The sequence below is a fragment of the Pseudomonas sp. JL3 genome (assembly GCF_031570575.1).
GTDB lineage: Bacteria > Pseudomonadota > Gammaproteobacteria > Pseudomonadales > Pseudomonadaceae > Aquipseudomonas > Aquipseudomonas cucumis.
Genome location: NZ_JAKWJK010000002.1, coordinates 1 through 56,190, shown reverse-complemented (window position 1 = coordinate 56,190; position 56,190 = coordinate 1). Strand labels below are relative to the sequence as shown.

The following is a 56,190-nucleotide window of genomic DNA, read 5'->3' as shown; positions in this document are numbered from 1 at the left end:
ACTGGGCAAGATCGCTCGCCGCTTTCAGCCAGCGCTTCTGATCGACGTTGGCCGGAATCTGGTCCGGCTTCTGGATCAATACAGCCCAGCCGCCGGCATTTTCGAACGCCGATTCAAAGGTGCTGAACCCCATCAGCAACCGACGGTCCATCCCGGCGCGCAGCAACACGGTCTGCTTCTGACGGTTGTAACCGGCGAGAATGGCGTATCGGGGCTCTGCCCAGAACGCTGAGCCTTCGGTGAAGCGCACCATTACCGGATAACCGGCAGCAACCTGGGCCAGCAGCGCCGGCAAATGGCTGTCGAGGGGATAGACCACCATCCCGTACTCGCGCGCGAGGTTCTGCATGTTCTGCTGCAAGCGGTCTTCGGCGCCCGGCAAATGCAGAGGTTTGTCGAGCAACCCCGGGGTTATCACGATGCCCTGCTGGGACAGCAGGCTAGCCAACACCTGAGGCCCGCTTTGATAACTTTGCCCACGGTAGAACGTACCGCTGAGTTCGACCCGCTCTGGCAGACGCTTGATTTCAGGCGCCACGCTCCCCGCACAGCCAGCCAGACCGGCAACGCAGCCGACGATCAGCACCAAAGATCGAATTCGAGAAAATACCCGCATCATCACTCTCTTGTTCAGACGCCAGGTATTCACACCCCCGGCTTGGCCGTCGATCATAGGATGCCGCGCGGCAGCGGTATAGCCTTAACCGGCAGTTGATTGCATTCGATAGAGCGAACTGGTTGGTGGCAGGCGACCTTTGGTCAATAGTCTGAAATACAGCAGCGGCTAAACTGTCACTTACCAAGGAAGAGTGTGTGCCCGATGCAGGGCAAAGAGGAGGCACTGATGAGCCTGACAATGACTATTGTGATGTTGATTTCCGGCTGGCTGGCCGTGGCCGCCGCCATGCTGTGGGGAGTTTTGCGTATTACCCGCCGACACCATCACCACCCGGTTCAATCGGCGCCTGTGGCGAAAACCGATCAGCCGGCTGCCCACCCCGCCACCGCGCACTGACCGCGCTTTTTGGTCGTCCAAACAAAAACGGCCGCCTGGACTCTTTCGAGTTCAGGCGGCCGTTTCGCTTAACGAAGGTTAAGCTTCAGCGGCGATGCGCTTCTGCCTGGCCCGACGCGACAGCATGTTCAAGCCTTCGATCGTGGCCGAGAACGCCATGGCCGCGTAGACGTAGCCTTTCGGTACGTGGGCGCCAAAACCTTCGGCGATCAGCGTCATGCCGATCATGATCAGGAAGCCCAGCGCCAACATCACTACCGTCGGGTTGTCGTTGATGAACTTGGCCAGAGGATCAGCCGCCAGCAACATCACCAGTACCGACACCACCACCGCAATGATCATGATCGGCAAATGCTCGGTCATGCCGACAGCGGTAATGATGCTGTCGATGGAGAACACCATGTCCAGCAGCAGGATCTGACCGATCGCAGCGGCAAAGCCCAGGGTCACGGTCGAGGTAGCCGACATCGGATCATCCGGTGCCGGGTCCATGCTGTGATGGATTTCGGTGGTCGCTTTCCACAACAGGAACAGGCCACCGGCAATCAGGATCATGTCCTTCCAGGAGAACGCGTGGCCGAGAATCTCGATCACAGGCTCCGTCAACTGGACGATGAACGCGATGGTGCTCAACAGTGCCAGACGCAAGATCAACGCCATGCCGATACCGATGCGCCGCGCCTTTTGGCGATGCTGTTCGGGCAGCTTGTTGGTGAGGATCGAGATGAAGATCAGGTTATCGATGCCGAGCACGATTTCCATCACCACCAGCGTGGCCAGGGCGACCCAGGCAGTGGGGCTTGCAGCAAGTTCTAAAAGGTATTCCATGGGTCAGTCCTGACTCGTTGTAGACGGTTTAGATTTCCTGGGACGAAGATTCGGTTTTGTCCGTCTCTTTGGCCGATTGTTCTTTCTTGCTGATCAAACCGCCCGTGGCATCGCTGAGCGCTTGCTCGGCAGCTTTGTGGGTATCGTCAATCGCCTGTTTGGCGGTTTCGGCGGCCTTGCCCATCAATTGCTGAGCGCTTTTCTCGGCCTGGTCGCAACCGGCCAGCACCAGTAAAGACGCAATCAGCAGTGCCGTGGTTTTAAGCTTCATGATGCTTTCCTCGATAAAACAGACAGAACCGAAAAGGCGATCCGTCGATAGCGAGGCATTCTAAGGAAGCAAACACTTCAGGAAAATTCGTATTTTTAGCGGTTATACTTCGGTTACAACGAATCCAGATAGTGTATTGGCGTATGTGAACAAGGGGATTTCACCAACATGCTTAATTATCGACAGCTGCATTACTTCTGGGTGGTGGCCAAGACCGGCAGCATCGTGCGCGCCTGCGAGCAACTGAATCTGACGCCACAGACCATCAGCGGGCAGATTTCCCTGCTCGAGCAAACCTATGGCATCGAGTTGTTTCGTCGGGTCGGCCGGCAGCTGGAACTCACCGAAGCCGGGCGTCAGACCCTGCCCTACGCCGAGCAGATGTTCCAACTCGGTGGCGAGCTGGAATTGATGCTGCGGGCGCAGCCCAATGAGCAACAGATTCTGTTTCGGGTGGGCGTCGCCGACGTGGTGCCTAAATCCATCGTTTATCGACTGATCGCGCCGACCATGGAGTTGAGCGAACCGCTGCGTATCACCTGTCGCGAAGACAAACTGGAACGCTTGCTTGCCGACCTGGCGATTCAGCGCCTTGATCTGGTGATTTCCGACAGCCCGATGCCCTCGCATCTGGACATCAAGGGCTACAGCCAGAAACTCGGCGAATGCGGCATCAGCTTCTTCGCCACTGCCGAACTGGCGGCGCGGTATGGCCAGGACTTCCCCCACAGCCTGCACGGCGCCCCGCTGCTGATTCCCGGGCCGGAAACCGTAGTGCGCAGTCGCTTGCAACGCTGGTTTGCCGAACAGCAGATCCAGCCACAGATCGTCGGCGAGTTCGACGACAGCGCTTTGATGCAGGCTTTCGGCCAATCCGGTAGCGGGATATTCATCGGCCCGAGCGTGATTGCCGACGAATTGAAACGCCAATGCGGTGTGGAGTTGATCGGTCAGACCGACGCCGTGCGCGAGTCGTTCTACGCCATCTCGGTGGAGCGCAAGGTCAAGCACCCCGGCATTGTCGCCATTACCGAAGGTGCTCGCCGCGAGCTGTTCACCGCGATGTGAGATGTCAGGCGCAGATTTCGCGAGGCTTGAAGGTCATCAGCGCCATCGCCAACAGGATCGAGACAAGGATAAAACCGGCTGCCGCGAAACCCAGTCCGCCCAGGCCAACACTGTCGATCACCCGCCCACCGACCATCGCGCCCAGACCGATTCCGAGGTTGGCCCCGGCGATGTTCAGCGATGCAGCAAAGGCCGGAGCCTCAGGCGCAGCCTTCATCAGGCGCACATGGCTGACCAGGAACAGCGCGGCCTGAGTCACGCCCCAAATCCCCATCGCTGCCGCCAGACCGAGGGGTGAATGAATGTTCGGCACCAACGCGACCATGCCGGCGATCATGAAGGCACAGAACGTCACTGAAGCGATCAGCGGATGTCGATCCACCGCGCGACCGCCCAGCGAGTTGCCGATCAAGCCCACCGCACCGAAGCCCATCAGGCACCAGCCGACCACGGTGCCGTTGAAACCGGCCAGCCGCTCAAGAATGTCCGCCAGGTAGGTGTAAGCGGTGAACATGCCGCTGAACACCAGGATCGATAACAGCACATGCCCCAGCATCAATGGGCTGCGCAGGATTCTGAACTGCGAACGGAAACTGACTTGATGTTGGTGCAGGTTGGTTTTCGGCAGGTAGATAAACAGCAGCAGCGCCTTGGCAAACGCGATCACCGCCAGAATGCCAAAGGCACTGCGCCAGCCGAACGCATCGGAAATCAGCGTCCCCACCGGAATGCCGAACACCGTGGCGCAGACAATACCGAAACCGATCTTGGAGATGGCCCGCCCGGCATAGTCCGGCCCGACGATGTCCACTGCGGTCTCACTGGCCAACGCCCAGAACACCGGCAACCCCAGCGCCGGAATCAATCGCGCAATGGCCATCACCCCGATGTTCGGCGCCAGTGCCGCCAGCGTGTTGGCCAGGCCGAACATGATCAGCACGCTGATAAACAGTTTGCGCCGTTCAAACCTTGCAAAGTATGCGGTCAGGAACGGTCCGAAGGCGGCCACGGTAAAGGCGAACAGGGTCACCAGCAAACCCGCTTGAGGGATGCTGACGTCCAGATCACGGGCGATTGCCGGCAACAGGCCGACGATGATGAATTCCGTGGTCAGCACCGTAAAACCGGCAGCGGACAACAGAAGAATGGGCAACAGCATGCAGAACTCCAGGAAAACGACGACACCAGCGACAGCCCGAAGGCTCACTGGCAGAACTTGAAAATGAGGATGGCGAAGCTTAACAGAGTGTTTCCGGACGAGGTTGCACGAACCTGCAAATCGCGTTGATCAATCGGGTGGCAGATCGTCACAGGTCTGAAGGATCACGACTACGCTGTGATAAAGTCCGCGGCCTGCGGTACTTATACTTTGCTCATCGGCCATTCATTGGCATTGATGTAGCGACCCTTCGGTTCCCTCCATGTGGCCTGCCCGGCTTTTTGCTGCATGAGCGGAACCCTGCACCCTAATAAAATCAGAGATGCCGTTATGACCGCTTTATCCCCTTCTCTCATGCAACGCCTGAAACGCAGCAGCCTGGTCACGCAAATCATCATCGGCCTGATCGCCGGGATTGCCTTGGCGTTGCTCGCGCCTGAGCTGGCCAAGTCCACCGCCTTCATTGGCAAAGTGTTCGTGTCGGCGCTCAAGGCTGTCGCGCCGATTCTGGTGTTCGTGCTGGTCATGGCTTCGATTGCCAACCATAAGCACGGCCAGGAAACCCATATCCGGCCGATCCTGTTTCTGTACCTGCTGGGCACCTTCGCGGCAGCCGTGGTGGCGGTGGTCGCCAGTACGCTGTTTCCGTCGAGTCTGGTGTTGGCCACCCAGGATGTTGGGGTGACCGCACCAGGCGGTATCAGTGAAGTGCTGCAAAGCCTGGCACTGAGCGTGGTCGATAACCCGGTCAGTGCGCTGATGAACGCCAACTTCATCGGCATTCTCGCTTGGGCCATCGGCATGGGTATCGCGATCCGCCATGCCGGCGCAACCACCCGTGAGGTGCTGGGCGATTTGTCCAATGGCGTGACGGTTATCGTACGGGTGGTGATTCGCTTTGCACCGCTGGGGATCTTCGGCCTGGTGGCCTCGACCCTCGCCACCTCTGGATTCGGCGCCTTGATCGGTTACATGCATCTGCTGGCCGTGTTGCTGGGCTGCATGCTGTTCGTGGCACTGGTGATGAACCCGGCCATTGTGTTCTGGAAGTTGCGTCGCAACCCGTATCCGCTGGTATTCACTTGCCTGCGTGAGAGCGGCATCACTGCCTTCTTCACTCGCAGTTCGGCGGCGAACATTCCAGTCAACCTGGAATTGAGCAAGCGCCTGGGCCTGCACGAAGATACCTATTCGGTGTCGATCCCGCTCGGCGCCACCATCAACATGGCCGGTGCCGCGATCACCATCACCGTGCTGACCCTGGCCGCCGTGCATACCCTGGGCATCGCCGTGGATATTCCGACGGCCATCCTGCTCAGCATCGTCGCAGCGATCTGTGCCTGTGGCGCCTCGGGCGTGGCTGGCGGTTCGCTGTTGCTGATTCCACTGGCGTGCAGCCTGTTCGGCATCCCGAGCGAAATCGCCATGCAGGTGGTGGCGGTCGGCTTCATCATCGGTGTATTGCAGGACTCGGCGGAAACCGCGCTGAACTCCTCCACCGACGTGCTGTTCACCGCGGCGGCGTGCCAGGGTGAGGAACAGAAGACCCGGGAAGCCCGGGAAGCCCAGCGTTTGGCGTAACAACGCACCTACAGAAGGCGTGACAAAAAAAGCCCGCCAAGGCTTACACCTTGGCGGGCTTTTTTGTACCTGGCGGTTTAGAACGCGCCCATGTAATCGCGCTTGCCCACTTCCACACCGTTGTGACGCAGCAGTGCGTAAGCAGTGGTCACGTGGAAGAAGAACTGTGGCAGACCGTAGCTCAGCAGGTAAGCCTGGCCAGTGAAGCGCTTCTCTTTAGGCGTGCCTGGACGGGTAACGATCTCGATGCCTTCCTTGCCGTCGATCTGCTCTGGCTTGATCTCACCGATGAAGGCCAGAACCTTGGCGATCAATGCTTGCAGTTCGGCGAAGGTGGTTTCGGTGTCATCGTATTTCGGCAGTTCGACTTCAGCCAGACGCGCCGAAACGCCTTTGGCGAAATCAACGGCGATCTGCACCTGGCGTACCAGCGGGAACATGTCCGGGTACAGACGGGCTTGCAGGAATGCGTTCGGATCGATGTTTTTCGCGGTAGCGTGGGCTTCGGCCTTGCTCAGGTTGTTGCTCAGGGCATTGAGCATTTGCTGGAAAACCGGAACGGATGCGGCGTACAGGGAAATAGTCATGATGGTCTCGTGTGGTGACAGGAGTAAAAACGTGGAGCGATTATAGCCATGCCCGACCGCCCTGCGGCTTGTCTTTTATCCTGCAAGGATTAGGCTAGGCGGCTTCGACTGCATGCTTCGACTGCATAGGGAAAAGCGCGATGAGCACTGAGCAAGAAACGACCTCCGACGAACCGCGGCTCAACAGCACGGAAATCCGCATTCTGGGCTCGTTGATCGAGAAACAGGCCACCAGCCCGGAAACCTATCCGCTGACGCTCAATGCGCTGGTGCTTGCCTGTAACCAGAAAACCAGCCGCGAACCGGTGATGAACCTCAGCCAGGGCCAGGTCGGCCAGAGCCTGCGCGTGCTGGAAGGTCGCGGTTTTACCAGACTGGTAATGGGCAGCCGTGCCGACCGCTGGGAGCATCGGGTCGACAAGGCGCTGGAACTGGTGCCGGCGCAGGTGATTCTGACCGGGCTGTTGTTCCTGCGCGGCCCGCAGACGGTCAACGAACTGCTGACCCGTAGCGGCCGCATGCATGATTTTGAAGATGCCGAGCAAGTGATGCATCAGCTGGAGCGCTTGATCGCCAGAGGCCTGGCGCTGTTGATTCCGCGTCAGGCCGGCCAGCGCGAAGACCGTTATATGCATGCACTGGGCGATCCGGCGGATATCGAAACGATCCTGGCTGCCCGACAGAATCCGGCGGAACGTGGCACCAGTGGCGGTGTGTCGGTTGAGCGGATCGAAGAGCTTGAAGCGCGGATTGCGGCGCTGGAAGAGCGCTTGGCACGCCTCGAATAATCCGCACCGTACTTGTAGCAGCTGCTACAAGATACGTTGTGCCTGAATGGCTACTCGCCGTCCCAATAATCCACACCATCGGCCTGCCTGGCGACGGCAACGAAGCCCGAAGCATTGCCTTGGGCATCGACCTTGTAGTCGTCCATCACCACGTATTTGCCGGAATCCGGGTATTCGCAAATGTCAGGTGATTGCTGGCTGCTGACTGCCAGATAGCGCAATTCGCCGTTGCTGGTGTTGATGATCTGGTGTGCAGCTTCAGGTCCGCCCGCGGGGCAGGCGATTACGTCACCGGCGCGGATCGGAAAGCGTTCGGCGCCAAGGCGAACTTCCCCTTCCCCGGCCACGATGTAGAACATCTCCTCGTTGACCCGATGGTTATGAAAAGGACTGCCACGCATGCCTGGCTCCAGGGCGTACAACCGATAACCCAGCTTTTGCGCACCCAATTGCTGGCCGATGCGGGCAAAGCGTTGTTGATAGCGGCCGGCAGCGTCTCCGGTGGGAGCAAATTCTTCGGGCAGCGGTAAAAGTTCGGCCTGATCCAGGTTGAGAATGGCGGGATGCATGAAAACCTCGGTCACGGTGGCTGGAAAGCAAGTCTGCGCTTGCTGGTGGCCAGTATAGGTGGGAGATGTTCGCGGGCAAGTGAGTGGGGATTGGCAGGAGACCGAGTCGCAACAATCGCGAGCAGGCTCGCTCCCACAAGATCAGCGCTGAACCTGTGGGAGCGAGCCTGCCCGCGAAGGGGCCGGTACATTCAATAAAAAATCGGGATGATCAGCCCCGAGCAAACGCCACGGCTTTCTGGAATTGCTCATCGGTCGGCCGCACGCCGGTGTACAGCACGAACTGTTCCAGCGCCTGGATTGCAATCACTTCCAGCCCGGTGATGACTCGTTTGCCTTCAGCACGACCGCGCACGATCAATGGTGTTTCCGAGGGGATCGCCACCACATCGAACACAGTCTCGGCAGCAGCGATGGCTTCAGGCTCAAACGCCAATTGGTCCGCTTCCGGCCCGCCATTCATGCCGATGGGCGTCACGTTGATCAGCATCTGCGGGCGCTGGCCCCCCAGTTCCGCCTGCCATGAGTAACCCAACGATTCAGCCAAAGCACGCCCGGCGCGCTCGTTACGGGCCACGATCAGGCCGTTTTTGTAGCCGCCATCGCGCAAGGCACTGGCCACAGCCTTGGCCATGCCGCCGCTGCCGCGCAGGGCAAAGGTCGATTCCTTGGGAACCTGATGGGTGTCGAGCAATTGCGCAATCGCAATGTAATCGGTGTTGTAGGCCTTGAGGTGACCGTTGGTATTCACAATAGTGTTGATCGATTGAATAGCCTCAGCCGATGCATCCAGCTCATCGACCAACGCAATACAGGCTTCTTTGAATGGCATCGACACGCCGCAACCCCGAATGCCCAAGGCGCGGATGCCGCCAACGGCGCCCGGCAAGTCCTGGCTGCTGAAGGCTTTGTAGTAGAAATTCAGGCCCAGTTGTTCGTACAGATGGTTATGAAACCGCAGGCCGAAATTGCCGGGGCGCCCCGAGAGTGACATGCACAGCTGAGTGTCTCTGTTGGGGTTCATCTGCATTGGAATCTCCTTCAATAGCACTTTCAGATGGACGGGATTAGCCACTCCACCGGTTCTGATTGATCATAAAAGCCAGTCTGCACCTGGCACACAGTCGTAAAGAAGCCGGTACAGACCTTACACAAAATTTACCCAACGGCTGTGCTGATTTTCAAAAAAATGCTGTCTTAGAAGTATCCCCGCGACAACTTGTGTCTATTGCAGACGCGAGCGCCGGGTCGAAGAACCGAGGACTTATCATGATCCGTAAAATCCCCACAGTAGCCTTGCTGATCGGTGCTCTCGCTATCGCGGGGCAGGCAGAAGCAGGTGGTCGTGGTCATGGCGGCTGGGAAGGTCCGGCTGTGTTTGGTGCGATCGTCGGCTCGGCAATCATTGGCTCGGCAATCATCGGCCGCGACCGTCCAGTGTATGTGGAGCAACCGGTCTACGTTCAGCCACAACCGGTGTACGTGCAACCACCACCTGTTTATTACCAACCGGCGCCGGTCTACGTTCAACAACCGATCTACTACCGCCCGGCACCGATCCATTACGGTCCGCCACGCGGCTATGGTCCACCGCGCGGCTATTACGGCCCTCCCCATGGTTATTATCGTGGCGACCGCTGGTAATCCACTCCTCAGGCCCCGCTTTAACTGCGGGGCCTTTTTTGTGGCCGCAAGGTATGGCGAGGTCTGAATAAATCTCGCCAAGGTCGCTGTCGGGATAGTCCCGGCAGGTAAAGTTGGTCATATTTATGTCATGTCCGATCCGCAAGCTTGGATCTGTCCGTAAACAACAGGTTGATAAAAACAAGGACGACCTCATGCCCACACAAAATCCGCACCGCATTGTCGGCCTGTGCACTTCCGGCAAGGTGTACAACGCACTGACCGAACTCAAGCATCTGGAGGGTCATCGCAGCGCAAAATTTCTCTCGCTGCTGGCCGAAAACCTGGTGCGCAAAGGCCTGCTCAATGAGCAGGAAGTGGTGCATATGCTCGATCAAGTGGTGGACTGAGCGCAGGACTCATTGGCGTCAATGACGACTATCGAAAGCGTTGATTGTCCGTTCAAGCGTCCGATCCGTAAGGTAGCTCCATAGATTAATGGAGGTACTTATGGCTCAGGTTCAAATCATGTCCGTTATCGGCAGCGCGGTTCCCGCAACGCTCAGGGCCCAAGGATTACTCGCCTGCTGGTATCTGGTGCAGGACGGTGAACCTGTCAGCGGCCCGCTCACCTCGCTTCCCGCCGCCCAAGCCTTGTCGCAACGTATCGGCTCGGGCCAGTTCAGTGCTTAAGGCAGCTGAACCCGTGGATTGGAATCGATGTAAATGGCCCAGCTCGACACGAACAATGCGGCGATCAACGGCCCGATGACAAAACCGTTAATACCGAAAAGCGCCAGGCCGCCCAGGGTCGAGATAAGGATCAAGTAGTCGGGCATTTTGGTGTCCTTGCCCACCAGTATCGGTCGCAGGACGTTGTCCACCAGGCCGATCACGAACACCCCGAACAAAATGAGCACCGTGGCCTGCCAGATCGCGCCGCTGAACAGGAAATACACCGCCACCGGCATCCAGACAATCCCCGCCCCCACCAACGGCAACAGCGACAGAAACGCCATCAACACCGCCCAGAGCAGCACGCTCGGGATGTCCAGAATCCAGAAAATAAAACCACCCAATGCCCCTTGCGTGATCGCCACCACCAGGTTGCCCTTCACCGTGGCCCGCACCACGCGATTGAACTTGAGTTGCAAACGGCGCTTCTGGTTATCTTCCAGCGGTATGGCCACACGTACTTTGCGCGCCAGTTCGGAGCCGTCCCGCAGGAAGAAAAACAGCAGATACAGCATGACGAAAAAGCCCACCACGAATTCGAACGTGCCCAGGCCAAAACTGAACGCCTTGGTCGCGACAAACTGGCTGCCTTGCATCGTGCTCTTGATGATTTTTTCACGCAGCCCGGCCAGCTCGCCCATGCCGAAACGATCGAGCAAGTTCTGAACGTACGGCGGCAGACTTTGCTTGAACTGCGACACATACCCGGCAATGTCCAGTTCGCCGCTTTCGATTCTGTTGTAGAGCGCCGCGCCTTCTTGAACCAGCAACGTACTGATCGTGATCACCGGCAAGATCGCGATCAGTACACAGAGAAACAAGGTGCACAGGGCCGTGAGGTTGTGAGGCCAACCGAACCTCCGTTGCAGCTGATGCTGCAAGGGCGCAAACAGAATACCGAGGATGACCGCCCAGAACACCGCGCCATAAAACGGCAGCAGAATCCAGATGAAGGCAATGCTTACAAGCGTCAGCAATACCATCAGCGATCTGTTTTGCAGCTTCGTTTCGTTCATGTCCGATCCATGTCAGTGCGCAGGAGCGCCGTTGCGCGTCTTGATGCTTAGTCCGCCACGATTCGCGCGAGTGCCATTTGTTTGTTCATCAAGCATAGATCCAGATCAATAAACCCCGCGGACAAGCCGCTTACCCTTGCCGGCTTTTGCGATCGACACTGCCATGACCTGCGCCATGACGCTTACGCCCCCCGAACTGCTCGCCCCTGCCGGCACCCTGAAAAACATGCGTTATGCATTCGCCTATGGCGCCGACGCGGTATACGCCGGCCAGCCGCGCTACAGCCTGCGTGTGCGCAACAATGAATTCGATCACGCCAACCTCGCGCTCGGCATCGCCGAGGCCCAGGCTCAGGGCAAGCGCTTCTATGTGGTGGTGAACATCGCCCCGCACAACGCCAAGCTCAAAACGTTCTTGAAGGATCTGGAACCGGTGATCGCCATGGCGCCGGACGCGCTGATCATGTCCGACCCGGGCCTGATCATGCTGGTACGCCGGCACTTCCCGCAGATGCCGATCCACCTCTCAGTGCAGGCCAACACGGTGAACTGGGCCAGCGTCGAGTTCTGGCAGCAACAGGGCCTGAGCCGGATCATCCTGTCCCGCGAACTGTCGCTGGACGAGATCGCTGAAATCCGTCAGCACGTCCCGGCGATGGAGCTGGAAGTGTTTGTCCACGGCGCGTTGTGCATGGCCTATTCCGGGCGCTGCTTGTTGTCGGGTTACATGAACAAGCGCGACGCCAATCAGGGCAGCTGCACCAACGCCTGTCGCTGGAAATACTCGGCGACGCCGGCCAGCGAAAATCAGCTCGGTGAAATCGTCCAGCAGTTCCGGCCCGAACCGACCCTGGGCATCGGCGCGCCGACCGATCAAGTATTCCTGCTGCAAGAGGCCAATCGCCCTGACGAACTGATGCCGGCATTCGAGGATGAACACGGCACGTACATCATGAACGCCAAGGACCTGCGCGCCGTCCAGCACGTCGAGCGCCTGACGCAAATGGGCGTGCATTCATTGAAGATCGAAGGCCGGACCAAATCGCACTTCTATTGCGCGCGCACCACCCAGGTTTACCGTCGCGCGATCGATGATGCGATGGCGGGCCGGGCGTTCGATCGCAGCCTTATGACCGATCTCGAATCCCTGGCCCAGCGTGGCTACACCGAAGGTTTTCTGCGTCGGCATGTGCATGACGAATACCAGAATTACCAGAACGGCAGCTCGGTGTCAGAGCGCCAACAGTTCGTGGGCGAGTTGACCGGCGAACGCCGGGATCGTCTGGCCGAAGTGCGGGTGAAAAATCGCTTTGGTCTGGGCGACCACCTGGAACTGATGACACCCCAGGGCAACTTCCACTTTGATTTGCATCAGTTGCAGAACGTCAAAGGTGAGGCGGTTGAAGTGGCGCCGGGGGATGGGCATACAGTGTATTTGCCGATACCGGATGCGGTGGAATTGCGTTTTGGGTTGTTGATGCGGGATGTGGACGTGAGTTAAAAGTCGTCAAAGGCAAGATCAAACACTGTCACGACACTGTCGCACAGGTGCGCGATAAACAAGTGAGGTAATAGCATGTATGGATTTGCCAGAGACCGAAGTAAATCATGGTTTGTACACATTACCCAGACCAAACCATAGATGGAGCCCGGCACACGTTGAAATCGAATGCAATTGGGTGATGTACCGTGTTGCCCCTCGAATACGCCTTGCTGTGCAGCAAAATAAATACAGCCTTCAGCGATCCAATAAGCATTTCAAACGGTTCTCTAAAACGGCGGCCGAATAATTCGCCACGTCCATCGCCAGTTCGGCCTCCGCCAGCGCCTCCAGCAAGGCCGCTTGCGCCTCGAAGCGCAGCCCGCGTTTAAGCTTTCGCGCTGCGTGCATTTGATCCAGTAACACATGAGTCACTTGATAAGGCGTGCTGTTTTTCAGGCGCTGTAGCCAGACGGGAAGTTTCTTTTCGATTTTACGTTGCCTGACTTCCGCGACACCCGGCGCCTTATCCGAAAAAGTATTTTTCGAAACCGCCACTATCTCTTCAAATACATCAGTCAACTTATTTAATATATAACCCAGCATCAAATCATCAAAAGCGATCAACACTCACACTCCATCGCGCCGGAAATTATCTCTCCCGAAAAACACACCCACTGCTGGCCATCACATTACACCTTATTGGACAATCATTGCTGGACGTATTCTAACACTCACACTTTCCACGAATAACATAACATCTTAATAACACTCAAATTAAAGCCAACAAGATTTACTGACTTTTTATAACAATCATTGACACCCAAACGCAGACACCCTAGATTAATGGCACTCTGCCAACACCCAGACAACACATCAACTTTGTCAAGTTATCGAATGCTTAGTTTCTGAGTTATTTCATTCCTGGTGCAACGCATGAAATATGTAGACGATATTACGAAACTCTTTACACGTTTTGGCGCCAATACAGAGAACTACCAGGAAATACAACCGAACTACAAAGATTTCAAAGACGACCCGGTTATACCTGCTGTGGCGGAGCCGTCGGTGGCATTGTCTCCCCCAACACCCGCGCTACCGGTGTTTCTACTGGATGAGCCACAACCTTCTTTATTGGTTGGCGCGGCGCCCAAATCCCCTCCCCTGACCGAGCCACCTGAGAGTTCTGCTACAGGTGACCATCAGCGATTGAGCGACCTGTTGCGTGAACTCAATCAGGTTCGTCGAGACGGTCTGCCAGAAACGACTCGCAAGCGGACCAAGGCGAAGGTCATTGCTATCGTTTCGGCGAATGGCGGGGTGGGTAAAAGCACCGTCGCCGCTGGCCTGGCAAAAACACTTCGGCGCCCCGGTGGGCGAACCATCGCGATTGATCTGGACCCTCAGAACGCGCTGTCCAGCCACTTGGGTATCACCAGGCAGGTTCCCGGGCTGATCCAGCTCAAAGACCAGGACGCAGACTGGGGCGCTCATCGCCTGCCGGGCTTTAGCGACAGTGAGTGCCTGCCCTTCGGCACTGGCGAAATGAACGATCGCCGCTTGCTCAGGCAGTTGATGCTTGAAGATTCTGACTGGTTGAATCAGCACCTTGCATCAATGAACCTCAGCGAAAACGATACCGTGATCCTGGACACTCCTTCGGGTGCGACCGTCTATTCGCAACAGGCGCTCGACGCCGCCGATCTGGTGCTGGTGATGACGGTGGCCGACGCGGCTTCCTACCTGGCACTGGACACCATGACCCCGTGGCTGGAAACCACCCGACGATGCGCACAGCGGCACCGGTATGTGCTCAACCAACGGGATGACTCGCGTTCGTTCAGCAGGGACATGGGCGTGCTGTTTCTGCGGCGGCTCGGCGCTAACCTGATCGGGACGATTCGCCTCGACCACCAGTTCAACGAGTCGCTGGCCTATGGTCGGGACCTGTTGCAATACGCACCTGAGAGCATTGGCTGTCAGGACATTCTTTCGCTGTCAGGCGCGGTCCATGCCCTGCTTTTCGCGGACGCTAACAGCCAGCAGGGCACGCCATGACCGCCCAGCTGAATCAACTACCCGCAAAGACATGGTGGTTGCAGGAGCTACTGGATACTTGCCAGGCTAGCGTCAGTCGATGGCCCCTGCGTTGGCGCCAAGGCCTGAAGATCTCGGTCGGGCTGATCGCGGCATTGTTGGTGCTGGGTATCCTCACTGCGCCGCTGAATCTGTATTCCCAGGCCGCATTTGCCGCCGTCTGTTTTGCAGCCAGCCTGATCATCCGCAAGCAAGCCGGACGTCTGGCGATCCTGACCCTGATCACCCTCTCGCTGATCGCTTCGTTGCGTTACATGTACTGGCGCCTGTCCGACACCCTGAACTTCGACAGCTGGCAGGATGCCGTATTTGGCTACGGGCTGGTGCTGGCCGAACTGTATGCCTTGCTCGTGCTGGTTTTCGGTTATGTACAGACCGCCTGGCCGCTGCAGCGCAAACCGCAGCTTCTGCAACAGCCGCCCGCTGAATGGCCAACGGTAGACGTCTTCATTCCCACCTATAACGAAGCATTGGGTATCGTCAAACTGGTGGTGCTCGCTGCTCAGGCCATTGACTGGCCCGAGGGAAAACTGCGGGTACACATGCTCGATGACGGACGCCGGGAGGAATTCAAGGTTTTCTGTCAGCAGATTGGTGTCAACTACATCACCCGCGACAACAATCAATATGCCAAGGCCGGCAACCTCAACGAGGCACTCAAAGTCACCGATGGCGAGTTCATTGCCATATTCGACGCCGACCACGTGCCCACCCGCTCCTTCCTGCAGATCACCATGGGCTGGTTTTTAAAGGACCCGAACCTGGCGTTGCTGCAAACGCCGCACTTTTTCTATTCACCCGATCCGTTCGAAAAAAACCTCGATACCTTTCGTTCGGTACCCAATGAAGGTGAGCTGTTCTACGGCTTGGTGCAGGACGGCAACGACCAGTGGAATGCGGCCTTCTTCTGTGGCTCCTGCGCGGTCATCCGGCGGACTCATTTGCTGGAAGTCGGCGGAATCGCCACCGAAACCGTGACGGAGGATGCGCACACGGCACTCAAGCTCAATCGCCGTGGTTTCAATACCGCTTACCTCGCCATTCCACAAGCGGCGGGACTGGCCACCGAAAGCCTCTCCCGACACATCAGTCAACGCATACGCTGGGCGCGGGGCATGGCGCAGATTTTTCGGACCGACAATCCGTTGTTTGGCAAAGGACTGAACCTGGGGCAGCGTATCTGCTACCTCAACGCCATGATGCACTTTTTCTACAGCTTGCCCCGTCTGGTGTTCTTGACCGCACCCTTGGCCTACCTGTTCTTCGACGCGCAGATTTTCCATGCCTCGGCGTTGATGGTCACGGTCTATGTACTGCCACATATTTTCCATTCCAGCCTGACCACCTCCAGCATCCAGGGGCGCTTCCGCCATTCCTTCTGGAACGAAGTGTATGAGTCGGTATTGGCCTGGTACATCATGCGACCGGTGCTGCTGGCCCTGATCAGCCCTTCGCTGGGCAAATTCAACGTGACCGACAAGGGCGGCACCATTGAAAAGGACTATTTCAACTGGAAGCTCGCGCGGCCTTACATCGTCCTGCTGACCTTGAACATGATCGGCCTGGCGATCGGCGTGGTGAAACTGATCGGGAGTGATTCGGCCGAGGCCACTACCCTGCTGATCAATCTGGCCTGGACCGTGTACAACATCGTCATCGTCAGCACCGCCGTGGCGGTGGCCACTGAATCCTCTCAGGTGCGCAACGAACCCAGGGTGCCCGCGGACCTGCCCGTGCGCGTCTATCGCGAAGACGGCACCTGGTTCGATTGCATAACCCGGGACTTCTCACAAAACGGCGTGGGTCTGGCACTGCCACCGCAGGTTCAGCTCAGCGTCAATGAGAAGCTGCGGCTGTGCATTCTGCGCACACCTCCCTCAAGCCTCTTCCCCGCAAAAACGGTCTTCAGCAACGACAACGTGGCGGGCGTGCAATTCGAGGGTTTGACCCTGCGCCAGCAAAGTGAGCTGGTGCGATTGACCTTTTCACGGGCCGACACCTGGGCCAACACGTGGGGTAACGGCCGCCTCGACGCACCCATGTCGGCGTTGCGCGAGGTCAGCCGCATTGGCTTGCGCGCCATCCTGCGCTTGTTCGTTGCAACCCTAAAGGACAGCCAGGCGCTGCTGCGCAAACGCCCGGACACTCCATCACCTATCGACTCCACCGCGGACACGCAACGATCTTGAAGCCTTCCATTCGCCGGACCTTTCTTCCTCGTCGCTCACTCATGCTGATCACCTGCTCGCTAATGGGCTGGAGCGGCTGGGCATTGAGTGCTACCGCCCAAATCAGCGCCACAGAACCGACAGTGATGCCGGTCGCAGCGTTACCCGGGACCGATGCCCCGGGTAACAGCTATACCCGCACCCTCAAGGAGCTGGGCAAAAGCTATTCGATGACCCTTAAAGGCGTGGAGGCTACCGACAGTGTGAACTTCAATGTGCGCGCCGATGAAGTCGTCACGGCTGCGCAGGTCACGCTGCAGTACAGCTACTCACCGGCGCTGCTGGCCGACCTTTCGCAGATCAATGTGCTGGTCAACGATCAGGTGGCCGCCAGCCTGCCCCTGCCGAAGGAAGAGGCCGGTAAATTGCAGACCCGGACCGTACAGATTCCGCCGCAGACCATCACCGAATTCAACCGGCTCAGCCTGCAATTCATCGGTCACTACACGATGCAATGTGAAGACCCTTTGCACTCCAGCCTGTGGGCCAGGATCGGCAACGAGAGCCAGCTGAGCCTCCAAGTGTCTTCGATTAAACAGCCCAACGACCTGTCCGCTCTACCGCTGCCCTTGTTCGATCGTCGAGACGCCTCGCCCCTGAAGCTACCCTTCGTGTTCGCCGGACGCCCGGGCGGTCCTGAGCTTGAAGCCGCCGGTATCCTGTCGTCCTGGTTTGGCGCCCTGGCCAGCTACCGCGGCGCAACCTTCCCCGCCAGCTTCACCAGCCTGCCGGCCAAAGGCAACGCCGTGGTGTTTGTCAGCGGCAGCGAATCAACGACCTTGAGTGGCTTACCGATCAAAGAGGCCACGGGGCCGACATTGACACTCGTGAGCAACCCGAATGATGCCCAGGGCAAACTGTTGATCGTCTCCGGGCGCGATGGCGCCGATCTCAAGGTCGCCGCGACAGCGCTGGCCCTCGGCGGCTCGGCCTTTTCCGGGCAAAGCGTGGTGATCGAGCGGATCGACTCGCTCAAGCCACGCCGACCGTACGACGCGCCTAACTGGCTGCCTTCCGATCGCCCGGTTCGCCTGGGTGAACTGGCGAAGCCCGCAGAACTCAATGTGTCGGGTTATAACCCGGGACAAATGACGGTTGCGCTGCGCTTGCCACCCGACCTGTTCAACTGGCGCGAGCCCGGTGCGCAACTTGACCTGAAATACCGCTATACGCCGCAACCGGTCTCCACCAATTCCTCGTTGCTGGTCAACTTCAACGACACCTTCATCAAGTCGATCGATCTGCCTTCGATCGAGAAACTCGGCAACAGCGACAGCCTGCTGGCGATGCTCAAAACCGACGACAGCCTGGCCCGCACGTCGCGCATGCTGTTGCCGCTCAATTCCGTAGCGCTGCAATCGCGCCTGCAATTTCGCTTCATGTATGACTACATCAAACAGGGCGAATGCCGCGACATCATCATCGACAACATGCGCGGTGTGATCGACCCGGACTCGACCCTGGACCTCAGCCAATACGAACATTTCATGGCCATGCCCAACCTCGGGGTGTTCAAGGACAGTGGCTTCCCGTTCACCCGCATGGCTGACCTTTCTGAAACATCGGTGATCCTGCCCAACGAGCCAGGCCCGGCCGAACTGAGCGCCTACCTGACCCTGCTGGGCCGCTTCGGCGACTCCACCGGTTATCCGGCTACCGGCGTGAAGGTGGTCCACGCCGACCAGCTGGCCGAGCAACGCGACCGGGATTTGCTGGTGCTCGCCTCGGGCAACAATCAGCCGCTGCTAAAGCAATGGCAAAGCCTTTTGCCAGCCAAGGACGAAGACGCTGCGCAGTACTTTGAACTGTCTGACCTGCCCTTGCGTCTGCGCAACTGGATCAGCCCGGATACGAAAACCAATCTGCGTGAAGCACGCAGCAGCTTCAGGTTTACCGCTGAGGACGGCAGTGCGTATCTGACTGGATTCGAATCGCCGCTCAAGAGTGGGCGCAGCGTGGTATTTATCGCCAGCGCAAGGCCCAACGGCTTGGCCGACGTGACCAACGCCCTGCTCAGCGGCGAAGAAAACGCCCACGAGTTGCAAGGCAGTCTGGTGGTGGTCAGGGGCAAGCATGTCCAATCGCTGGTTGCCCAGCAGGATTACTACGTCGGGAGCCTGGGCCCATTGCGCTATCTGCAGTGGTACCTCTCGCAAAACGTAATAGCGCTCATGCTATTCACGCTTCTCGGGGTCTTGCTGCTTGCTTCGATGGCCTACCTGGCTCTGCGTTTACGGGCCAAACGTCGTCTTGGTCAATGAGCCGCGCATGCCTGTGTCGTCCATGAGCAGCCGGGATGTTTCACTTCGCCAGAGCCTGCGCGGTAACGCGCGCAGGTTGAGCGCTGTGCTTGCGCTTGCCCTGCTGGCGCCCGCGATAGCGGCCGCAACCCCCTGTGAGCTGCCGGCCTGGCCACTGTGGAAAACCTATGCAACGCGCTTCGTCCAGGCCGACGGCCGGGTTCTGGAGTCGAGCCTGGAGAACAATCACAGCACCTCTGAAGGGCAGTCGTACGGCATGCTCTTCGCACTGATCGGCAACGATCAGCCACGCTTTGACAAACTCTGGCGCTGGACCTCAGCCAACCTCGCAGGCTCCGCCACCGCCACACGCCTGCCGGGCTGGTTATGGGGGCAAGGCACGGACGGTCAGTGGCGCCTGCAAGACGCCAATTCGGCCGCCGACGCGGACCTGTGGATCGCCTACGCCCTGCTCGAAGCCGCACGCCTGTGGCATCGGCCGGACTATCACCGGGACGCCCTGCACCTGATGGCGACGATTGAAGCGCAATTGGTCGTCAAGCTGCCTGGGCTGGGCCCAATGGTATTGCCTGGACCACAGGGCTTCGTCCTGCCGGACGCTCTCTGGCGTCTGAACCCCAGCTACCTGCCACTGCCACTATTACGACGGCTGGCCAAGGAAGCACCCTCCGGGCCCTGGCAAGCAATTGCCAACAACACCGCGACGATGATTGCCCAATCGAGCCATCACGGTTTCGTCGCGGACTGGGTCGGTTATCAAGGCACTTCAGCGCAATCGGGTGTCTTCGTCAGCGACCCGATCAACGGCGACACGGGCAGCTACGATGCCATTCGTGTGTACCTCTGGCTGGGCATGAGTGATACCTCCGACCCGCTGGCAGCGCTCCTGCTCAAACGGCTGGACGGCATGGCCCGCAGCACTGTCGCGACGGGTTCCCCCCCGGAAACAGTCCAGGTTCTCCACGGCAATGTTCAGGGTCAGAGCCCATTCGGATTCTGGGCTGCACTGATTCCCTACCTTGAGGCCAAGGGCCAACCCGGGTTGGCCGATCAGCAACGACGCCGCGTGGAGCTCGCCTTGCAAGAGGCACTGGCCAGGCCTGATACCGACGCCGGTGCGCCGCGTTACTACAACTTCATGCTCAGCCTGTTCGCCCTCGGATGGGCAGATAAACATTACCGATTCCGGGAAGACGGAACGCTGAAACTCTCCTGGGAGACCGCATGCACGCGCACCACCGCACGCTAGCCATCGCCGTCATGAGCGCATGGACGACCGCTGCTGCCCACGCTCAAAGTCCGACACCACAGACATTACTCGTCGAGCAAGGACAGTACTGGCAGTTGCACAACAACCCTCAACGCGCTGCGGAAGTCTGGCTGAAAGTCCTGCTGCTGGACCCGGTCCAGGTTGACGCACTGTATGGCCTGGGCTTGATCGGCGTGCAACAGGGCAAGCCACAACAGGCGCAGCAATACCTCGCCCGCTTGCAGGCCATCCAGCCACCGCCTCGGCAGGAACTGCAATTGGCGCAGGACATCGGCGTGGCCCAACCGCAGAACAAGCAACGTCTGGAAGAGGCTCGGCGCCTCGTCGATGCCGGTGAGCGTGACAAGGCGACCGCCGTGTTTCGCTCGCTGTTCGGTGGCCGCCCACCTCAAGGTACGATCGGCCGCGAGTATTACAACAACCTTGCCTTCAATCAGGCTGACTGGGCTGAAGCACGCAGCGGATTCCAGCGCCTGCAACGTGAGATGCCCAACGACTCGATCGTCGCGCTGTTCTATGCCAAGCATCTGGTCCGCCGTGAAGACAGCCGTGCCGAAGGCATCCGCGCCCTGGCCGCCCTGACCCAGCGTAGCGACATTGCCGGTGATGCCGACGAAAGCTGGCGCCTGGCGCTGACCTGGATCGGTCCGCCCAATCCGGCACAAGTACCGTTGTTCGAGGCGTACCTCAAGACGCATCCGGATGACGTGGAAATCCGGGCGCAGATGAACAAGGGCAAGCAACAAGTGGCAACGACGGCCAGCAAGGAATGGCAACCGCCCGCCGAAGTCGCGCGCGGCCTGAAGGCGCTCAAAGAAGGCGATCAGGCCACCGCCGAACAGGCTTTTCAAGCACGCTTGAAAACCCGGCCCGATGATGCTGATGCGCTGGGCGGCCTTGGGGTTATTCGCCAGCAGCAACACCGACTGGTCGAAGCGGAAAAGCTCCTGGGTCAGGCCACCCGACAACACGGCGGCAGCCACTGGCAAGTTGCACTGAACGAAGTGCGCTACTGGTCGGCGTTGCAGCAGGCCCGCGACGCCCAGGCCAAAGGCCAGACAGCCCAGGCGCAGGTCCTGGTCAACCAGGCGCTGCGGCTGAATCCAAACGGGGTCGACGCTCGCCTCGCCCTGGCGAATATTCAGGCCAGCGCGGGCCAGTTCGATGACGCTCAGCGCAACTATCGGCAGATTTTGAACCTGCGCCGCGACGACCCTCAAGCACTGGAAGGGCTAGTCAACGTGCTGCTCAAGAGCGGCAAGAACGATGAAGCCCTGCAACTGATCAACAGCCTGCCCGCCACCGGACAGGCAAAGATCGGCCAGTCCGCACGCTTGCAAGCCTTTCGCGCGACGCAACTGGCCGCCCTCGCCGAACAACGCAACGACCTGCCCGCTGCGCGCAACGCCTTGCAAGACGCGCTGCGCTACGAACCGGACAACGTCTGGACGCGTTTCGCCCTGGCCCGCCTGAACCTGGCGATGGGCGAACCGCAAAAGGCTCGGGACCTGATCAACGCCATGCTCCAGGCCCACCCCGACAATGCCGATGCGCTTTACGTCAGCGCCTTGCTGTCGGTCCAGATGGGTGAGTGGAAAGCCGCCCAGACAACGTTGGGACGCTTGCGCCCCGACCAGCGCACCCCGGACATGGACGCGCTGGCCGCTGATGTCAGCCTCAACCTGCAACTCAGCCAGGCGATCGAGTTGGGCAAGCGCGGACAGCGCCAGGAAGCCCTGACCTTGCTCGATCGTATTCAGCCGACGGCCAACAACAGTCCAGATCGCACGGCGAGCCTGGCCTCGGCCTATGTCGACATCGGCGAGCCAACCCGTGCGCTGGCCCTCATGCGCGGCCAGTTGCAAAACACCACGGTGCCCTCGGCGGACTTCATCCTGCAATACGCCGCTGTCCTGCTTAAATCCGGAGAAGACGCGCAGGTCAACGAGATTCTGCGCGACCTTCAGAACAGGCCCTTGAACGCACCGACTCGCAAGCGTTTCGACGACCTGCTCCATCTCTATCGCATCCGCCAGGCTGACCAGCTGCGTGAACGAGGCAATCTGGCCAGCGCTTATGACACGCTAGCGCCCGCCCTGGCGCAACGTCCCGGTGACAGCGCTGCCGTCGCGGCGCTGGCGCGGATGTACTCGGCCAATGGCGACACGGCAAAAGCCCTCGAACTCTACAAACCGCTGTTACAACGTCAGCCAAACGACCCGCAACTGCTGTTGGGTGCCGCTGACGCGGCGGTGTTGGCACATGACACTGCCTTTGCCGAACAGGCACTGCAACAGCTGCTCAAGACTGAATCCGGCAACCCTCAAACGCTGACAGAGGCCGCCCGCCTCTACCAGAACATGGGCAAGACCGGCACGGCGACCGATCTGCTGCGCAAAGCGGTGGCCATTGAACAGAGCGAGAAACGCAGAAGCCAGAGCGGCCAACTGGCCGGTTCGACGGTGGCGCCCAACCCTTTTGCGGGGGTGTCGGGGCCACGTAGCGAGGTCAGTCGTGACACCTTGCTGGCAGCGATCCCGCCACCGGTTCAAGAGCTGCCAAGCCGCTTGACGTCTCCCCCTCCTTTTGGCATCGACGCCCCGCCACGGCCGCAGCAGGCGAGCAATCGATTCGAGTCGCAGCTGCCGCGCGCAGCACTGGTGAGCGAGGACATCAGTCCCGCGCAACTGGCGCTGAATAAAATCCTTCAGGAGCGTAGTGCCTACGTCACCCAGGGCGTGAGCATTCGCAGCAACAACAGTGAGTCGGGGCTGAGCAAACTGACTGATATTGAAACACCGCTGGAAATCAATATCCCGCTGGATGAAAGCCGTGTCGCCCTGCGCGTGACGCCGGTATCGCTGAACGCCGGCAGTGCCAGCGACGAGGCGCTGTCGCGCTTCGGTAATGGCGCCCAGAGTGGCAGCGTCGGTTCGCAAAAAGCCGAGGGTGTCGGCCTTTCCGTCGCCATTCAACGGCCCGCGGAAGGGCTCAAAGCTGATCTCGGCACCACCCCGCTCGGCTTCAAATACACCACCGCCACCGGCGGCATCAGCATTGATCGCCCGGTGAGCGACACCTCTAATGTCCGTTACGGCGTGAGCGTTTCCCGGCGTCCGGTGACTGACAGCGTCACCTCGTTTGCCGGCACCACGGACAAACGCAGCGGGCAGTCCTGGGGCGGCGTGACCGCCAACGGCGGGCGTGGCCAGTTGAGCTTTGACGATAACGAAGTCGGTGCCTATGGCTACGCCTCCTGGCACCAGCTATTGGGCAACCATGTCGAGTCCAATAGCCGAGGTGAGCTGGGCAGCGGTGTCTACTGGTACCTGCAAAATGCAACGGACAGCAAGCTGACCGTCGGCCTGAGCATGACCGGCATCAGCTACGCCAACAACCAGGACTATTTCACTTATGGCCACGGCGGCTATTTCAGCCCACAGACGTTCTTCGCCCTGGGCGTGCCAGTGACCTGGGCACAACGATCCGGACGCTTGACGTATCAAGTCAAGGGTTCGGTCGGCGTGCAGCATTTCGAGCAGGACAGCGCCGACTATTTCCCCAACGACAAAGCCATGCAAGCGGCCTCGGGCCTGCGCTACGAAGGGCAAAACAAAACCGGGATCGGCTACAGCGTCGCCGCGGCGGCTGAATACAAGGTCGCTTCGAACTTCCTGCTGGGCGCCAATCTGGGCCTGGACAACGCCCACGACTACCAACAATTCAGTGGTGCCCTGTCCTTGCGCTACCAGTTCGAGGACATCAGCGGCCCTATGAGCCTGCCAGTCAGCCCGTACACCTCGCCTTATTCCAACTGATCATTCTGGAGCTTTCGATGCCCACTTCTGCCCTCGCCGGTCTGACTCTCCTTGTTCTTGGGGAGAGCCATATGAGTCTCGCGGACCATTTGCTGGAGCCGCTGCACGACAACCTGACTCGCCAAGGCGCCCAGGTTCATTCCATCGGTGCCTGCGGTGCCAGCGCCGGCGATTGGCTGATCAGCAAAAAGGTCGACTGCGGCGCCGAGCGCAAAGGCAACGACAAGATCGTGATCAAAGGGCGCGAGGCAACCACCACACCGATCCAGGACCTGATCGCCGCCGACAAGCCGGACCTGGTGGTATTGGTCATCGGCGACACCATGGCGTCCTATGACAAGCCGGTGTTTCCAAAGGCCTGGGCATGGCAAAGCGTCACCGGCCTGGCCAAGGCCATCGCGGCCACCGGGACCCGTTGCGCCTGGGTGGGCCCGGCCTGGGGCAAAGCCGGTGGCATGTACCAGAAGAATGATGCCCGTACCCAATTGATGTCGCAGTTTCTGGCCGCGAACGTAGCGCCTTGCACCTACATCGATTCGTTGACGTTCTCCAAACCCGGGCAGTGGATCACCACCGATGGGCAGCACTTCACCGTCGCCGGTTATCAAGCATGGGGCAATGCGATTGGCGGTGCGTTGGCCAAACTGCCCGACGACCGCGTCAGCAGCACAGGAGCCGGCAAATGAGCCGATCCGCATGTGGCTGGGCACTGTTCGCGCCCTTGATGCTGAGCCTGCACGCCCAGGCCGCCGATATTGCCCTGTACCCGACGGGGCCGGATCAGGACTCGGCCTTCCTGCGCTTTATCAACGCCGCTGACCAACCGTTACAGCTGCTGGCCGAAGGCTCGCGGGCAAGCCTCAGACTCGAAGGCACCCATACCGTGTCCGACTACCTGCCCGTGCCCGCCAACCAGCCGATCAAGGGCACCCTGGAACGCAACGGCAAAAGCCAGCCACTGGACATCCAGGTGGCGGCAGGCGAATTCGCCAGCGTGGTCGCTTTGCCAGACAGCGCTCAAGGTATCCGCCAGGTCGTCATCCGTGAGCAACCCGACGACTTCAATAGCCTGAGGGCTTCGCTGGCGTTTATCAGCGCCGATCCAGCGTGCCCCCAGGCCGGTTTGCGCGCAGCGGGGAAGAATGCCGACCTGTTCAAGGAAGTGGCCGACGGCAGCGTGCAACGTCGAGCGATCAACCCGGTCAGCCTGTCGGTTCAATTGGTCTGCGCCCAAACCAACGTCGGAGCTGCGCTTGACCTGGGCCAGCTCAAGGCCGGCGAGCGCTACAGCGTTGTGCTGCTACCTGGCGCAAATGGCCCGTACCTGTTGCTCGCGACTGACGTCCTGGCCCACTGATCGGATCGCGCCACCACCATGGTTTTTGCCTCTCTCGAGTTTCTGACGCTGTTCCTGCCGCTGTTCTTGTGCGGCTATACAGTGTGCCTAGCCGCCTGGCGCAACGTCACGTTACTGATCGGCAGCTGGCTGTTTTATGGCTGGTTGAGCCCTCGGTTCCTCGCTGTGCATGTGATGTTGACGATCACGGCGTGGGTCGGCGGCTTGCTGATTGAAGCCTTGCGGGAAAAGGGCAAGGGCCGTGTGCGGCTACTCGCGCTGCTGATCGTGCTCAACACGGCGGTGCTGTGCTGGTACAAGTACGCCAACATCGTCGCCGGCACGTTGATGGATGCCGTCACCTGGTATGGCGCCATGCCGCTGGACTGGCAGCGGGTCATCATGCCGGCCGGGCTATCGTTTATCGTATTGCAGGCGATTTCCTATCTGGTGGATGTGCATCGCCGTACCGTGCCGGTCGAACGCAGCTTCATTAATTACGCCACCTATATTTCGATGTTCGGCCATTCGGTCGCCGGCCCCATCATTCGCTACGACTGGGTTCGGCGTGAGCTGAATCAACGTGACTTCAACCTGCAGAATTTCTCGCTGGGCGCACGCCGGTTCATGGTCGGGATGTGCATGAAGGTGTTGGTGGCCGACACCCTGTCGCCCGTGGTCGATGTGGCGTTCAGTTTGCCGAATCCCAGCTTCTCCGACGCGTGGGTTGGCTGCCTTGCCTACTCCCTGCAACTGTTTTTCGACTTCGCCGGCTACAGCGCCATGGCCATTGGGCTGGGACTGATGCTGGGTTTTCACTTTCCCGAGAACTTCGACCGTCCGTATCTGGCCAACAGCATTCAGGATTTCTGGCGTCGCTGGCACCTGTCGCTGTCCAGCTGGCTACGTGACTATCTTTATATTTCGCTGGGTGGCAATCGCAACGGCACCTGGAAAACGTATCGTAACCTGTTCCTGATCATGGCCATCGCCGGCCTCTGGCACGGTGGCGACAGCTGGAACTACCTGCTGTGGGGCAGCGCCCATGGCATTGCGTTGTGTGTGAATCGCGCCTGGAACAGCTCTACCCTGCCCCCGGTACCGCCGGTGCTTTCCCATGGGCTGACACTGCTATTCGTCTGCCTGGCCTGGACACTGTTCCGCGCCCCCGACTTTCATAGCGCACTGAACCTGTATGCCGGACAGCTCGGCCTGCAGGGCATCGCCCTCGGTGATGAACTGTCCGCGACCCTGCGCCCGGTACACGGTCTTGCGGGCTTGCTGGGCGTGTTCGGTGTCATCGCACCGCTGCTGCGCCCTTACTGTGAGAAACAACTGAGCGGCCTTGTGTTCAACGCCGCCGCCCTTTGGCCCATCGCCGGTTTCATGCTGTCGTTCGCATTGATCGCCAGTCGCGAAACCGTACCCTTCCTGTACTTCCAATTCTGATGACGACCCCAAAGCACACCCCGCCCTCCACTCAGCCAGATGATCAGGCGACACCCGGCAGTCGGTTGGCAGGTGTGGCGCTGCTGATATTCCTGTTCGTCGGGCTGCTGTCCTCTGGCCGTCTGATCGTTTCAGGGCAGATCTCGCTGTTACCCGATCAAGGGCTGACCACGCAGATTTTTGACGGCGATATCACTCATCGGATCGCCAGGGAACTGTCGAACGCTGACCTCCCCACCACTTTCGCCAAGCTGGAGCGCGGTGTCAGTTGGCTGCTGCTCAGGGACACCGGGCCGCGGGTTCGCTCGGGTTGTCCCGAATGGTTGTTTTTGGCCGATGAGCTCAAGGTCAATCATCAAGCGCAGCGCAATGCCGATGCCAAAGTCCAGGCAGTGATTGATCTGAAGCAGCAGCTCTCCCAACGTGACATCAACCTCCTGGTGGTCATCGTTCCAGACAAGAGCCGCATCGCTTCCGAGCAGCGTTGCGCACTGCACCGTCCAGCCGCTTTCGAAGGGCGCATCCAGGCCTGGACCTCGAAGCTGGATGTGGCTGGCGTGCCGAATCTGGACCTCACCGGTGCGCTGACGCCACTGGGGGCCAGTGCCTGGTTGCGCACCGATACGCACTGGAGCGAATCCGGCGCGAAGACGGCGGCCGATGCCATCACACAGCACCTGAAGACCTTGGGTATCAGCGCAACGCCACACAGGTCGTTCAACGAAAGTCATGTCCCGCTCGCGGTGCGACCTGGCGATCTGGTCCATCTGGCAGGCATCGACTGGCTGCCACTCAAATGGCAACCCGCCCCGGAAATGGTGGCCCAGACCAGCACCCACGAACTTCCCGTTGCGTCAGCCGACAGCCCTGATACCGAGGCAGACCTCTTTGGCGATGCCGACCTCCCCAACACCGCGCTCATTGGCACTTCATTCTCGCGCAACTCCAACTTCGCAGGGTTTCTGCAGCAGGCACTGAGCGCCCCCGTGGGTAACTTCGCCAAAGACGGCGGAGCGTTCTCTGGCGCGGCAAACAGCTACCTCAACAACCCGGCCTACAAAGAAACGCCACCAAAGCAAATCATCTGGGAAATCCCGGAGCGGGATCTCCAGTCGGCTTACATTGACCCCATTGCCTATCGCTCGTTGCGGTAAGCCAATCGCATCCGGCGGCGATGCTTTTGTAGGAGCGAGGCCTGCCCGCGAAGAACGATGACGCGGTAAACCTGCATCCACAAAAAACCCGGCGCATCGGCCGGGTTTCGTTTATCGCCTGTCGTCGGACAATGGCGTTTCCTCATCCGGCGCCGGAATGTCTTCATCCAGATCGGGGTCCAGAGCCGGGTCCCTCCAGTCTTCAGGACGCTCAACTTCCGAATCGGCCGGGTCTCGCGAAGGGTCCATGCCGGGTGGTACGTCGTGATCCATCGACGGATCGTCCATATCGGGATGGGGTCTGACAGCGTTCTCGTTAGCCATGACGCACCTCACTGATGAGGTCCAGCGAATCTGGGCCGTACAGGTTGGAAACGAGCCTGCAAACGGGGTGCTATCGAGGAGACCAACGGCGACTACCGATCAGCCGAAAAGCGGTCGCGGCTGTTGGTCAGGTGCAACCACATTGCCGCCCGCGCCGCATCCGGATCCTGGCGTCTGATGGCATTGAGAATCGCCTCGTGTTCGAGGTTGGCGAGCTGACCGAGCTTGCTCAAATCCGCCGACCCGCGCTCGGCGGCATTGACGCGGGTTCGGGGGATCATGGCGCTGCCCAGGTGCTGCATGATCTCGGTGAAGCACACATTGCCGGTGGCTTCGGCGATCAGCAGATGGAAGCGTTTGTCCGCCTCGACGCAACTGTCGTTGTTGGCCAACAGGCTTTGATAGTCATCCAGCGCTTCACGCATCTGCGCCAACTGCTGGTCTGTGCGACGAACCGATGCCAGCGCCGCCGCCTGGGTTTCCAGGCCCATGCGCAACTCCAGAATACTGCGCACGCCCAGCGCGGTATCGACATTCAGCCGCAGCCCCTGATCCGGTGCTCGCTCGAGGACAAAAGTACCGATGCCGTGACGGGTTTCCACCAGCCCCGAAGCCTGCAACTTCGAGATTGCCTCGCGCACCACCGTGCGACTGACGCCATGCTCCTGAACAATCGAGTTCTCCGACGGCAGCTTGTCCCCCGGCACCATCTGGCCGAGCAGGATGCTCTGGGTCAGTTTGCTCACCAGATCATGGGCCAGGTTGTGGGCACGCTTGCGGGTGGGTGCGTCGATGTCTTCTTGCATGGTGATTTATCCGTAAAGCGGGTATCCGGATCGTAGCACTGCGTTCGCTTCTCGGTGACGGGAATATCAACAAAATGCCGCCAAACTTGTATGACAACACTCAATCATCATGCTGAAACAGACGATTTAAACTTATCAAATCCAGGTTCATCATCGCGATAAAGAAAAAATCACCGACTGAACAAACCCTGACACAACCCAGTAAATACGTCACACAAAACCACAAAACGAATAAAAATCCTCCCACCTAGCGCCATTTTGTTGAGAGACAGTACTTGTAGGACAAAAAAACCTAGTTGTATGATGTCTATCAACAACGCAGCACCCAGTCACACCCCGCATAAAAATAACGAGTGGGAGAAAAAGCAGTGAATACATCCATATCCGGGATGAACGATGGCGCCGATTCGGTCCTGAAGTCCGCCATCTCAAAAGTGAAACGCCACGTTCTGCCGCTGTTCGTGATCATGTTCATCGTCAACTACATCGACCGTGTGAACATCGGCTTCGTCCGCGCCCACATGGAACATGACTTAGGCATTGGCGCTGCCGCCTACGGCCTCGGTGCCGGTCTGTTCTTCATCGGTTACGCGCTGTTCGAAGTCCCCTCCAACATCCTCCTGCAAAAAGTCGGCGCGCGAATCTGGCTGACCCGCATCATGCTGACCTGGGGTCTGGTGGCCGCCTGCATGGCGTTCATCCAGAACGAAACCCACTTCTACATCCTGCGGTTTTTACTGGGCGTGGCCGAAGCCGGCTTCTTCCCCGGGGTGATTTATTACTTCACCCGCTGGTTGCCCGGCGTCGAACGCGGCAAGGCGATTGCGATCTTCCTCAGCGGTTCGGCCATTGCGTCGCTGATTTCCGGTCCGCTGTCCGGGTTGCTGCTGCAAATCAGTGGTTTGGGCATGCACGGCTGGCAATGGATGTACTTCATCGAGGGGATGTTCTCGGTCGGACTGTGCGTGTTCGTCTGGTTCTGGCTGGATTCCAAACCCCACGACGCCAAATGGCTGACCCGTCCCGAGCAGGACGCGCTGGTCAAAGCCATCGATGACGAACAACTGGCCCGCGAAGCCGCGACGCCGATCAAACCGTCGCTGGGCACGCTGCTCAAGGATCGTCAGATCATCCTGTTCTGCCTGATCTACTTCTTCATCCAGCTGACCATCTATGCCGCGACCTTCTGGCTGCCGAGCATCATCAAGAAGATGGGCGACCTGAGCGACATTCAGGTCGGGTTGTTCAACTCGATTCCGTGGTTGCTGTCGATCGTCGGCATGTATGCCTTCGCCACGCTGTCGGCCAAATGGAAACACCAGCAAGCCTGGGTCGCCGCTGCGCTGTTGATCGCTGCCGCCGGGATGTTCATGTCCACCACGGGCGGGCCAATCTTCGCCTTCGTCGCCATCTGCTTCGCCGCGCTGGGTTTCAAATCGGCATCGTCGCTGTTCTGGCCGATTCCCCAGGCGTACCTGGATGCACGGATTGCTGCCGGCGTGATCGCACTGATCAACTCGGTGGGCAACCTCGGTGGCTTCGTTGCGCCGACCACCTTCGGTCTGCTGGAAGAACACACCGGGTCGATTCAGGGCGGGCTGTACGGCCTGGCCGCCACCTCGATCATCGCCGCGATCATTGTCTTCGCCGCGCGCAATAAACCGAAACCCGCACCTGTGGTTGCCCTGGGCAAACCAGCACCTAATCACGCCTGAACACTCATGTAAGAGCACGGTTTTAAGGACAAGAAAATGAACCCACAAGAAGCCGCAAAAGCCCCGATCATCACCAGCATGCAGGTTGTTCCCGTGGCCGGCCACGATGGCATGCTGCTTAACTTGAGTGGCGCCCACGGCCCGTTTTTCACCCGCAACATCGTGATCCTCAAGGACAACGCCGGCCACACTGGCGTCGGCGAAGTGCCGGGTGGCGAGCGTATTCGCCAGACGCTGGAAGACGCGCGCGCATGGGTGGTCGGCAGCCCGATCGGCACTTACCAGAAGATCCTCAATCAAGTGCGCCAGACCTTTGCCGATCGCGATGCCGGCGGTCGCGGCCTGCAGACCTTCGACCTGCGCATCACCATTCACGCGGTCACCGGCCTGGAAGCCGCCCTGCTCGACTTGCTCGGCCAGCATCTGGATGTGCCGGTCGCGGCCCTGCTCGGTGAAGGCCAGCAGCGCGACGAAGTGAAGATGCTCGGTTACCTGTTTTATGTCGGTGACCGCAACGAAACCGATCTGGCCTACCGCTGCGAGCCGGACGCCGACAACGACTGGTTCCGTGTACGTCACGAAAAAGCCATGAGCGCCGACGCCGTGGTGCGCCTGGCCGAAGCCGCCCATGCCCGTTATGGCTTCAAGGACTTCAAACTCAAGGGCGGCGTGTTGAGCGGCGACGAGGAAATCGAAGCGGTCACCGCCCTCGCCGAACGTTTTCCCGATGCGCGCATCACCCTTGATCCGAATGGCGCCTGGTCGCTGAAAGAAGCGATCCGCCTGTGCCGGGATCAGCATCATGTTCTCGCCTACGCCGAAGACCCGTGCGGTGCGGAAAACGGTTACTCAGGCCGGGAAGTCATGGCTGAATTCCGCCGTGCAACGGGTCTGAAAACCGCGACCAACATGATCGCCACCGACTGGCGGGAAATGGGCCATGCGATCCAGCTGCAGTCAGTGGATATTCCTTTGGCAGACCCACACTTCTGGACCCTGCAGGGCTCGGTGCGGGTGGCGCAGATGTGCCACGAATGGGGCCTGACCTGGGGCTCGCATTCCAACAACCACTTCGATATTTCCCTGGCGATGTTCACCCACGTCGCGGCCGCCGCGCCGGGTGAGATCACCGCCATCGACACCCACTGGATCTGGCAGGATGGTCAGCGCCTGACCAAAGCACCGCTGCAAATCGTCGACGGCTGCGTGCAGGTACCGAAAAAACCTGGCCTGGGGGTTGAGCTGGACATGGATCAACTGGCCAAGGCTCATGAGTTGTACAAAGGCATGGGACTGGGTGCGCGGGACGACAGCGTGGCGATGCAGTTTCTGATTCCGGGGTGGAAATTCGATAACAAGCGGCCGTGCCTGGTGCGGTAGGCTTCTGAAAGCACCTCAAGCCCGCTCCCACAGGGTGTTGTATTAAAGCGAAGCTTGCAGCAACCAGCCCTTGAACGCCGCCATCGCCGAGGTTTCAGGTCGCGACTGCAAGCGGGTCAGCCAGTAGCTGCCCGTGGTGATCCCGATGGCAAACGGTTGCTCGATTGCGCCCGCCGCCAGTTGCCGAGAGAACATCAAGGGCGGTGCCAATGCCACTCCCGCCCCTTGCAGCGCCGCTTCCATCATCGCCAGCGACGAGTCGAAGACGATGCTCCGGGGCGTTGCGGCATGGGCCGAAAGACCGGTCGCCTGGAACCACTCCGGCCACTCATCCGTGCGGTAGGAGCGCAATAGCGTTTGCCGCAACAGGTCAGCCGGTGTGTGCAATTGTCGCGCAACCTCGGGAACGCAGAGCACCGACAGCGGCGCCTCGATCAACCGCAACGCTTCAATCCCATGCCACGCCCCCGCGCCAAAACGAATGGCGTAATCCAGACCTTCGGCGGCCACATCCACCCGGTTGTTGTTGGTCGACAGGCGCAAATCTATGAACGGATGTTTCGACTGAAAATCCGCCAGCCGTGGCAACAGCCAGCCGACCGCGAAAGTCCCTACGGCCCCCACCGTCAACACCTCGCGAAAATGCCCGCCCTCGAACCGCTCCAGGGTCTCGGCGATCCGGTCGAAGGACTCGCGCAATACTGGCAGCAGGGTTTCCCCTTCGCTGGTCAGCATCAGGCCGCGGGGCAGGCGTTTGAACAAGGTCACGTTAAGCTGGGCTTCAAGGCTTTTGACCTGATGGCTCACCGCCGCCTGCGTGACGCACAACTCCACCGCCGCCCGCGTGAAACTCAAATGGCGCGCCGAAGCCTCGAAAGCGCGCAGCGCATTCAGCGGCAAATGAGGTCGAATCATGCCAACTCCCAAAATTTTCTAATGGCTCATCCGAAATATCGTCGTTTGTCGGTCTTCGCCAAACTGCATAGATTTGGCTCGCCCAGCAGCGGACCGGCTTAAAAACCGCTTGGAGTGTAGCGGTTAACACAACAGAAACTCATGGAAAGTGACTCAATCATGCCTAAAAAGAATCAGAGAAAACTCGCGCCCTACAGCGCTTTCGCACTTCTACTCGGCGTCAGTCACAGCTTTGCTGGCGACCGCCTCGAAGCCGTCGTCAAGGCTGCCATTGAGCCGGTGATGCAGCAACAGCAGATCCCCGGCGTGGCGGTCGCGATTACCGTCAATGGCAAACCCCATTATTTTAACTACGGCGTGGCCTCGAAAGAAAACGGCAAAGCTGTTACCGAAGACACCCTGTTCGAGATCGGCTCGGTGAGCAAAACCTTCACCGCGACCCTCGCCGCTTATGCCCAGGCCACAGGCAAACTGGCCCTGTCGGACAACGCCAGTCAGGTCCTGCCCACATTGCGTGGCAGCACGTTTGACAACATCAGCGTGCTGCAACTCGGCACCTACACCGCCGGCGGCCTGCCGCTGCAGTTCCCCAGCGATGCAGACCATCAGGACAAAATGCTCGGCTATTTCAAGCAGTGGAAACCGACCTACGCCGCCGGCACTCATCGCCAGTATTCAAACCCCAGCCTTGGATTGTTCGGCTATCTGGCGGCGCAAAGCATGGGTGCGCCATTCGATAAGCTGATGGAAAAAACCTTGCTGCCGAAACTCGGCCTCAAGCACAGCTACCTCAAGGTGCCGCAGGATCAGATGGGGCTTTATGCTCAGGGTTACAGCAAAGACCACAAACCTGTGCGAATCGAACCGGGCGCACTGGATTCTGAAGCGTATGGCGTGAAAACCAGCGCCTCGGACCTGCTTCGCTATGTTGAAGCGAACATGAATCCCGCTTCGCTGGAAAAGCCCTTGCAGCAAGCCATCGCCATCACTCACACAGGCTATTATCAGGTTGGCGACATGATTCAAGGGTTGGGATGGGAGTTCTACAACTATCCGGTAACGCTCGATACATTGCTGGCGGGCAACTCGTCGCAAATGGCGTTTGAGGCTCATGAAGTCCGGTGGCTGAATCCGCCACAACCGCAACGCGACACTGTGCTGATCAACAAAACCGGCTCAACCGGCGGCTTTGGCGCCTATGTCGCCTTTATCCCGGCGAAAGACATTGGCATCGTGATCCTGGCCAACAAAAACTATCCCAACGCCGAGCGAATCAAAATCGCCCACAACATATTGGCTGCGCTGAGCGACTGACGGATCAAAAGTCAAAATCAAAAGATCGCAGCCGGCGCAGAACCTGTGGGAGCGTGGCTTGCCCGCGAAGAACGATGACGCGTAGTAGCTGACAAACCGCAGTGCATTCTTCGCGGGCAAGCCACGCTCCCACGGATTTTCGTCGCTCAAATTTCTTAATTTACCGGCATTGGTTCAAGCAGCAGAACTCAATCATCCGGCTGCTCAGGCGGCTTGGCAGGCTTCGCCGGTTTGCCTTTTGCGCCTTTGGCCGGTGCAACGTCAGCCACCGGCGCTGGCACCGGTACCGTGGCTTCCTTTTCGGCGGCTGGCAGCTCGTCGATGGTGCTGAAAATCTCTTTCAGCTCGACCACATCCTTTTCAAGCTTCTTTTCCCCGTCCTTGCCGACCAGAATTATTTTGCTCTTCGCCCCGGCGCCCAGCTTGAGCGAGCGGATCAACGCCATTGTCGTTTGCGGGTCGAGGTCTTTGCCGTCGCGCTGACCCATCGTATTGATCACGGTATACAGCACCATGTTTCGCTCGGTGAAGCCCTTGCGACTGGCGGGTTCATCCAGCGATTTTTTCAGGTTGACCCAAGTGGGGTCGACCGAACTGGGCGCGATGACAATCAGGGGACGGGCCCTGCCCACGTCTTTAACCAGAGGGGAATCGTCATCGGCGGCGAACAGGGGGCCGACGAAAGCCAGCAGAGTAGCCAGGGTCAAAGACCTGATGAGCATGCGCATCTCCTTTTGATATCCACGCTCTAATGATTGCGCATCGCGGCGAACGTTCCGGGTGACGCACCATATTTGTATTTCGCCTTGCCCCAAGCTTAGGTCAGGGCGGTCATTGCGCAACAGCCTGAGCTAATCTCATGGCACGACTTGCACCACCTGATTCGCCGTGAGGATTTTTCCATGAGCGCTCAGCTGAACCACACCATCGTCTGGTGCCGTGACAAACAGGTCTCGGCACGCTACCTGACCGACCTCCTCGGCCTGCCCGATGCAGAGCCGTTCGGGCCGATGCTGGTGGTCAAGTTCGATAACGGGGTGTCACTGGACTTCTACAACAACGACCCGCCCATCGCGTCCCAGCACTATGCGTTCTTGATCGGCGACGAAGACTTCGATGCGGCCTTCGCTCGCCTGCAAGCGCTCAAGCAGCCCTGGTGGGCCGATCCGGGCAAGCAACGGCCGAACGAGATTAACGATTACGGCGGTGGCCGGCGGGTGTATTTCGATGACCCCGACGGGCATCTGCTGGAGATCTTCACCCGAGAATAGAGCCCCGTCAGATGCCGAACGGAAAGGTATCTTCCTCATGCTCCATGAACTCAGGCTCCGGCAATGGCGAGACCGCTTGGGTTTTTTCGATCCAGACAAAAGCGTCGAACTGCTCCGCCAGCACGGCCTGAAAGTAATGGCTCTGGCGCTCGGTCCTGGGTCGATAGATGACGCCGATGGCGCGCTCAAGTAGCGGCTCGGCCAGTACGCCCAGCAATTCCTCGCTGGGTGATGTCCGCCAGTCGAGCAGCGCTGCGGGAATGCCGGCCTTGAGAAACAGTTGTTCCCAGCTGTCGGCCAATGACGGGGTCACCTGTTTGACCTGCATCGGCTCATCCCAGTCATCGGCGGCGGCGACGGTGCCGTGGTCGGTGCCCATGCCGATCAGTACCGCTTGTGAGCCGTAGGCCGTGCGGCACAACTGGCCGATGTTGAATTGCCCTTCCCAACCCATTTGCGTGGCGGCGGCGTTACCGATGTGTGAGTTATGCGCCCACACCACCGCTTTGGCGCCTGCCCCGCGATGCGCCATCAGGGTTTGCAAGGTGTCGAACATGTGCCGGTCACGCAGGTTCCACGAGGCGGTCGAGCCGCGGTACATGGCGCGGTAATACTGCTCGGCGGCCCGCACCACGCGGGCGTTCTGGGTGGCGCTGAAAAACGCCTCGTCGTCGGCCACCATCGGGTCGAGCCGTTCGCCCAGCAGCACATTCAATTGCTCGACCACTGCATCCTCGCACGTGGCCAGGTTGCCCCGCTCGGCGAAATGACCGTACAGCGCCGGGTCGTCATGCCACGGCGTCAGGCAGCTGTAGCGATGTCGAGCTTCTTTTGCCAGCTGCGGGTCGGTCTTATCGAGATAGCTCAGTACTTCGTCGATGGAGTGACGCATGCTGTAAACATCCAGCCCCCGAAACTCCACACGCTGCTCGGGCGTCAGCCCGCGGTTATGGTGGTGCAGCCAGCGGGTAAAGGTCTGCACGGCCGTGTTGCGCCACATCCAGGTGGGGAATCGGGCGAAGGCCTGTTTTTTCCAGGCGGAGCGGCCCAGGTCACGGACGCATCGGTCAATCTGGCCGGCATCGGGCCAGTCGGCCTCGACCGCGACGATGCCGAAGCCGTGCTGCTCGATCAGGCGGCGGGTGATCGCCGCTCGGGTCTGGTAGAAGTCCTGGGTGCCGTGGCTGGCTTCGCCGATCAGCACCACGCTGGCATCGCCAAAGCGGTCGAACATTTCGCCGAACTCAGGTGAGTCGAGTGCAGGCAACGGTTCGGCATGGCGGCGCAACACTTCGGCCGCGTTGCCGGGTGGCTCGCCACGGGGGCGGCGGAACCGGCGCAGAAGATCGTTTACGGGGCTGTTCATGGACGTCATGACCTCATCTGAACGTGGTCATAGTTTTGACTACGTCAGCGAGAGCATGATTCCGCTAAATTCAGTGATGTATACCGTGCCAGATCAGAACGCCAGCTTGTAGCCGATCAGCACCAGCATCGTGGCCAGGCACGGACGCAGCAGTTCGTCGGAGATACGCCCGGTCAAGTGGCTGCCCAGGTAAATCCCCGGCAGCGAACCGACCAGCAAGTAGCCCAAAACGTGCCAATCCATGTTGCCCATGCTCGCGTGGCCCAGGCCGGCGACCAAGGTCAGGGGCACCGCGTGAGCGATTTCGGTGCCGACCAGGCGGCGGGTCGGCAGCATCGGGTACAGGATGAACAGCGCTACGGTGCCCAGAGCACCAGCGCCGATGGAGGTCAGGGCCACCATGGTGCCCAGGACCAGACCGGTGATGACGGTCAGTGCATTCAACCGCGAGCCGCTGGGGTTGTAGTGGCCACCCGCTCGTTTATGGGCGAAGTCGAGCAAGCGTTTTTTGAAGAAAATCGCCAGAGCCGTGGCGAACAGCACGAAGCCCAGCGCTTGTTTGATGACGGCATTCATCGCGTCGGGTGAGGTCTGCAAACTGCTCAGGAACCACAGCGTCAGCGCCACCGCCGGCACACTGCCGAGGGTCAGCCATCCGGTGATCGCCCAGTCGATGTTCTTGTTCTTGCGATGAACCAGCACACCACTGGATTTGGTAATGGCCGCGTACAGCAAGTCCGTACCCACCGCCGTGGCCGGGTTGACGCCGAACCACAACAGAATTGGGGTCATCAACGAACCGCCCCCGACGCCGGTCATGCCGACAATAAAGCCGACCACCAGACCTGCAACGACCAACCCGAAATTACCGAATTCCATTAATACGCCCAGAAAATCGCAGGGAAATAACCGGCTCGCAGCATAGCGATTTTTCTTATAACCAGTTATATCGATGCGGTCTATCGTTATGCCAACTCATTGAGCCGGAACACGATCTTCTTTCTTTCAAATCCCTATGGGGGTTGGGTTCAGCTCGTTTTATTGCACTGGCAAGAAGTTCAGGAACAGCAAACTCTGGGCGTAGTTGAGGCCGATCCGTCGATAGCGTTCGTCGAGCATCTGGGTCAACAGGTCCAGCCGCGCGACGATTTTGCCGAACTCCACGGCGAAGCTCAGGTTGCTGCCCTCCTCCGAGATTTCGTTGGAAAACAGCAACGGCTCGCCTTGTTTGTTTTGCCGCTGACTCAAGATCCAGGTGGCTTTCTCGATGTTGCGCGCGGCATTACTGACGAAGGTCGGGTTGATCGCATCCGTCATGTAGAACTCCAGCCGATTGCCGTGGGCGGTGACCAGCATGCTGCCGATGGCATAGATGAAGGCACCGACCCGATCACCGAGAAATTCCGGACTCATGGCATAGCTAAGCGCGGCGAGGTCTTTTTTGCCGCCGAGGGTGGGCAGTGGCTGTTGCTGTTCGATGGCCATGCGCACTTGTTTTTCCGCGGTGCCGACATCGAGGAAACCGGATTTTTTCAGCTCGTCCGGGTTGCGCAGGTAGAGCTTGTTCATCAGCAGGTAAAGGCTTTCGAGGTTGTCGCGCATCGTCAGAGTCGCCATGCGGTCGACGCTGGTCTGGAGGAATTCCTGGGGTTTGCCGTTGCGAAACTGGCTGACGATATCGTTACCCGGTTGATGGCTGCAGCCACTGGCGAAGAGCAGCGACAAGCTAATCAACAGCAAGCAATAACGACGAATGCGCAGGGTAAAGCGGGGTAAATCTCGAGCCATGGGTTCTTGAACTTGGGCATGGGCCGGCAGTGGGGATCGCCGCGGGCTGGCCAAGGATAGAACCGCGAAAGCCGAAAAAGTGCAGTGCCGGTGGTCCGTAAGCGCTGACCATCGTGAAAGCAATTTTTATTAGTCATACTTTATAATTGCAACACGGCATTAATAAGCTATAAATCCTTCCTTGATCGCGTTAAAGCTCGATTATTAGTATGACTACTTATCACAAAACAACAAAAAGGAAGGTCAACCATGTTTCAATCTCGATACCTGCTCTCCGGCCTCGGACTGTCCCTGATGATCGCCACCCTCCCCGCTCAAGCCACCGGTTTGTCCAGCGAACAAAAAGCCTTCGGCAAAACCAATGACGGCACGCCCGTTGAGCAATACATCTTGCGCAACAGCCATGGCCTGCAAGCCACGGTCATTACCTACGGCGGGATTCTGCAGTCGCTGAAAGTGCCGGACAAAAACGGCAAGCTCGACGATGTGGTGCTGGGTTTCGATGATGTGCAGGGTTACCAAAGCGGCACCGCGTACTTCGGCGCGACCATTGGCCGCTTCGGCAATCGCCTGGCCAACGGCGCCTTCGAGCTGGATGGCAAGCGCTATCAGGTGCCACTCAACGACGGCAGCAATTCACTGCACGGCGGGGCCCAGGGTTTCGACAAACGGGTGTGGAAAGCCGAACCGAACAAAGGCAAGGATTCGGTGGGCGTGACCCTGACGTATCTGTCGGCGAGTGGTGAAATGGGCTTTCCGGGTAACCTGAAAACCGAGGTCACCTACAGCCTCACCGAGAACAATGAGCTGCGCATCGAGTACAAGGCCAGCACCGACAAACCCACAGTGCTGAACCTGACCAACCACAGTTATTTCAATTTGGCCGGCGCGGGCAATGGCGACGTGTTGAAGCAGCTTGCGACCTTGCATGCCGCCCGTTACACGCCGGTCACCGGCAAACTGATCCCTACCGGTGAACTGGCCCCGGTCGCCGGCACGCCCATGGACTTCACTCAGCCGACCGCCATCGGTCAACACATCAAGGCTGATCACCCGCAACTGAAATTCGCCGAACCGAAACAAGGTGGTTTTGATTTCAACTGGGTGCTGGACGCCAAGGGTGACCTGGGCAAACTCGCCGCCGATGTCAGCGATCCGCAATCCGGGCGCCGCTTGCAGCTCTACACTACTGAACCGGGTGTGCAGTTCTATACCAGCAACTTCCTCGATGGCACGGTCAAGGGCAAGGCTGGCAAGATTTATCCGCATTGGGGGGCGTTTACCCTGGAGACTCAGCATTATCCGGATTCACCGAACCATCCGAGCTTCCCGTCCACACGGCTGGATCCGGGCAAGCGCTATAGCCAGACTACGGTGTACAAGTTTTCCACCCTGTAGATCAAAAGATCACAGCCTTCGGCAGCTCCTGCCGCAGGCTGCGATCTTTCGAGATCGCCATGGAACCACCGCGCGGTTTTGCTGCCAACTGATGTGTCGATCGAACTTCAGGAAGGAGGATTCATGCGTACTCTTGAGCTGGCCGGCAGCCATGTGCCGGTCATTGGCCAAGGAACCTGGCGCATGGGAGAGGAACGCTCCCGACACACAAAGGAAGTTGCAGCGCTGCGTTTGGGCATCGAGTTGGGCATGACCCTGATCGACACCGCTGAAATGTACGCCGAAGGAGGCGCTGAAGAGGTGGTGGGTGAAGCCATCGCCGGGCTTCGCGACCAGGTTTTTCTGGTCAGCAAGGTCTACCCCTACAACGCCAGCCGCAAAGGCATCCCCCAGGCCTGCGAGCGCAGCCTGCGGCGGTTGAATACCGATTACATCGATCTCTACCTGTTGCACTGGCGCGGCGAGTATCCCCTTGCGGAAACCGTCGAAGCCTTCGAACGCCTGCGCGAAGACGGCAAGATCGCCCGTTGGGGCGTATCCAATTTCGACCTGGACGACCTGGAAGAATTGGCCTCGCCAGCCTGCGCCACCAATCAGGTGCTGTATAACCTGGAAGAGCGCGGCATCGAATTCGATTTGCTCCCCTGGAGCCAACATCAAAGGATGCCGGTGATGGCCTATTGTCCGATCGGCCAGGGCGGGCACATGCTGGCCAATTCGACGCTCAAGCAAGTTGCCGCCCGTCACGAGGCGACACCTGCGCAGGTCGCGCTGGCATGGATTCTGCGTCAGAATGGCGTGATCGCCATCCCCAAGGCGGTCCGTCCCGAGCATGTGCAGCTCAATGCGCAAGCGGCGCAATTGCGGCTTGAAGTCGGGGATCTGGAGGCGCTGGACCAAGCTTTTCGCGCGCCACAACGCAAGCAGCGGTTGGCCATGGTCTGAGCCATCGCGGTTCTGTCAGAGGGCATCGGCATGAGAAGTACCGATCAGCTCGACGCTTTCAATTTGCCACGCTTCGTCCAGGCGCAGGACCCTGTGTTCAAGTGGGTGCAGGAGGAGCTGCGCGCCGGTCAGAAGCGCCGACACTGGATGTGGTTTATCTTTCCGCAGTTTTCCGGGTTGGGTGACAGCGAAATGTCCCGCTACTTTGCCATTCGCTCCAGTGAGGAAGCCACCGCGTATCTGGAGCATCCATTGCTGGGTCCACGCTTGCGTGCCTGCACGCAACTGGTTCTGGACGCTCCTCATCAGTCGATCACCAAGATTTTCGGTCACCCCGACAACCTCAAGTTTCACTCATCGATGACGCTGTTCGCCCAGGTTTCGCCAAAAGGCAGTCTGTTCCATCAGGCGCTGGATCAGTATTTTCATGGCATACCGGATGGCTGGACGTTGTCGCTGCTGGACTCAAAACAGGCCCAGTTGCCCCCCAATCAGCGTTGAGAAATCGTCATCCACGAACGGCAGGATCGCATCCGCCACCGGTTGCAGTTGCCGGGTGATGTAATGGTCGTAGTCGATGGACGCGCTGCGGATTTCCAGCGGCTCGGGGCCAGCGACAGTGATGACATAACTGATCCAGCCGCCGTTCTGGTATTGCCGCGGGCGTCCCTGCTGATCGTTGTAGTCGTCGGCGATTCGCGCGGCCCGCACATGGGGCGGCACGTTGCGTTGATAATCGTCGAGGGTACGGCGCAGGCGCTTGCGATAGATCAGGCGCTCGTCGAATTCACCGGCCAACGTCTTGCGCACATAGTCACGTACGTAATCCTGATAGGGCTTGCGATTGAAGATGCGCAGGTACAACTCCTGCTGGAATTGCCGGGCCAACGGCGACCAGTCGGTGCGCACGGTTTCCAGGCCCTTGTAGACCATTTCATCGGTGCCATCGGCACGGGTGACCAATCCGGCATAGCGCTTCTTGCTGCCCTCCTCGGCGCCGCGAATGGTCGGCATCAAAAAGCGCTTGTAGTGGGTTTCGAACTGCAACTCCAGGGCACTTTCCAGCCCGTATTCCTGTTTCACATGCTCGCGCCACCACTGGTTTACGTGATCCACCAGCGCATGACCGATCTGCGCGGCTTCTGCCTGACCGTGGGGGCGGCGCAGCCAGACGAAGGTGGAGTCGGTGTCGCCGTAGATCACCGCATGGCCTTGGGCTTCGATCAACTGGCGAGTGCGCAGCATGATCTCGTGTCCGCGTAAGGTGATGGACGAGGCTAGCCGTGTATCGAAGAAGCGGCAACCGCTGGAACCGAGGACGCCGTAGAAGGCATTCATGATGATCTTCAGGGCTTGGGACAACGGCGCATTGTGTTCGCGCTTGGCGGTTTCACGACCTTCGGCGACCCGGGCAACAATGGCCGGCAGGCAATGCCGGGTTCTTGAGAAACGCGCACCGCGAAAGCCCGGTACCGACTCGCTGTCGTCGGGATGCTTGAGCCCTTCGATCAAGCCCACCGGGTCGATCAGGAAGGTGCGGATGATCGACGGATAGAGGCTTTTGTAGTCGAGCACCAGCACTGATTCGTACAGCCCGGGCTGCGAGTCCATGACAAAACCGCCGGGGCTGGCCTCCGGCGGTTTGCCCCCGAGGTTCGGCGCGACGAAGCCCTGCCGGTGCATCAACGGCATATACAGGTGCGTGAACGCCGCCACCGAACCACCGCTGCGGTCCGCCGGCAAACCGGTGACGCTGGCCCGCTCGAGCAGGAAGGTCAGCAATTCGGTCTTGGCGAAGATCCGCGTCACCAGTTCGCAGTCCTTGAGGTTGTACTTCGCCAGGGCCGGTTTGTCCTCGGCGAACATGCGATTGATTTCGTCCATGCGCTGGTACGGGTTGTCGATCGACTTGCCCTCGCCCAACAGGGTTTGCGCGACGTTTTCCAGGCTGAACGACGGGAAGCTCCAGGTCGCCGAGCGCAGCGACTCGATGCCATCGATGATCAACCGGCCGGCGGCCGAGGCGAAGTAATGATTGCGGCTGCCGTGCTCGCGCCATTGCATTTCTTCGCCGCCACGCCCCAGCTTCAGCGGCACCGCCAAGCGCCGAGCATGTTCGTGCAGTACGCGCAGATCGAACTGCACGACGTTCCAGCCGATGATGGCGTCGGGGTCGTGCCGGGCGAACCATTCGTTGAGTTTTTTCAGCAGCAGGGTTCGTGAATCGCAGTATTCGAGCTGGAAATCCACCCCGCTGTCATCGCCATTGGGCGGCCCGAGCATATACACCTGCCGCTCGCCGCAGCCTTCCAAGGCGATGGAATACAGTTCGCCCTGAGCGGTGGTTTCAATGTCCAGCGAGACCAGCCGCAGGTTCGGCCGATAGCCGGGGTCGGGTTTCATTTGCGCGTCGAGCAGCAGGCCTTCGGCGCTGGGCGTGCCACCGAACAAAACGGGCGCGGTGATGAAACGCTCCATCATGTAGCGTTCCGGCGGGCGGATGTCGGCTTCGAATACATCGACGCCTGATCTGCGCAGTGCGGTTTCGAGGCGCATCAACTGGCCGTGCTGCCGGCAATACAGGCCGAGCACCGGGCGGTGTTCGAAGTCCAGCAGTGCCAAGGGCTTCAGCTCGACGTTTTTCTCGTCGCGCAGCAGCGCTTCGGCTTGCTCACGATGGGCTGCCGGAATGAACGCTACTGACTGTTGATGCGGCAGGCGGATGCGTCGGGGACCGACATCGGTCGCCAGCCAGAACTCGACTTCCGTGCCGGCCGGGGTATCGCGCCAATGCCGGGTCAGGACGAAGCCCTGCTGTAAATCCACCACTGCAACCTCAACGATCTGATTCAAGGGGTAATTCTACGCGTGATCGGCGGTGGGGTGAGGGGGCTTGCCCTGATGCCAGTAAGTTAAGACGTTCCCACAGGATTTTCGTCGCTCACATTTCTTAACTTACCGGCATTAGAGTCGGACTTTTACAAAGAAAAATCGCTGAATGACGCTTTTTGCGCGGTATGTGCCGCTTTCTGCCTTGCTCTGCGAGCGCGTCTCTACGATTCTTCAAGAACAACGACAACACCCGAGAATCCGCCATGAAAACCGTCGCCCAACTGCTCAAGTTAAAGGCCCAACAGAATCAGGCAGTCCACACCATTGCGCCTCATCAAATGGTGCTGGAAGCGCTGATGGTGATGGCCGCGAAAAACGTCGGCGCGTTACCGGTGCTGAAAGAGGGAAAGGTCGTCGGCATCATCAGCGAGCGTGACTATGCGCGCAAACTGGTGCTCAAGGGGCGCTCCTCTGTCGGCACACCGGTCAGCGATATCATGGTGGCGCCAGTCATCACCGTGGACACCCATCAAACCGTCGAAACCTGCATGGGCATCATGTCCGAAAAACGCCTGCGGCATTTGCCGGTGGTGGAAAACGGCGAGTTGATAGGCTTGCTGTCCATCGGCGACCTGGTCAAGGAAGCCATCGCCGAACAGGCTGAACTGATTCGGCAGTTGGAACAGTACATCCGCGGCGAGTGATTGGCGGTGTTTTTAAAACGGCCAATGCCGCGCGAAAACCGGTGCCAATGCAGGGTGCCGGTCGAAGCGTTCGAGCCAGGCGGAGAACCCCGGCCGCGCAGCGCGCAAGTGCTCTCGGGTACCTGCCCAGCGTGTCACCACCGCCGCCAGAATATCCAGCGCGCTCGGTGTTCCGTCGCCCAGGTACAACTTGCCGGCGAACTGATCGGCAAACACCTCCCAACTCCAGTGCAGGCGCTGGCGGGCACCGGCCATAAGATTTTCCCTCGATGATTCATCCGCCTCGGCCAGCCAGCGCTCGGGATAATCAATAATGCCGATGGCGACATAGCAATTGCTGACGATGTACACCAGGCCCCGAATAACCTGATCACGCTTGAGCGGGTTTTCCGGCAGCAGGTTCGACTCCGGGAACGTCATGCCCAGATGAATCAGGATGGCCGCACTCTCGGTCAGAACACCGCCATCGGGCAATTGCAGGGTGGGAATCTGCTTGAGAGGGTTGAGCTTCTCCAATGCCTGAACCGCCTCCGGGGACGATGAAACATCGATGAAGCGATAAGGAACCTCGCACAGTTCCAGCGCGGCTTCGATGGCCGCCGCACCTGAGTTTTGATGTCCGTAGAGCTGGTACATGACTAAATCTCCTCTGCGACTCTCTCTTTGTAGCAGATGCCCAAGACTGCGCCCGAGTGCCTCATCAACAAATATCAATCAGTCAGGTTCCGCACACTGACTGGCATTAGTCTAATGTTTACCTCCCCGCCCGCTTCATACAGCGCTGATAACGCTCATCGACCCGCTTGGCGAACCACGCCGTGGTGAGTTTGCGGGTGATTTTCGGGCTTTGCAGCAGGATCCCCGGCAACACCGCCCGAGGTAATGGTCGACCTTCAGCCTGTTCGGCCAAGGCAAACACGCGCCGATACAGCTTGGTGTCTTCGAATTCGAGGCTGTTACCCTCCTCCAATTGATCCCGAATGGTCAGGTTGCGCATGTCCAATTGCTTGCCGAGAGTGCGCACCGCCAATTCCGTGGAGCCCGGCATGATCGAACCGTAGCGCACCAGATCGCCGTCCAGCGCCAGCGGAATGCCGGTCGCACGGCTTACCGCGTTCTGAAACGCCGCATTACGGCTGGCGTACCAACCGGCATTGAAATCGGCGAAGCGATACAGCGGCTGCTTGTAGCTCACTGGATAACCGAGCAAATGGGCAATACCGAAATACATACCGCCGCGACGCGTGAACACTTCGCGGCGAATCGAGCCGTCCACCGGATAGGGATAATCCCGCGCCTGCTGCTCGGCAAAATCGATGCTGACCTGCATCGGCCCGCCGGTGTGCACTGGGTTGAAACCATCGAACAGCGTCCGCCCCATGGGCACCATGCCGATGAAATCATCGAAAATCGCGCTGAGTTCTTTTTCGCTGCGCGCGGCATTCAGCCGGTCGCTGTAGCTTTTGCCATTGGGTGAGCTTACCTGCAAGGCACCGCTCACCAGCAGGCCGGGAATGTGGGCCTTGGCGGCGCGGCGATCGATCTCGTCCCGGGCGATCTTGCCCAGGCCCGGCACCCGCGGATCAGCCTGAAACGTCGACTCCTGCTCAGTGACCGCGAGTACCGAACACAGGTTTTGCGTGGTCGGTGAAATCTTTTGCGCGGCAAATGCCGCGTAGATGTCCGTGGCCCAGCCTTGGCGGTCGGGTGTCTTGGCCGGTAGCAGACGCATGATCTCGGCCTTGACCTCGGCAGGCTTGCGGGCCGGCGGTTCCTGCGTGCGTTGAGTACCGCAACCGGCCAGAACCAACAGTGCCGCGGCGCTCATGATCAATCGATTGGCTTGCATGGTGCTCCATCAAAATCCGTTGAGCCGGGTTAACCATACGATCAATGGCATGGCGCAGGCTATGACTGTGACAGTCGCGGACTGTTCCCTGATCCGCAGGGCTACAGCAGCGGTGGTTTTCCGTTGGGCAGCCGGGAGGCCGGTGCATCCGGGCTGAACCATACTTGATCCACATACCGAGGAGGACAGGCTCATGAACCGTAGCGACGTGCTGATCATCGGCGCCGGCCCGACCGGGCTGGTACTGGCGCTGTGGCTGAGCAAACTGGGAATTCGGGTGCGCATTATCGACAAGACGTCGGAACCCGGCACCACTTCACGTGCGCTGGCAGTACAGGCACGAACCCTTGAACTGTATAGCCAGCTCGACCTCAGCGACGCTGTTGTGCAAAACGGCCATAAAGTGGCCGCGGCGAATTTCTGGGTCAAGGGCGAACCCGTTGCGCGCCTGCCTCTGAGCACCATCGGCGAGGGTCTGACGCCCTACGCGTTTCTGGAAATGTATCCGCAAGACGAGCACGAACGCCTGCTGATCGAACGCCTGGAGGCCTTCGGTATTACGGTGGAGCGCAACACCGAACTGCAAAGCTTCGAGGAAACCGGCGACGGCATCACCGCCCGGGTGCGCTTGCCCGATGGCCAGCAGGAAACCTGCCAGGCCTGTTATCTCGCCGGCTGCGACGGCGCCCGGTCGATTGTGCGCAAAACGCTGGATACCGGTTTTCCGGGCGGCACTTACCAGCAGATTTTCTACGTGGCAGATGTGCAGGCTCGCGGCCCCACGTTCAACGGTGAACTGCATGTGGACCTTGATGAAGCCGACTTTCTCGCCGTATTCCCCTTGGCCGGTGAAGGGCGCGCCCGCCTGATCGGTACGGTTCGCGACGAACGCGCCGATCGTGCCGAAACCCTCCAGTTCGAAGACGTCAGCAGCCGTGCCATCGAGCATTTAAAGGTACAGATCGATCAGGTGAACTGGTTCTCGACTTACCGCGTGCATCACCGGGTTGCGGATCACTTTCGCACCGGGCGCGCGTTTCTGTTGGGTGACGCCGCCCATGTCCATAGCCCCGCGGGTGGCCAAGGTATGAACACCGGAATTGGCGACGCGATCAATCTGGCCTGGAAACTCGCCGCGGTGTTGAGCGGTGGCGCCTCGGCCAAACTACTCGACAGTTATGAAACCGAACGCATCGCGTTTGCCCGGCGACTGGTGGCAACTACTGACCGGGTCTTCAGTTTCGTCACCGCCGAAGGACGAATTGCCGACTTGCTGCGCACCCGCGTGGCGCCCTTTTTGATCCCGAAAATGACCTCGCTGGAAGCCGCGCGGGAATTTCTGTTTCGCACAGTGTCGCAGACCACCCTCAACTATCGCGGCATGCCGTTGAGCGAAGGCGTTGCTGGCCATGTTCACGGTGGTGATCGCCTGCCCTGGGCTCACGACGGTGAAGGGGACAATTTCGAATCGCTGAAGGACCCGAGCTGGCAAGTGCATGTGTATGGCGACACCAGCGACGAGATGATTGCCTGGTGCATCGAGCATCACTTGCCGTTGCAGGTGTTCGACTGGCAGCCGGCGTTTGAAACGGCGGGGCTGGCGCGCAACGGGTTTTACCTGCTGCGGCCGGATACGTATGTGGCGATTGCCGACTACAGCGCCGATCCGAAGGTGATCGAGCGGTATTTCCGGGACCGTGAGATTCGGCTTTTCTTCGGCTGAACCCGAGATTAGCGAGGCTGATCATTCCCACGCTCTACGTGGGAATGATCTTTCAAAACAGTTAGATCCCGGCCAGGGCCAGGTCCATTGCAAAGTAGGTGAAGATCAAATCCGCCCCGGCCCGTTTGATCGCCCCCAGGCTCTCACGCACCACTCGGTCCTCATCGATTGCCCCGGCCTGGGCGGCGAATTTGATCATCGCGTACTCGCCACTCACCTGATACGCCGACAGCGGCAAACGCGAGGCTTCGCGGATGTCGCGGATGATGTCCAGGTACGCACCGGCCGGTTTGACCATCAGCGCGTCGGCGCCTTCCTGCTCGTCCATCAGCGATTCACGCACGGCTTCGCGGCGGTTCATCGGGTTCATCTGATAGCTTTTGCGGTCGCCCTTCAGCGCACTGCCGCCAGCCTCGCGGAACGGGCCATAAAGCGCCGAAGCGAATTTGGTCGAATAGGCCATGATTGCGGTCTGGCTGAAACCCGCTTCATCGAGTGCCCGGCGAATGGCCTGGACCTGCCCGTCCATGGCCGCCGACGGTGCGATCACATCGGCGCCGGCCCGAGCAGCCGCCACGGCTTGTTTGCCGAGGTTGATCAGGGTCTGGTCGTTGTCGACTTCGTGGTGATGCAGCACGCCGCAGTGGCCGTGATCGGTGTACTCGCAGAAACAGGTGTCGGACATCACGATCATTTCCGGCACGGCGTCCTTGGCGATGCGCGACATGCGCGACACTAGACCATTGTCGCTCCAGGTGTCGCTGCCGCTGCTGTCCAGATGATGGGACACGCCAAACGTCATCACCGACTTGATCCCGGCGCGGGCGTAACGCTCGATCTCACCGGCCAGCTTCGACTCGGGAATGCGCATCACGCCAGGCATGCTCTTGATCGGCACGAAATCGTCGATCTCTTCCTCGACGAAAATCGGCAACACCAGATCATTCAAGCTGAACTCGGTTTCCTGGAACAGGCTGCGCAGGCTCGCATTGCGGCGCAGACGGCGTGGACGTGCTTCGGGGAACTGACTGGGCATGGGCCTTCCTGAAAAACGGCGGATGAGACGAAGTTGTGGGAGCGAAGCTTATGCCCTGCAAGGCACGGGGCACAAACCTTGATCGCTCAAGACTGCGTTACCGCGGCGGCAACAATTGGCCGCATCCAGCTCAAAGGGGTTGCCTGGGGATTTCCAGCCCGCGAATCACCGCCGGCCTTGCCAGAAAACGTTCCAGCACGCGGGTGACGTTAGGGAAATTCTGGATGCCTACCAGATCACCGGCCTCATAGAAACCGATCAGGTTGCGCACCCAGGGAAAGGTCGCGATGTCGGCGATGGTGTAGCGCTCGCCCATGATCCAGTCGCGCCCTTGCAGACGGCCATCAAGGACTTGGAGCAAGCGCTTGCTTTCGTCGACGTAACGATCACGGGGACGCTTGTCTTCGTAGTCCTTGCCGGCGAATTTGTTGAAAAAACCGAGTTGGCCAAACATCGGTCCGATACCGCCCATCTGAAACATCAGCCACTGAAGGGTCTCGTAACGCGCCGCCGATTCCTGGGCCAGCAGTTGCCCGCTCTTGTCGGCAAGGTAAATCAGAATCGCCCCGGATTCGAACAACGCCAGCGGTTTATCTCCCGGACCGTGGGGGTCGAGGATCGCCGGGATCTTGTTGTTGGGGTTCAGCGACAGAAATTCGGGGGACAACTGATCGTTGGTATCGAAGCCCACACGATGCGGCTCGTAGGGCAGCCCGATCTCTTCGAGCATGATCGAAACCTTGACGCCATTGGGCGTTGGCAAGGAATAGAGCTGGATCCACTCCGGGTACTGGGCCGGCCATTTTCGGGTGATGGGGAATGCAGACAAATCGGTCATAAAGGGCATCCACGAGAAAATCGGACTGAAGATCATAATCTACAGAGGGATCAGGTGTGTCCCGTGTCCATAAATCCGCAACATCCAGTCGATAACCTATTCCCAATCCGTTCAAGGTTGCCGCTAAAGTGCCAGGCACCTCGCTCGGATCGAACCAAAGGGCTTCAGAGGACTCTGAGCATTGCCCTGTAGAAAACGGACCGGGCCAACGACATGGAATACACCCGATGCTGGGAGCTCGCGGTGTCAAGGTTTGTCAGCCTTAACCGAATGCGCTGAAGATGACCTATTCGATGATGAATCCATTGAAATTCGCCCAACGCTTCAAGCATCGCGCCTATATCTTCCTGCCCTCCCTGCTGGCGGTCAGCGCGTTGTTCTTGTCGCTTGAGTCCAGTGAAAGCCGCGCCCAACCGGCGGACGGCACTCAGACGCTGGTATTCCTGCGCCACGCGGAAAAACCCGCCGGCGGACTGGGTCAGCTCAATTGTCAGGGACTGAATCGCGCCATTGACCTGGCCACCTTGTTGCCGGAAAAATTCGGCAAGGCCAACTACGTGTTTGCCGCCAACCCGACACGCAATGTCGAGGAAGGCGAACTGGATAATTCCTACAGTTACATCCGCCCCCTGATGACCATCAGCCCCAGCGCGATCAAGCTCGGCTTGCCGGTGAACATCAACTTCTCGGCCAACGACACCAGCGACCTGGCGGATGAACTGCTGCACGACAAGTATCACAACTCGGTCATTTATACGGCCTGGTCCCACGGCTACCTGCCCGAGTTGATCAACAAGGTCGCCGGGGAAGCCGTCGGCAAGAAACAGAACATCACCGATGACTGGGAGTCGAGCGATTACGACTCGCTGTATGTGCTCACGCTGACTTGGCACAACGGTAAGGCCAGCCTGCAGAGCCACAGCTACAAGCAAGGGCTGGATAATGGTCAGGAGACCTGTCCGACGTAAGCTGTGATCGTGGTGGCGCTTCGAGTTTTACAGTGCCTGTCACGGCCCCATCGCGGGCAAGCCCGCTCCCACAAGGGACAGTGTCGATCACAAATCTGTATTCCACCACAGACCACGGTGGGAGCGGGCTTGCCCGCGATGGGGCCGGCAAAACAGCATCACCCTCGCTGATTACCTCGCTCTCTCAAATACTCGAGCACCGCCCCCCGCTCCCCGACAAACTCAATCCGCGAACCCTTCTTCTCCCGCTGAAACGCATACATCGGGTCGTAATACTCGCGCAGCAACCCTTCGATCCAGCCCCGGTGCAAATCCACCGCGCCGCTGTTTGCCTGTTCTGCCAACGCGTCTTCCATCAAGGTCAGCATCCGCTGATGACGTTCGCCGCCCAACCGTCTCTGGACATTGTTCAGGCTCGCCAGCAAACGCTCGGAAAACAGCGCGAAACCTTCATCGCCATGCACTTCGATGAATTCGGCGCACAAGTCCACCACGTAATCACGCAGGATCCGCTCGACACGCCCTTCCAGGCTGTCTTCCAGCCAGACCATCGGAAACTGCTGCATGCCCTGATACAGCGGCAACGGCAAGGCGCAACTGCCGACCATGCGGCTCTCGTCTTCCAGCACGAACTGTTCGATACCACGGGCGCGCTTCTTCAGCACGTCCACGGCCAGGCGGTTTTCAAAGTCGATGTTGGAGGGTTGGCCGGTGGCGCGTTTGCCGAAGCTGGAGCCGCGATGATGGGCGTGGCCTTCAAGGTCCAACCCGTTGCTCAATTGCGTGAGCACCTCGGTCTTGCCGGTGCCGGTCATGCCACCCAGCAAAACGAAATCGCACTGGGCAATGGCCTGCTCGAGCGTATCGAGCAAGAAGGTGCGCATGGCCTTGTAGCCACCGCCGACTCGCGGGTAATCGATACCCGCTTCGTCCTTGAGCCATTGCTGAACGATCTGCGAACGCAGCCCGCCGCGAAAACAATACAAATAACCATCCGGATGCGCCCGGGCGAAATCGGCCCAGGCCTGGATGCGCTCGGCCTTGATCTCGCCGGCCACCAATTGATGCCCCAGCGTGATGGCCGCTTGCTGACCTTGCTGTTTGTAGCAGGTGCCGACCCGTTGCCGCTCAAGGTCATTCATCAGCGGCAGATTGACCACGCCGGGAAATGAGCCCTTGAGGAATTCGACCGGCGCGCGGGTATCCATCATCGGCCGGTCGTTGAGAAAGATGTCGCGGTAATCGGTGAAGTCGATGGACATCAAAACACCTCTACCGCGTGAGTCTGTCGCTCAACCAGTTCGCCGATTGACTCGAGGGTCAGGCCGAGTTCAGCCGCCACCGCCAGAAACTGTTCGTTGCCCTCGGGCGTGACCGCAATCAACAGGCCGCCGCTGGTCTGCGGGTCGCAGAGCACGCGTTTGTGTAACTCCTGGAGTCGGCCGACCTTGCTGGCGTAGCTGTCGAAATTGCGCAGCGTGCCACCCGGCACGCAGCCCTGATCGAGGTAATACTCGACACCCGGCAGGCGCGGTACCCGGTCATATTCGATGCGGGCGGTCACGTTGCTGCCGTCGGCCATTTCCACCAGATGCCCGATCAGGCCAAACCCGGTGACGTCAGTCATCGCGGTCACGCCGTCGAGTTTGCCGAAACGGCTGCCGGGTTTGTTCAAGGTGCACATCCAGTCGCGGGCCAGGCCGATGTCGGCCGTGCGCAACTTGCCCTTCTTCTCGGCCGTGGTGAGGATGCCGATGCCCAAGGGTTTGGTGAGGTACAGCAGGCAACCGGCGGTAGCGGTGTCGTTGCGCTTCATGTGGCGCTTTTCCACCAGCCCGGTCACGGCCAGGCCGAAGATCGGCTCTGGTGCGTCGATGGAATGGCCACCGGCCAATGGAATCCCCGCTTCATCGCAGACCGAACGCCCGCCGCGAATCACTTCCCGGGCAATCTCCGGCGCCAGCACATTGACCGGCCAGCCGAGGATCGCAATCGCCATCAACGGATCGCCACCCATGGCGTAGATATCGCTGATGGCATTGGTCGCGGCGATGCGGCCGAAGTCGAAGGGATCATCGACGATCGGCATGAAAAAGTCGGTGGTCGACACCACGCCGCGTTCTTCGTCGATGGCATACACCGCCGCGTCATCGCGCGAGGCGTTGCCGACCCAGAGTTTCGGGTCCAGGTTCTGCGCACCGCTGCCGGCCAGAATCACCTCCAGCACCTGGGGCGAAATCTTGCAGCCACAACCTGCGCCGTGGCTGTATTGGGTCAGACGAATCGGCTCGCTCATCGGGGGGGTACCTTGTGAAGTCAATGCCGAGGATTCTACAGCAACCCTATTTCGTAGGAGCTGGTTACATGTGACCGATCGTTCCCACGCTCCCGCGCAGGAACGTTCATCGTGCAGGCGATACCACTTTGGTGCGAAAACCCTGATCGAAAGGACAGTTAAATCATCCATTTCCCAACCTTTTCCGTGCCTTGAATAAAACTGGTATGTCTTGTGCAAACGTTTGCGAGTCGCCGATACCGGCCTGTTCGCCACCTAACCGCGCAAACCCGCACCACCGGGCTTTCGATCCGCACGAAAAGGGACTTTTAATGCATTGCACCTCCAGCCGCGTGAGTTGCTCGCGCACTTTTGCTGTTTCCTTGCTGCTGGCCAGCGTTACAGGACTACTCAGCAGCCACGTTTTGGCCCAACCGGCCACCGCCGAAGAATCCGCCCAGGGCGAAGCCCTTAGCCCTGAAGCCAGCCCGCCAAAAAAAGGCGCCTACCTGTCGGACTGGTTCAATCAGGACCTGACTGTCATCGGCAGCAAAGACATCAGCTTCGGCCCGCAACCGGCCGACGATATCTACCTGGAATATGAATACTTCGGCCGCAAAGGGCCGTTCGAGTTGTACGGCTACATCGACATTCCGAAGATCTTCGACATTGGCAACAGCCATGACAAAGGCGTCTGGGACCATGGCTCGCCGGTGTTCATGGAGCATGAACCGCGGATTTCCATCGACTACCTGGCCGGCCGCAGTCTGGCCGTCGGGCCGTTCAAGGAGTGGTACGTGGCGTTCGACTGGATCTACGACCACGGCAGCAACAGCGCCAACCGCGCCAACACGCTGTACAGCGGGCTCGGCACCGACATCGACACCCATTCGCGGGTCAACCTGTCGGCCAACTTCTACGGCCGCTATCAGTGGGAAAACTACGGTGCCAGCAACGAGTATTCGTGGGACGGCTACCGCGCCCAACTCAAATACATCGTGCCCATCAGCAGTTTCAGCAATGGCGCTTCGTTGACCTACATCGGTTTCACCAACTTCGACTTCGGCTCCGATCTGCACAAAGACAACCCGGCCCGCACCGCCAATGCCACCGTGGCCACCAACGTGTTGCTCTACGCCTTCACCCACTTGCGTTTCACCCTGGTCGGCCGTTATTTCCACAACGGCGGCAACTGGGACGATGGCAGTGAGTTGAATTTCGGCGACGGTGACTTCCGCGCCCGTTCCAACGGCTGGGGTTACTACGCCGGTGTCGGTTATCAGTTTTAAGGCTCATTTGAATCAGGAGGTTTTATGAATGCAATGACGCGTCTTTCCCTGTCCGTGGGCATTGTCTGCGGTGCCCTGCTCTCTTCCGCTACCTGGGCGACTGAAGCGCCCATTCAGCCGAAAGTAATGCTGATCACCATGTTCGCCCCCGAGGCGCAGAACTGGATCGATCGCCTGGAGCTCAAGCAAGAAGTGCGCGTACCGGGCCTGTCCGCCGAGTACCCGAATATTCGCTGCAACACCCAACAGGTGTGCCTGATGGTCACCGGCATGGGCCAGACCAATGCCGCAGCCTCCACCCTGGCCCTGGCGCTGTCGCCGAAATTCGACCTGCGCAAAAGTTACTTTCTGATCGCCGGGATTGCCGGCATCAGCCCGCACCACGGCACCATCGGCACCACCGCGTGGGCGCACTATCTGGTGGAGTTCGGCACCCAGTGGGAGCTGGACTCCCGGGACGCACCGAAAGACTGGCCGACCGGTTACCTGGGCATCAACACCAAAGGCCCGAACGAGAAGCCGCCTCTGGACTACAAGACTGAAGTGTTCGAACTCAATCCGAAGTTGCAGGCCAAGGCATTCGCCCTGAGCCACAAGGTCCAGCTGAGCGAGAGCAAGGAGTCGGCGGCATGGCGCTTGAAGTATCCGTCGGCCCCGGCCAATCAACCGCCGGTCGTTACCCAGTGCGATACGCTGGCGGGCAATACCTGGTTTTCCGGAACGCGGTTGAGTGAGCGAGCTGAAGTCTGGACCAAGCTGCTGACCAACAACGAAGGGGTCTATTGCACGACTCAGCAGGAAGACAATTCCACCTATGAAGCGCTGCTGCGCGCCAGCCGCGAGGGGTTGGTGGATGTGCGGCGTCTGGCGGTGGTGCGCGCCGGTTCCGACTTCGACCGGCCGGCGCCGGGCCAGAGCGAGGTGGATAACCTGCTCAAATACGCCGATCAGGGCGGTTTTGTGCCGGCGCTGGAGAACCTGTACCGCACGGGGAATCCGTTGGTGCAGGAGATTTTGCAGAACTGGTCGGCTTGGCAGAAAGGCGTGCCTGAAGTCTGAGTCCGGCTTGAGGACGCCTTTGCGGGCAAGCCTCGCTCCTATGTATGGACTCGCCCCTACTG

The 56,190-nt window shown here is 59.4% G+C and carries 52 protein-coding genes (1 of these 52 only partly in view); 29 read left to right on the top strand and 23 right to left on the bottom strand.

All coding sequences use genetic code 11. The annotated features are described in order from the left end of the window. Positions 1 to 673, bottom strand: the 5' portion of a protein-coding gene (locus MMG91_RS03445; protein ID WP_310658757.1) for a peptidase C39 family protein. It extends 53 nt beyond the left edge of the window; 673 of the gene's 726 nt are visible here — the first part of the coding sequence; it begins with the start codon at positions 671 to 673; its stop codon lies beyond the left edge, outside the window. A 171-nt stretch (positions 674 to 844) separates the two neighbouring features. Here MMG91_RS03445 and MMG91_RS03440 point away from each other — a divergent pair, with 171 nt between their 5' ends. Then, positions 845 to 1,015, top strand: a complete 171-nt coding sequence (locus MMG91_RS03440; RefSeq protein WP_187326411.1) for a hypothetical protein — start codon at positions 845 to 847, stop codon at positions 1,013 to 1,015. Between the two features lie 78 nt (positions 1,016 to 1,093). Here the strand turns inward: MMG91_RS03440 and MMG91_RS03435 are convergent, their stop codons facing one another. Continuing rightward, positions 1,094 to 1,843, bottom strand: a complete 750-nt coding sequence (locus tag MMG91_RS03435) for a TerC family protein (RefSeq protein WP_030130811.1) — start codon at positions 1,841 to 1,843, stop codon at positions 1,094 to 1,096. Positions 1,844 to 1,871: 28 nt separating this feature from the next. Next, positions 1,872 to 2,114, bottom strand: coding sequence for a hypothetical protein (locus tag MMG91_RS03430; RefSeq protein ID WP_310658756.1), 243 nt, complete (start codon positions 2,112 to 2,114; stop codon positions 1,872 to 1,874). Between the two features lie 168 nt (positions 2,115 to 2,282). On the opposite strand from MMG91_RS03430, the gene nhaR reads away from it, so the two are divergent. Continuing rightward, a complete protein-coding gene (nhaR, locus tag MMG91_RS03425; RefSeq protein ID WP_305502578.1) occupies positions 2,283 to 3,182 on the top strand; it encodes a transcriptional activator NhaR in 900 nt (299 codons plus the stop codon). A 4-nt stretch (positions 3,183 to 3,186) separates the two neighbouring features. Here nhaR and MMG91_RS03420 read toward each other — a convergent pair whose 3' ends face one another. After that, the gene (locus tag MMG91_RS03420) at positions 3,187 to 4,341 is read right to left on the bottom strand and encodes an MFS transporter (RefSeq protein WP_052967280.1); all 1,155 of its coding nucleotides are present in this window, start codon (positions 4,339 to 4,341) and stop codon (positions 3,187 to 3,189) included. 330 nt (positions 4,342 to 4,671) lie between these two features. Between MMG91_RS03420 and sstT the strand changes: the two genes are divergently transcribed. Continuing rightward, positions 4,672 to 5,922, top strand: coding sequence for a serine/threonine transporter SstT (sstT, locus tag MMG91_RS03415; RefSeq protein ID WP_310658755.1), 1,251 nt, complete (start codon positions 4,672 to 4,674; stop codon positions 5,920 to 5,922). 77 nt (positions 5,923 to 5,999) lie between these two features. On the opposite strand, the gene MMG91_RS03410 is transcribed toward sstT, so the two are convergent. Then, entirely contained in the window at positions 6,000 to 6,509 is a 510-nt protein-coding gene (locus tag MMG91_RS03410) for a DUF1993 family protein (protein WP_007901777.1), read from the bottom strand. Between the two features lie 140 nt (positions 6,510 to 6,649). Here MMG91_RS03410 and MMG91_RS03405 point away from each other — a divergent pair, with 140 nt between their 5' ends. Then, entirely contained in the window at positions 6,650 to 7,297 is a 648-nt protein-coding gene (locus tag MMG91_RS03405; RefSeq protein WP_310658754.1) for a YceH family protein, read from the top strand. Between the two features lie 50 nt (positions 7,298 to 7,347). Here the strand turns inward: MMG91_RS03405 and MMG91_RS03400 are convergent, their stop codons facing one another. Both MMG91_RS03400 and MMG91_RS03395 read right to left on the bottom strand, forming a co-directional pair. After that, entirely contained in the window at positions 7,348 to 7,866 is a 519-nt protein-coding gene (locus MMG91_RS03400) for a cupin domain-containing protein (protein WP_310658753.1), read from the bottom strand. A 211-nt stretch (positions 7,867 to 8,077) separates the two neighbouring features. Next, positions 8,078 to 8,896: a shikimate 5-dehydrogenase gene (locus tag MMG91_RS03395; protein WP_305502583.1), complete on the bottom strand. Its 819-nt coding sequence runs from the start codon at positions 8,894 to 8,896 to the stop codon at positions 8,078 to 8,080. Positions 8,897 to 9,135: 239 nt separating this feature from the next. Here MMG91_RS03395 and MMG91_RS03390 point away from each other — a divergent pair, with 239 nt between their 5' ends. The 3 genes from MMG91_RS03390 to MMG91_RS03380 all read left to right on the top strand — a co-directional run bounded on the left by MMG91_RS03390 (position 9,136) and on the right by MMG91_RS03380 (position 10,182). Next, entirely contained in the window at positions 9,136 to 9,510 is a 375-nt protein-coding gene (locus MMG91_RS03390; RefSeq protein ID WP_310658752.1) for a hypothetical protein, read from the top strand. Positions 9,511 to 9,704: 194 nt separating this feature from the next. Beyond that, positions 9,705 to 9,899 (top strand): hypothetical protein, encoded by a 195-nt coding sequence (locus MMG91_RS03385; protein WP_030131554.1) that lies wholly within the window; start codon positions 9,705 to 9,707, stop codon positions 9,897 to 9,899. A gap of 100 nt (positions 9,900 to 9,999) precedes the next feature. Continuing rightward, on the top strand, positions 10,000 to 10,182 hold the full coding sequence (locus tag MMG91_RS03380) for a hypothetical protein (RefSeq protein ID WP_305502585.1): 183 nt from the start codon (positions 10,000 to 10,002) through the stop codon (positions 10,180 to 10,182). Here the strand turns inward: MMG91_RS03380 and MMG91_RS03375 are convergent. Next, a complete protein-coding gene (locus tag MMG91_RS03375) occupies positions 10,179 to 11,240 on the bottom strand; it encodes an AI-2E family transporter (protein ID WP_310658751.1) in 1,062 nt (353 codons plus the stop codon). The two genes, MMG91_RS03380 and MMG91_RS03375, sit on opposite strands and share 4 nt — an antisense overlap. Before the next feature lie 175 nt (positions 11,241 to 11,415). Here MMG91_RS03375 and yegQ point away from each other — a divergent pair, with 175 nt between their 5' ends. Then, entirely contained in the window at positions 11,416 to 12,741 is a 1,326-nt protein-coding gene (yegQ, locus tag MMG91_RS03370; RefSeq protein ID WP_310658750.1) for a tRNA 5-hydroxyuridine modification protein YegQ, read from the top strand. Between the two features lie 237 nt (positions 12,742 to 12,978). On the opposite strand, the gene MMG91_RS03365 is transcribed toward yegQ, so the two are convergent. After that, positions 12,979 to 13,350, bottom strand: coding sequence for a hypothetical protein (locus tag MMG91_RS03365; RefSeq protein WP_310658749.1), 372 nt, complete (start codon positions 13,348 to 13,350; stop codon positions 12,979 to 12,981). A 306-nt stretch (positions 13,351 to 13,656) separates the two neighbouring features. Between MMG91_RS03365 and bcsQ the strand changes: the two genes are divergently transcribed. From bcsQ to MMG91_RS03320, 9 genes are read left to right on the top strand one after another with little or no spacing between them, the layout of a single operon-like run. Continuing rightward, the gene (gene bcsQ, locus MMG91_RS03360) at positions 13,657 to 14,778 is read left to right on the top strand and encodes a cellulose biosynthesis protein BcsQ (protein WP_310658748.1); all 1,122 of its coding nucleotides are present in this window, start codon (positions 13,657 to 13,659) and stop codon (positions 14,776 to 14,778) included. Beyond that, on the top strand, positions 14,775 to 17,006 hold the full coding sequence (gene bcsA, locus MMG91_RS03355; protein WP_305446226.1) for a UDP-forming cellulose synthase catalytic subunit: 2,232 nt from the start codon (positions 14,775 to 14,777) through the stop codon (positions 17,004 to 17,006). Before bcsQ ends, bcsA begins: the two co-directional genes overlap by 4 nt. Positions 17,007 to 17,014: 8 nt before the next feature. Next, complete coding sequence (gene bcsB, locus MMG91_RS03350; protein ID WP_310659069.1) at positions 17,015 to 19,306, top strand: cellulose biosynthesis cyclic di-GMP-binding regulatory protein BcsB; 2,292 nt, start codon at positions 17,015 to 17,017, stop codon at positions 19,304 to 19,306. 7 nt (positions 19,307 to 19,313) lie between these two features. Further along, positions 19,314 to 20,555: a cellulose synthase complex periplasmic endoglucanase BcsZ gene (bcsZ, locus tag MMG91_RS03345; protein WP_310658747.1), complete on the top strand. Its 1,242-nt coding sequence runs from the start codon at positions 19,314 to 19,316 to the stop codon at positions 20,553 to 20,555. Further along, on the top strand, positions 20,531 to 24,394 hold the full coding sequence (locus MMG91_RS03340; protein ID WP_310658746.1) for a cellulose synthase subunit BcsC-related outer membrane protein: 3,864 nt from the start codon (positions 20,531 to 20,533) through the stop codon (positions 24,392 to 24,394). Before bcsZ ends, MMG91_RS03340 begins: the two co-directional genes overlap by 25 nt. Positions 24,395 to 24,411: 17 nt before the next feature. Next, the gene (locus MMG91_RS03335; protein WP_310658745.1) at positions 24,412 to 25,080 is read left to right on the top strand and encodes an SGNH/GDSL hydrolase family protein; all 669 of its coding nucleotides are present in this window, start codon (positions 24,412 to 24,414) and stop codon (positions 25,078 to 25,080) included. After that, positions 25,077 to 25,751 (top strand): alginate O-acetyltransferase AlgF, encoded by a 675-nt coding sequence (locus MMG91_RS03330; protein WP_310658744.1) that lies wholly within the window; start codon positions 25,077 to 25,079, stop codon positions 25,749 to 25,751. Before MMG91_RS03335 ends, MMG91_RS03330 begins: the two co-directional genes overlap by 4 nt. A gap of 18 nt (positions 25,752 to 25,769) precedes the next feature. Next, a complete protein-coding gene (locus tag MMG91_RS03325; protein ID WP_305446233.1) occupies positions 25,770 to 27,179 on the top strand; it encodes an MBOAT family protein in 1,410 nt (469 codons plus the stop codon). Continuing rightward, positions 27,179 to 28,333 (top strand): alginate O-acetyltransferase AlgX-related protein, encoded by a 1,155-nt coding sequence (locus MMG91_RS03320; RefSeq protein WP_310658743.1) that lies wholly within the window; start codon positions 27,179 to 27,181, stop codon positions 28,331 to 28,333. Before MMG91_RS03325 ends, MMG91_RS03320 begins: the two co-directional genes overlap by 1 nt. A 111-nt stretch (positions 28,334 to 28,444) precedes the next feature. Here MMG91_RS03320 and MMG91_RS03315 read toward each other — a convergent pair whose 3' ends face one another. Further along, positions 28,445 to 28,657: a hypothetical protein gene (locus tag MMG91_RS03315; RefSeq protein WP_305446235.1), complete on the bottom strand. Its 213-nt coding sequence runs from the start codon at positions 28,655 to 28,657 to the stop codon at positions 28,445 to 28,447. A 92-nt stretch (positions 28,658 to 28,749) separates the two neighbouring features. After that, complete coding sequence (locus tag MMG91_RS03310) at positions 28,750 to 29,463, bottom strand: FadR/GntR family transcriptional regulator (RefSeq protein WP_310658742.1); 714 nt, start codon at positions 29,461 to 29,463, stop codon at positions 28,750 to 28,752. Positions 29,464 to 29,831: 368 nt separating this feature from the next. Here MMG91_RS03310 and MMG91_RS03305 point away from each other — a divergent pair, with 368 nt between their 5' ends. Together MMG91_RS03305 and gudD are read left to right on the top strand one after the other, a co-directional pair. Continuing rightward, on the top strand, positions 29,832 to 31,178 hold the full coding sequence (locus tag MMG91_RS03305) for an MFS transporter (protein WP_310658741.1): 1,347 nt from the start codon (positions 29,832 to 29,834) through the stop codon (positions 31,176 to 31,178). 36 nt (positions 31,179 to 31,214) lie between these two features. After that, on the top strand, positions 31,215 to 32,558 hold the full coding sequence (gudD, locus tag MMG91_RS03300; RefSeq protein ID WP_310658740.1) for a glucarate dehydratase: 1,344 nt from the start codon (positions 31,215 to 31,217) through the stop codon (positions 32,556 to 32,558). 42 nt (positions 32,559 to 32,600) lie between these two features. Here the strand turns inward: gudD and MMG91_RS03295 are convergent, their stop codons facing one another. Then, a complete protein-coding gene (locus tag MMG91_RS03295) occupies positions 32,601 to 33,473 on the bottom strand; it encodes a LysR substrate-binding domain-containing protein (RefSeq protein ID WP_310658739.1) in 873 nt (290 codons plus the stop codon). 159 nt (positions 33,474 to 33,632) lie between these two features. On the opposite strand from MMG91_RS03295, the gene ampC reads away from it, so the two are divergent. Then, positions 33,633 to 34,787: a class C beta-lactamase gene (ampC, locus tag MMG91_RS03290; protein WP_310658738.1), complete on the top strand. Its 1,155-nt coding sequence runs from the start codon at positions 33,633 to 33,635 to the stop codon at positions 34,785 to 34,787. Between the two features lie 188 nt (positions 34,788 to 34,975). Here ampC and MMG91_RS03285 read toward each other — a convergent pair whose 3' ends face one another. Then, positions 34,976 to 35,509: a DUF4174 domain-containing protein gene (locus MMG91_RS03285; RefSeq protein ID WP_305446240.1), complete on the bottom strand. Its 534-nt coding sequence runs from the start codon at positions 35,507 to 35,509 to the stop codon at positions 34,976 to 34,978. Between the two features lie 180 nt (positions 35,510 to 35,689). Between MMG91_RS03285 and MMG91_RS03280 the strand changes: the two genes are divergently transcribed. Beyond that, the gene (locus tag MMG91_RS03280; protein WP_305446241.1) at positions 35,690 to 36,058 is read left to right on the top strand and encodes a VOC family protein; all 369 of its coding nucleotides are present in this window, start codon (positions 35,690 to 35,692) and stop codon (positions 36,056 to 36,058) included. Between the two features lie 7 nt (positions 36,059 to 36,065). On the opposite strand, the gene MMG91_RS03275 is transcribed toward MMG91_RS03280, so the two are convergent. The 3 genes from MMG91_RS03275 to MMG91_RS03265 form a co-directional block, all read right to left on the bottom strand. Then, on the bottom strand, positions 36,066 to 37,424 hold the full coding sequence (locus MMG91_RS03275) for an erythromycin esterase family protein (protein WP_310658737.1): 1,359 nt from the start codon (positions 37,422 to 37,424) through the stop codon (positions 36,066 to 36,068). A gap of 93 nt (positions 37,425 to 37,517) precedes the next feature. Next, entirely contained in the window at positions 37,518 to 38,303 is a 786-nt protein-coding gene (locus MMG91_RS03270; RefSeq protein WP_305446243.1) for a sulfite exporter TauE/SafE family protein, read from the bottom strand. 159 nt (positions 38,304 to 38,462) lie between these two features. Further along, on the bottom strand, positions 38,463 to 39,212 hold the full coding sequence (locus MMG91_RS03265; protein WP_310658736.1) for a hypothetical protein: 750 nt from the start codon (positions 39,210 to 39,212) through the stop codon (positions 38,463 to 38,465). A gap of 249 nt (positions 39,213 to 39,461) precedes the next feature. Here MMG91_RS03265 and MMG91_RS03260 point away from each other — a divergent pair, with 249 nt between their 5' ends. From MMG91_RS03260 to MMG91_RS03250, 3 genes are all read left to right on the top strand, one after another. Then, positions 39,462 to 40,610, top strand: coding sequence for an aldose epimerase family protein (locus MMG91_RS03260; protein ID WP_310658735.1), 1,149 nt, complete (start codon positions 39,462 to 39,464; stop codon positions 40,608 to 40,610). A gap of 123 nt (positions 40,611 to 40,733) precedes the next feature. Further along, positions 40,734 to 41,555, top strand: a complete 822-nt coding sequence (locus MMG91_RS03255; protein WP_310658734.1) for an aldo/keto reductase — start codon at positions 40,734 to 40,736, stop codon at positions 41,553 to 41,555. Between the two features lie 30 nt (positions 41,556 to 41,585). After that, positions 41,586 to 42,056: a DUF1810 domain-containing protein gene (locus tag MMG91_RS03250; RefSeq protein ID WP_305446247.1), complete on the top strand. Its 471-nt coding sequence runs from the start codon at positions 41,586 to 41,588 to the stop codon at positions 42,054 to 42,056. Here MMG91_RS03250 and MMG91_RS03245 read toward each other — a convergent pair. Next, positions 42,021 to 44,381, bottom strand: coding sequence for a DNA polymerase II (locus MMG91_RS03245; RefSeq protein ID WP_310659068.1), 2,361 nt, complete (start codon positions 44,379 to 44,381; stop codon positions 42,021 to 42,023). The genes MMG91_RS03250 and MMG91_RS03245 overlap by 36 nt on opposite strands. 269 nt (positions 44,382 to 44,650) lie before the next feature. On the opposite strand from MMG91_RS03245, the gene MMG91_RS03240 reads away from it, so the two are divergent. Beyond that, entirely contained in the window at positions 44,651 to 45,091 is a 441-nt protein-coding gene (locus MMG91_RS03240) for a CBS domain-containing protein (protein ID WP_310658733.1), read from the top strand. A 12-nt stretch (positions 45,092 to 45,103) separates the two neighbouring features. On the opposite strand, the gene MMG91_RS03235 is transcribed toward MMG91_RS03240, so the two are convergent. Then, the gene (locus tag MMG91_RS03235) at positions 45,104 to 45,727 is read right to left on the bottom strand and encodes a glutathione S-transferase N-terminal domain-containing protein (protein WP_310658732.1); all 624 of its coding nucleotides are present in this window, start codon (positions 45,725 to 45,727) and stop codon (positions 45,104 to 45,106) included. Between the two features lie 118 nt (positions 45,728 to 45,845). Then, on the bottom strand, positions 45,846 to 46,940 hold the full coding sequence (locus MMG91_RS03230; protein WP_305446249.1) for a DUF1615 domain-containing protein: 1,095 nt from the start codon (positions 46,938 to 46,940) through the stop codon (positions 45,846 to 45,848). 193 nt (positions 46,941 to 47,133) lie between these two features. Between MMG91_RS03230 and MMG91_RS03225 the strand changes: the two genes are divergently transcribed. Further along, positions 47,134 to 48,663: an FAD-dependent oxidoreductase gene (locus MMG91_RS03225; RefSeq protein WP_310658731.1), complete on the top strand. Its 1,530-nt coding sequence runs from the start codon at positions 47,134 to 47,136 to the stop codon at positions 48,661 to 48,663. Between the two features lie 61 nt (positions 48,664 to 48,724). Here the strand turns inward: MMG91_RS03225 and hemB are convergent, their stop codons facing one another. Together hemB and MMG91_RS03215 are read right to left on the bottom strand one after the other, a co-directional pair. Beyond that, the gene (gene hemB, locus MMG91_RS03220; protein ID WP_305446251.1) at positions 48,725 to 49,699 is read right to left on the bottom strand and encodes a porphobilinogen synthase; all 975 of its coding nucleotides are present in this window, start codon (positions 49,697 to 49,699) and stop codon (positions 48,725 to 48,727) included. A gap of 130 nt (positions 49,700 to 49,829) precedes the next feature. Further along, positions 49,830 to 50,537, bottom strand: a complete 708-nt coding sequence (locus MMG91_RS03215) for a glutathione binding-like protein (protein WP_310658730.1) — start codon at positions 50,535 to 50,537, stop codon at positions 49,830 to 49,832. 293 nt (positions 50,538 to 50,830) lie between these two features. Here MMG91_RS03215 and MMG91_RS03210 point away from each other — a divergent pair, with 293 nt between their 5' ends. Then, positions 50,831 to 51,505 (top strand): hypothetical protein, encoded by a 675-nt coding sequence (locus tag MMG91_RS03210; protein ID WP_033036520.1) that lies wholly within the window; start codon positions 50,831 to 50,833, stop codon positions 51,503 to 51,505. Positions 51,506 to 51,663: 158 nt separating this feature from the next. Here MMG91_RS03210 and mnmH read toward each other — a convergent pair whose 3' ends face one another. Continuing rightward, positions 51,664 to 52,767, bottom strand: a complete 1,104-nt coding sequence (gene mnmH, locus MMG91_RS03205) for a tRNA 2-selenouridine(34) synthase MnmH (RefSeq protein WP_310658729.1) — start codon at positions 52,765 to 52,767, stop codon at positions 51,664 to 51,666. Beyond that, entirely contained in the window at positions 52,767 to 53,801 is a 1,035-nt protein-coding gene (gene selD, locus MMG91_RS03200; RefSeq protein WP_310658728.1) for a selenide, water dikinase SelD, read from the bottom strand. The genes mnmH and selD overlap by 1 nt, the downstream gene beginning before the upstream one ends. Positions 53,802 to 54,112: 311 nt before the next feature. Here selD and MMG91_RS03195 point away from each other — a divergent pair, with 311 nt between their 5' ends. Next, positions 54,113 to 55,069 (top strand): nucleoside-specific channel-forming protein Tsx, encoded by a 957-nt coding sequence (locus MMG91_RS03195; RefSeq protein ID WP_310658727.1) that lies wholly within the window; start codon positions 54,113 to 54,115, stop codon positions 55,067 to 55,069. Positions 55,070 to 55,093: 24 nt separating this feature from the next. Beyond that, positions 55,094 to 56,128, top strand: coding sequence for a purine nucleoside permease (locus tag MMG91_RS03190; protein ID WP_310658726.1), 1,035 nt, complete (start codon positions 55,094 to 55,096; stop codon positions 56,126 to 56,128). Positions 56,129 to 56,190 lie beyond the last annotated feature (62 nt).

What these genes read in the sequence shown, in the direction of transcription:
- selD (WP_310658728.1), bottom strand. Translation starts at nt 53,801, where the DNA reads ATGAGCGAGCCGATTCGTCTGACCCAATACAGCCACGGCGCAGGTTGT.
- MMG91_RS03280 (WP_305446241.1), top strand. Translation starts at nt 35,690, where the DNA reads ATGAGCGCTCAGCTGAACCACACCATCGTCTGGTGCCGTGACAAACAG.
- MMG91_RS03260 (WP_310658735.1), top strand. Translation starts at nt 39,462, where the DNA reads ATGTTTCAATCTCGATACCTGCTCTCCGGCCTCGGACTGTCCCTGATG.
- MMG91_RS03380 (WP_305502585.1), top strand. Translation starts at nt 10,000, where the DNA reads ATGGCTCAGGTTCAAATCATGTCCGTTATCGGCAGCGCGGTTCCCGCA.
- MMG91_RS03270 (WP_305446243.1), bottom strand. Translation starts at nt 38,303, where the DNA reads ATGGAATTCGGTAATTTCGGGTTGGTCGTTGCAGGTCTGGTGGTCGGC.
- MMG91_RS03375 (WP_310658751.1), bottom strand. Translation starts at nt 11,240, where the DNA reads ATGAACGAAACGAAGCTGCAAAACAGATCGCTGATGGTATTGCTGACG.
- MMG91_RS03410 (WP_007901777.1), bottom strand. Translation starts at nt 6,509, where the DNA reads ATGACTATTTCCCTGTACGCCGCATCCGTTCCGGTTTTCCAGCAAATG.
- MMG91_RS03295 (WP_310658739.1), bottom strand. Translation starts at nt 33,473, where the DNA reads ATGATTCGACCTCATTTGCCGCTGAATGCGCTGCGCGCTTTCGAGGCT.
- MMG91_RS03210 (WP_033036520.1), top strand. Translation starts at nt 50,831, where the DNA reads ATGATGAATCCATTGAAATTCGCCCAACGCTTCAAGCATCGCGCCTAT.
- MMG91_RS03275 (WP_310658737.1), bottom strand. Translation starts at nt 37,424, where the DNA reads ATGAACAGCCCCGTAAACGATCTTCTGCGCCGGTTCCGCCGCCCCCGT.
- MMG91_RS03405 (WP_310658754.1), top strand. Translation starts at nt 6,650, where the DNA reads ATGAGCACTGAGCAAGAAACGACCTCCGACGAACCGCGGCTCAACAGC.
- sstT (WP_310658755.1), top strand. Translation starts at nt 4,672, where the DNA reads ATGACCGCTTTATCCCCTTCTCTCATGCAACGCCTGAAACGCAGCAGC.
- bcsA (WP_305446226.1), top strand. Translation starts at nt 14,775, where the DNA reads ATGACCGCCCAGCTGAATCAACTACCCGCAAAGACATGGTGGTTGCAG.
- MMG91_RS03435 (WP_030130811.1), bottom strand. Translation starts at nt 1,843, where the DNA reads ATGGAATACCTTTTAGAACTTGCTGCAAGCCCCACTGCCTGGGTCGCC.
- MMG91_RS03320 (WP_310658743.1), top strand. Translation starts at nt 27,179, where the DNA reads ATGACGACCCCAAAGCACACCCCGCCCTCCACTCAGCCAGATGATCAG.
- MMG91_RS03335 (WP_310658745.1), top strand. Translation starts at nt 24,412, where the DNA reads ATGCCCACTTCTGCCCTCGCCGGTCTGACTCTCCTTGTTCTTGGGGAG.
- ampC (WP_310658738.1), top strand. Translation starts at nt 33,633, where the DNA reads ATGCCTAAAAAGAATCAGAGAAAACTCGCGCCCTACAGCGCTTTCGCA.
- MMG91_RS03315 (WP_305446235.1), bottom strand. Translation starts at nt 28,657, where the DNA reads ATGGCTAACGAGAACGCTGTCAGACCCCATCCCGATATGGACGATCCG.
- MMG91_RS03395 (WP_305502583.1), bottom strand. Translation starts at nt 8,896, where the DNA reads ATGCAGATGAACCCCAACAGAGACACTCAGCTGTGCATGTCACTCTCG.
- MMG91_RS03400 (WP_310658753.1), bottom strand. Translation starts at nt 7,866, where the DNA reads ATGCATCCCGCCATTCTCAACCTGGATCAGGCCGAACTTTTACCGCTG.
- MMG91_RS03255 (WP_310658734.1), top strand. Translation starts at nt 40,734, where the DNA reads ATGCGTACTCTTGAGCTGGCCGGCAGCCATGTGCCGGTCATTGGCCAA.
- MMG91_RS03390 (WP_310658752.1), top strand. Translation starts at nt 9,136, where the DNA reads ATGATCCGTAAAATCCCCACAGTAGCCTTGCTGATCGGTGCTCTCGCT.
- yegQ (WP_310658750.1), top strand. Translation starts at nt 11,416, where the DNA reads ATGACGCTTACGCCCCCCGAACTGCTCGCCCCTGCCGGCACCCTGAAA.
- MMG91_RS03250 (WP_305446247.1), top strand. Translation starts at nt 41,586, where the DNA reads ATGAGAAGTACCGATCAGCTCGACGCTTTCAATTTGCCACGCTTCGTC.
- MMG91_RS03420 (WP_052967280.1), bottom strand. Translation starts at nt 4,341, where the DNA reads ATGCTGTTGCCCATTCTTCTGTTGTCCGCTGCCGGTTTTACGGTGCTG.
- bcsZ (WP_310658747.1), top strand. Translation starts at nt 19,314, where the DNA reads ATGCCTGTGTCGTCCATGAGCAGCCGGGATGTTTCACTTCGCCAGAGC.
- MMG91_RS03285 (WP_305446240.1), bottom strand. Translation starts at nt 35,509, where the DNA reads ATGCTCATCAGGTCTTTGACCCTGGCTACTCTGCTGGCTTTCGTCGGC.
- MMG91_RS03325 (WP_305446233.1), top strand. Translation starts at nt 25,770, where the DNA reads ATGGTTTTTGCCTCTCTCGAGTTTCTGACGCTGTTCCTGCCGCTGTTC.
- MMG91_RS03230 (WP_305446249.1), bottom strand. Translation starts at nt 46,940, where the DNA reads ATGCAAGCCAATCGATTGATCATGAGCGCCGCGGCACTGTTGGTTCTG.
- MMG91_RS03310 (WP_310658742.1), bottom strand. Translation starts at nt 29,463, where the DNA reads ATGCAAGAAGACATCGACGCACCCACCCGCAAGCGTGCCCACAACCTG.
- MMG91_RS03440 (WP_187326411.1), top strand. Translation starts at nt 845, where the DNA reads ATGAGCCTGACAATGACTATTGTGATGTTGATTTCCGGCTGGCTGGCC.
- gudD (WP_310658740.1), top strand. Translation starts at nt 31,215, where the DNA reads ATGAACCCACAAGAAGCCGCAAAAGCCCCGATCATCACCAGCATGCAG.
- MMG91_RS03430 (WP_310658756.1), bottom strand. Translation starts at nt 2,114, where the DNA reads ATGAAGCTTAAAACCACGGCACTGCTGATTGCGTCTTTACTGGTGCTG.
- bcsQ (WP_310658748.1), top strand. Translation starts at nt 13,657, where the DNA reads ATGAAATATGTAGACGATATTACGAAACTCTTTACACGTTTTGGCGCC.
- mnmH (WP_310658729.1), bottom strand. Translation starts at nt 52,767, where the DNA reads ATGTCCATCGACTTCACCGATTACCGCGACATCTTTCTCAACGACCGG.
- MMG91_RS03265 (WP_310658736.1), bottom strand. Translation starts at nt 39,212, where the DNA reads ATGGCTCGAGATTTACCCCGCTTTACCCTGCGCATTCGTCGTTATTGC.
- MMG91_RS03330 (WP_310658744.1), top strand. Translation starts at nt 25,077, where the DNA reads ATGAGCCGATCCGCATGTGGCTGGGCACTGTTCGCGCCCTTGATGCTG.
- MMG91_RS03190 (WP_310658726.1), top strand. Translation starts at nt 55,094, where the DNA reads ATGAATGCAATGACGCGTCTTTCCCTGTCCGTGGGCATTGTCTGCGGT.
- MMG91_RS03385 (WP_030131554.1), top strand. Translation starts at nt 9,705, where the DNA reads ATGCCCACACAAAATCCGCACCGCATTGTCGGCCTGTGCACTTCCGGC.
- hemB (WP_305446251.1), bottom strand. Translation starts at nt 49,699, where the DNA reads ATGCCCAGTCAGTTCCCCGAAGCACGTCCACGCCGTCTGCGCCGCAAT.
- MMG91_RS03215 (WP_310658730.1), bottom strand. Translation starts at nt 50,537, where the DNA reads ATGACCGATTTGTCTGCATTCCCCATCACCCGAAAATGGCCGGCCCAG.
- MMG91_RS03225 (WP_310658731.1), top strand. Translation starts at nt 47,134, where the DNA reads ATGAACCGTAGCGACGTGCTGATCATCGGCGCCGGCCCGACCGGGCTG.
- MMG91_RS03240 (WP_310658733.1), top strand. Translation starts at nt 44,651, where the DNA reads ATGAAAACCGTCGCCCAACTGCTCAAGTTAAAGGCCCAACAGAATCAG.
- MMG91_RS03195 (WP_310658727.1), top strand. Translation starts at nt 54,113, where the DNA reads ATGCATTGCACCTCCAGCCGCGTGAGTTGCTCGCGCACTTTTGCTGTT.
- MMG91_RS03340 (WP_310658746.1), top strand. Translation starts at nt 20,531, where the DNA reads ATGCACGCGCACCACCGCACGCTAGCCATCGCCGTCATGAGCGCATGG.
- MMG91_RS03235 (WP_310658732.1), bottom strand. Translation starts at nt 45,727, where the DNA reads ATGTACCAGCTCTACGGACATCAAAACTCAGGTGCGGCGGCCATCGAA.
- nhaR (WP_305502578.1), top strand. Translation starts at nt 2,283, where the DNA reads ATGCTTAATTATCGACAGCTGCATTACTTCTGGGTGGTGGCCAAGACC.